The sequence below is a fragment of the Patescibacteria group bacterium genome (genome assembly GCA_018896215.1).
Classification (GTDB): domain Bacteria; phylum Patescibacteriota; class WWE3; order 0-14-0-20-40-13; family 0-14-0-20-40-13; genus JAHINB01.
The window spans coordinates 1-41,456 of record JAHINB010000011.1 but is presented as its reverse complement, the minus strand read 5'-3'; the positions used below and the strand labels follow the sequence as shown (position 1 = coordinate 41,456).

The following is a 41,456-nucleotide window of genomic DNA, read 5'->3' as shown; positions in this document are numbered from 1 at the left end:
GTTGTGGACAATCAAGGTAGTGTTTATATCCAACTTGATAAGTTATACAAACTCAATAACAGTCTGGATGAAGTGTTGTTTGCTTTTGATTTAATACCCTATGGCAATAGTGGAAGTGTGGGATCATCTTTGACATTATCAGAGGATCAAACCAGCCTCTATTTTACAACCAGAGATGGCACAGTATTAAATCTCGCTACAGATTACCAAGAGGCGGGTTGTATCCGCGATTACTATTGCGACAGTACTCCTAAACACCACCCGATTATTTTTGTTCACGGACTAGGAGGTAAAGATACTGACTGGTTAGAGGGTAACAAAGCTGGAATGCGAGATTTAATTTTGGAGGAATACCGCCAAGACGATCCCGAATTTCCCGATAGTTGGGCTTATGCTTACCATTACGGTTATGACAATAATGGCAACTACAACTACCAAGGAGACATAAGACAAATAGCAAAAGGTTTGCAGGAAGATGTGGCGAGGTTAGCAAAAGAAAGTTTAGATGCTGGAGGAGATGGGCAAGTGGACATTGTTGGATTCTCTCTAGGAGGTCAGATTATTCGAGAATATTTAGCGCAGATGGTGAGGAGTATGGAGACGGAGGAGGATGATCGCCCCCACCACATTGCCAACGCTATCATCATCGCCTCTCCTAACAAGGGAAGTTCTTATTTAGAGATTAAAAAAAGTCTCGGAGATATCCCAAATTCTATTATTTCGATTGTTGGTGATGCTGTTCTTTACGCAACAAACGATAACAATCAACCAATTGCTGTCAACAGCACAGCTATGGAGCAGATACGAGCAAATTCTTCTTTTATGAAAAGGGTAGAAAGTAGATACGCTACAGATTTAAACTACTATACACTCTATGGAGATATTAATGTTACCCAAAAAATGGATTTATTTGGAGTTAGCCTCGGTGGTAAATTAAGTGTTGGAGATGGTTTGGTTGAAGCAGACAGTGGAAAAAATATCCCTGGAATCACACCAAATAAGCAAATACCATTTGGCGACCAACTAACTGTTGAAGCAAAGATAAAAATAAAAGATACTTATGCTGATGTAGAAATATCACAACCAAATGTTTTGACTGCGGATAGGTTTATCCATAAGGTGTTTATTGAGCAACCAGAGGTAAGTCAGAAAGTTTTAGAAATTCTACAAGGAGTTTAGGAACAAGGGGGGGACTGACCCCTATGAAGTTTTTGGATTTTTTGTATTGGGGTCAGTCCCCAATGATGCATTTATGGGAATTGCCGATGAAAAACGCCAAAAACTAAGATTCACACGCCAAGCCGAGCGAACCTTTAGAGATTTTGATTATAGTGCGAAACTTTTTTCTGTGGGTTGGGTACTCTTTTTTGCTTTTTCTATAATTGGAGCTTTCTCTTTCGCATTTGCCTATTTTTTCATAATGAAGTGGATATTTCCCCCATCAGACGGCTATGGTCTCGCGATTTTTGCAGTACAATCTGGAATGTTGGCTCTTTTTGGAGGCTTACCGACAGGTCAACTGGTCGCCCTTATTACACTATCAAAGTTGGGGAAAAAATGGCAGGGCAATTTGCATTTTGGCTCCCACCCCATTTTATTTATTTCGTTGGTATCCTTAATCTCTTTTAACATCTGCTTCTTTCTCCTCTTAACCCTTATTTTAAGCCTCAAACCAACCTAACCCCCATTTAGTACCGTAGTCTAGTCCACGGTTTGTTTAAGGGTGTTTAAGGGTGACACCCTTTTAGGGTGTCACCCTAAAAGGGAGACTCCCTAAATTAGAGCGTTAGACCAGCATCTCACTATTAGTACCATTGTCTAAACAACGGTACTGTTTAAAGATGTTTAAATATATTTTTAGAAAAGGGGACTGACCCCTATGAAGTATTAATGTTTTATTGTATTGGGGGCAGTCCCCAATGAAAGAGTTAAGTTGTTTGGAGGATATTTTTTGGGCGGGAATTTGTTGCATTAACAACCCCAAACTCTTCCACTTCGGAAGTGGAAGAGCTATTCCAATGAAATTATTTGCAGACCGTATTTTTCGATATCTTTCTTTGACGCCTTTTCTATTTTTACGCTTGGGCAAAATTCTTAGTCGGGTGTCAATGCTTTTTGTGGGATTTAAAGGAGGCTTCTTGATTTAAAAACTAAATATTCCAAAAATGGGTTGGGGATTGTATACTCTAGCCATGCAAAAAACTGTCGCCAGGCAACTTAAAGAAAAATATATTTCATACCTTAAAAGCCTGGGGCATGTGCAAATTCCATCCTACCCATTAGTTCCCGAAAACAACCCCTCGTTGCTTTTTGTTAACTCGGGAATGTTTCCTTTAGTTCCTTATTTACTCGGAGAGCCCCATCCCGCGGGAAAGCGACTTTGCAACATTCAAAAATGCGTCCGCACCGAGGATATTGATTCGGTCGGCAACCCCTTTTACCACACTTTTTTTGAAATGCTGGGTCACTGGTCACTAGGCGACTATTTTAAAGAAACCGCGATTGAGATTTGCTACAACTTTTTAACCAAAGAAATTAACCTTGATCCCCAAAAACTTGCGGTTACAATTTTTGCGGGCAATAAAAACGCTCCTTTTGATGAGGTCTCAAAACAAGCTTGGCTTAAAATGGGAATTGCCGAAAAGCAAATTTATGCTTTTGACGAAACCGAAAACTGGTGGCTAGCCGGAAACTCTGGTCCCTGTGGTCCCGACAGCGAGGTTTTTGTTGACACCGGAAAACCGGCCTGCTCGCCAAATTGCTCACCTTCCTGCAAATGTGGCAAATATTTTGAAGTCTGGAACAATGTTTTTATGGAATTTAACCAAACCAAAGAAGGCAAGCTTATTCCCTTAAAACAAAAAAATGTTGATGTAGGCATTGGGGTGGACCGCACCAGCACCATGTTAGAGGGAAAAGACGACAACTACCTAGCCGAACACTGGACTCCGGCGCGAGAACTTTTAGAGAAACTTACCCAAAAAGAATATGCTCAAGAAAAGAACCTAAAACCCTTAAGAATTCTTTTAGACCATACCCGCTCGATTGCCTTTTTTCTTGCGGAAGAAATTATCCCTACAAATGTGGCGCAAGGCTACATCGTGAAAAGAGTTATCAGACGAGCCATGAGACAGGAAATGCTTTTGGGGGTAGAAGGAAAGGTTATTAATCCTCTGGTTAATTTGTGGTGCCATCAGTATAAAGCCGAATACCCCCAATTGGAAAACACCGCTTTAATTCAAAACCTTTTAGAAATCGAGCAAAAAAAGTTTACTGTCGCGCTAAAAGCTGGAACTAAATATTTTGCGAAAATACTTCCCAGAGTACAAAAAGACCAAATCCTATCAGGTCGAGACATTTTTGATCTTTATCAAAGTTATGGATTTCCCGCAGAATTAACGCAAGAGCTGGCCAAAGAAAATAACCTTAGAGCCAATCTTAATGAATATCTAAAGCTCTATCATGCCCACAAAATTAGCTCGCAAACCGCATCTCAAGGTATGTTTGAAGGGGGGCTTGCCGGTGATTCGCAAAAAGAAACCGCTTATCATACGGCAACTCATCTTTTGCACGGCGCTTTAAGAAAAGTTTTAGGGGATACTGTGGGTCAAAAAGGCTCTAATATCACACCCGAAAGATTGCGTTTTGATTTTTCTTTTACAAGAAAGCTTACCGCAGACGAAATTGCCGAAGTAGAAAAGTTAGTCAACCAAGCCATAGCGGATGAACTTCCTGTAACCGTGATTACCAAAACTTTAGACGAAGCTCGCCAAATGGGAGCAGTGGCCTTTTTTGCCGAAAAATACGGCGAGCAGGTTAAAATTTATACTATCCATGGTTTTTCTTGCGAGGTTTGTGGGGGGCCCCATGTTAAAAACACCAGGGAGCTGGGAAAGTTTGAAATTATCAAAGAGGAGTCGGCAGGATCTGGTGTTAGGAGAATTAAGGCTGTGTTATCATAGACACAATGATTAAACTGCCCAAACTTTTACAATTAGCCCTTCTTAAAAAAGAAGACTCGCAAGAGAAACGATTTTTGGTTTTGGACACTGGATCAAGAGTTGTTAAGTCGGCCTGCTTTAGTATAGACGCTAGCAACAAAATTAAGGTTGAGGGTTTTGGCAAAGAAATAAGAGTCGGAGACGGATTAAAGGCATTAGAAGAAGCCACAATTGGCGCTGTCAACAAAGCCCGAAGCGCGCTGGGCGAACGCATTGCCGATTTGGTGTACGCTATTCCCTCGGAAAAAGCTATTTTGTGCACTACCACGGCAAAAATTACCCGAGCAAAGCCACAATCTCCAATAAAAGAATCCGAGATAGCCGAAATTACCGCAAAAATTACCAAGTCCGCTTACATTGAATCGGCAAAAAGGTACGGAGAACTTTACAAAAATGCCGAAGCCAAAATTGACCTTTTAAACACTTCCTTTGTTGCCACAACTATTGACGGCTCCAAAGTTTTAAACCCGCTAAAATATCAAGGAGAAAAAATAGAAGCCTCCTTGTTTTGCGCTTTTGCTCCCGAAGAGGAAATAAAAAAAGCCAAACGCCTGGCTCAAATTTTAGGATGCCACCTTTCTGCTGTTACCTCCTCTTTGTACACCATAACTAAGTCTCTAACTTTAAAAAATCTTGACTTTAACGGTACCATTGTTGATATTGGAGCCAAAGTAACCAATGTGGCAGTAGTGTTTGGCGGAGGAATTTATGCTAATCTTGCCGTAAATTTAGGCACCGAAGATGGTAGAGAAAAAATTTGTGAAGTCTTGGGAATCTCTCCAGCAGAATCGGGGAAGATACTGGAGATGTACAAAGATCAAAAACTGGATCCCGAATCTTACAACAAAGTTAAAGGCGCTTTGCATAATTCAATAGATGTTTGGATAACTGGTTTAGAATCCCTATTTTTGCAATTTGAAGGAGTAAAAATTTTTCCTGAAAATATCTATCTGCTCGGCGGAGGGAGCAATATTGCGGAATATCAAAATCTTTTAACAACTCAAGATTGGTCGAAAAATATTGCTTTTAAAAGCGCGCCTGTGATTACTAAGCTCGAGCTCTCCGACTTGTGGTATCTTACTCCCAATGCCACAGAGGAGCCAAGTTTAAAGGGCGAAACCGGAACTCTGTCCTTAGGTCTTGCCGGCCTGGAGTTATGGAAGGAAGGAGCACTTTATGGAAATACCAATTAATCCCGAAGATTCGCTTTTTGCCCTAGCCGAAAAAATCCGCAACTGTCGCGAAGAAACAGTGTCTCTTGTAGGAACAAATGTAGCGCTAACCAATAAGACCAACCAAATGTTTTTAGTAGAATTTGCCAAAAAATTTCGCAAAACCGTAATCTTGGGATCAAATACCATTCCCACAAATGAAACGCCCCACTCGCCAGCAGAGCAAGGCACAGCACCCGTAAAAGACGATTTGGGTGTAGAAGAAAGGTCTCTTAAGTTTTCCTTAAGAATTCTAATACCCTTGGTTTTTATTTCTTTAGGTCTGGGGGCGCTTTTTGCTTTGTGGTGGTTTGTTCCCAAGGCAACTGTAAACATTATGCTTAATTCCGAAGTATTGGTAAAAAATATCGAAGTTACAGTGGATCCCGCATCCAACGGTGTGGATATTACCAATAAAGTCATTCCGGGCGTAGAGCTCTCGGTTGTCAAATCAGAAAGAAAAACCCTAGAAACAACGGGAAAGATTTTAGTTGGCGAAAAGGCTCGCGGCACCGTTACCATAACCAACAAAACTGCAGGTGACAAGTCATTTGACGCTGGAACAATTTTGGTTTTAGAAAGCGACGAAAATATAAAATACACCCTTATCGAAGATCTGGAAGTTCCCAAAAAGACCGTTAGCGAAACTCCCAAAGCCGATGGAACCGGCACCGTTATTACCGAAACTTTTGGGATAAAAGAAGCCGACATAGAAGCCGAAGAAGTTGGAGAAAAGTACAACAAGGACAAAGGCAGCATATTTTTAATTGACGAAGAAAGTAAAGAAAACGTCCTTGTCCAAAACGACAAGGAGAGGATAGATAAAGGTGAAAGCCACGAGGCAAAAGCTGTTTCTAAAGAAGATGTCGACTTGGTAATTTCTCAAATGGACAACTCTATAAAGAGTAGCGCCACAGATGCCCTGCGCGAAAAGCTTGTGGGCGATCAAGTAATTCCCGACGGAGCGGTTGCCATTGCTACGATTGAACAAACCTTTGACAAAAAAGTTGGGGAGCAGAGCGACCTTTTGGTTTTGGACCAAACAGTAAAAGCAACCGTGACTGTTTACTCCAAGTCCCATCTTACAGAAATTGTGGCTCCAATTTTAAAAGGAGCTATTCCCGACAAATTCTCGCTTTACGAAACTGATAATCAATTGGAGATTAGCGATGGTATCTTTTTAAACTACAGCGCCTCGGCAGGCACTCAAAAAATGAACCTGCAAGTAAAGGTAAAAAGCTTCATTATTCCAAAACTTGATACCGAAAAAACACGGGACGCGATAACAGGACAACCCATACCAGCGGTAAAAGATTACCTTGATAATTTACCGGGAATTGCCTCTTATCAAATAGAAATTTGGCCACCACTACCTAATTTTGCTAGAACTATGCCGCATGTAACCAATAGGATAGAGTTAACGGTTGGGCATAAATAAATATGAGGCTTCTTGCGTGCGATTACGGAACAAAGACCATTGGCCTTGCTTACGGCACGCTGGATGACAACAAAAATCCAGCGGTAATTCCTTTGTCCTCAATAAGCGTTTCTAGTTGGGAAGGGGCCTCTGCCAAAATAATTATCACCGCCAAACAATATAAAGTGGACACAATCCTATTTGGGAACCCTTTAAATAAAGAAAACCAAGAAACCACAACAAGCCTAGAGGTAAAAAAGTTTGTTCGCTTTTTAACAAATCGCCTAAATATACCAATCAAACTGGTTAACGAAAGGTATACTACCTACGATGCCCAAGAATACTCCTTAGGTAAGGGAGCTTCCAATAGCATCCACAGTCAAGCCGCGGCATTAATGCTATTAAGGTATTTAGAGGAGAACCCCCTACTATAGGACAGACTCATTGACAGCTCCCCTTTCTATTTGCTACAATAACCCGCCTATCGTACAGATAGCTAACTTATGGAAATAAATGATGATAAAAAACAGCTTCTAAATTTAATCACTGAATCCCAAAAAGTGGCTCTTTGCGTGCCAGAAAAATTGAGTACCGACACAATTGCCGCAGCTTCTGGATTAGCCAGCTTGCTTACCGACCGAGGCAAAGAGGTTAGCGTTTTATACTGTGGCAACGAGGAAATTGTTAAAGAATTTAACCAATACGCCAAGATTCAAAAATCTTTTGGCGAATACTCCCTTACAGTAAGCCTAGACTACAACAACACTCCTATAGAAAAGGTAAGTTATAAAGCCGAAGACGGAGTTTTTAAACTTACCGTCACCCCAATAGAAAAAGATTTTGATCTTTCTAAAATTGGTTACGATTTTACAGGACCGGCTTACGATTTATTTATAATTCTTGGCGCGCAAAAATTAACCAATCTTGGAGAAATTTACACCAATAATGAAGAGGCTTTTAAAAAATCGCCTTTAATAAATTTTGACAACAACTCGGCAAACGAAAGATATGGAACAACAAATATTGTAGAAAATACCGCGCCAAACTTAGTTTCTTTAGTGCTTGCTAAAATGGCAACTGTAGGGTATTTTCCAAGTGCTAATGCTATAAAGGCTTTTCTTTTGGGGCTGTCTCAAAACAACTCTTTGACAGAGGCTCCTCTCTAGCTTAAAATCTTAGGGCATGCACAAAACACTGAACCCCAAAAGACAAAAATCTCAAGAAGGTAGCAATGTGCCCAGCCCAGATTTTTCGGCACGAGATGCGCCTTCTAGTTTAGAAGGGTTTCCAATTTCTCAAGCTAGTGTTGTAAAAGCGTGGGAATTACTTGGAAAGTATAATTTATGGAAATTATTGCACAAGAAAGAACAATTTTCGGAAAAAAAGTAAGATTTCTAAGAAGAGAAGGTCTTATCCCTGCGAGTGTCTTTGGAAAAGATTTCAAAAATCTCTCCCTTGCTATAAACGAGAAAGAATTTTCCAGCCTCTATAAAACAGCAGGAGAAACCAGTCTTGTTGATCTTAAAGTGAAGGAAGCAAAACCTTTTAAAGTTCTAATTTCTCAAGTACAACGACACCCAGTTACAAAAGCTGTTGTTGCGGTTTCTTTTTATAAAGTCAATCTTACCGAAAAGATTACCGCCAATATTCCATTGGTATTTGTTGGAGAATCCCCTGCTGTTCATGCCAAAGAGGGTATCCTTCTTACTCTTATGGACGAGCTGGAAGTAGCATGTTTGCCAGCCGATTTACCACAACATATTGAAGTAGACATATCAGGTTTACTAAAGATAGACGATGCCGTTGCCGTTAAAGACTTAAAGCTTGACCGCGGTAAAGTAGAAGTTAAAGCAGAACCAGAAGAATTGATTGTTAAGGTGGATTACGCCCAACAGCCGGAGCAAGAAGAAGAAACACCGGTAAGCGAAGAAGAGTTAGTTTCGCAGGTGGAAGCAACCAAAGAGTTAACCGAAGAAGAAAAAGCCAAACGAGAAGAAGAGAAAAAAGAGGGCGCGAAACCAGAAAAGTCAGACAAAAAATCCAAAGAAAAGTAAAACTAATTCCAGATAAGGGATAATCCCTATTTCGGCCAGCTGGAAATTATCAAAGGATCGTTAGATTTTCTTGGAATTTTGCTCCAAAGTTCCTCGGTCACAAACGGCATAAAAGGGTGCAGTAGCTTTAGACAAGTTAAATAGACATGACGCAAGACCATTAAAGTAACTTCTTTGTCCTCTCTGGTTTTGACTTCTTCCACATAAACATCCGCCAGTGTGTGCCAAACGAATTCGTACAAGCTCTCTCCCGCCCTAGAGAACTGATAAGTATCCAACGACTTGGTAACTCCAGCCACAAGTAACTTAAGTTGCCTAAGCAGTTTAAGATCGGAGGGCGTTAACTTGTTTTTCATCTCCACAGAATAGAACGATACTTCTTTACCGTACTGCTCGAACGAGTACTCCAAAAAGCGCCCAATATTCCAGATTTTATTAGCAAAATTTCTCATAGCTCTAATTTTATCCTCACTTACAACAACATCGCTTGCGGGGGCAACGCCAAAAATCAAAGCCATCCTTACCGCATCAGCACCATATTTATTTACCATTTCCATAGGATCGATAGTATTTCCTTTGCTCTTGCTCATCTTTACACCATGCTTGTCCACAACCCTTGCGTGCAAATGAATTGTTTTGAAAGGAACCTGCCCCGTATTGTAAATGCATAACATCATCATCCGAGCAACCCAGAAAAATAAAATATCCCACATAGTATCCAATACCGAGGTGGGATAAAAATATTTAAAATCCTCGCTTTCCGGAAACCCTAAAGTTGTTAAGGGCCATTGACCCGACAAAAACCAAGTATCAAAAGTATCGGTTTCCTGCAAAACATTTTTCCCGCTACATTTATGGCAAATATCTTTGTCCAGAGAATATTTTGCGTCTACCGGCGCGGATAATGATTGCAATCCTTTTTCAATTTCCGAAAATTCATATTTTTTCCTTAACTTTTTATATTCTCCGAAAACTTTCTGTCCTCTTTTATCTATAAAATTTATTTCAATATCTGGGTTGCAGTCTAAACAAAACCACGCGGGAATCCTTGGTCCCCAAACGATTTGCCGCGAGATGTTCCAATCGTGGATATTTTCTAGCCAATCAAAATACATTTTCTCAAACCTTTTTTTAGGAACGATTTTTGTTTTGCCTTCCTTAATAGCTTTAATTGCAGGTATAGCTAGGGGTTTTGTTCTTACATACCATTGCGGAATAAGTGTGGGCTCAATGATTTTATTACATTTATAGCAGGTATTTATTGTATGTTCCAAGGGAATTTCTTTTATCAACTTTCCTTCCTTTTTTAAATCTTCCAAAACCGCCTCACGGGCAGTCGGCACATTCATTCCAAGATATTTTGCGGGGACATTCATCATCTTTCCGCGAATATCAATACATTTAATGGAATTAAGTTTGTGTTTTTGGCCGATCTCATTATCCAACGCATCGTGCGCGGGGGTAATCTTTAACGCCCCGGTGCCAAAGTCCTTTTCTACCGCTTCATCGGATATGATTGGTATTTTTTTGTTTATTAAAGGAATAATTGCATCTTTTCCCACAAGATTTTTGTATCTTTTATCCCTTGGATTAACGGCAACGGCCGAATCTGCAAAAATAGTTTCGGGGCGGGTGGTGGCGATTTGGATTGTCTCATAATCAAGGAAATAAAGTGTAGCGGTTTCCGCTATATGATTAACTTCTAAGTCCGAAAGCGCCGTTCCGCATTTGGCGCAGTAATTAACAAGTCGTTCTCCTCTGTAGACTAGACCATCTTTATGAAGTTTAGAGAAAGTCTCAAGAACCTTTTTAACAATCTCTGTGTCCAAGCTGTATTTGTATCTTGTCCAATCTAATGAAAACCCCATTCTTCGCATTTGATTTTTGTTTACACCTTTATTTTTCTCTACAAAATCCGCAATCATTTTGTACAATGTGTAGCGATCATAATTTAAACGGCTTGTACCTTGTTTAACTAAATGTTTTTCATAAACATATTGTGTTTCGATACCTGCGTGGTCTCCGCCGGGTAGCCACAAAGTGGGGTCTCCCATCATACGATGCCACCGCGCTAAAACATCTTGAATGGTAAAGAGCATATTTCCCATATGCATAGGGTCGCTAGCATTTGGTAAAGGAAGAAGAATAGAGTAAGGTTTTTTGGTCTTGTCAATTTTGGGCGTAAAATACCCCCCTTCTTCCCACATTTTGTATAGGGATTCCTCACAAAGTTCTGGATGATATGTTTTTTCTAAAGACATGTAAGGATTGTATACCCATCTTACGCTAGTTTGCAATCCCGAAGGGTTGTCAGAATAGCTTAGATGGGTATATACCCGTAGCTCGCCAAAGGCGAGCGAAGGGTGAAGCCTACTTAGAGTAATTATTAAAGTAGGCGTTACTTGCAATCATTGCTCCATTGTCGCCAGTGTACTTTAAGTGGGGAAGAAAAACTGTATAAGTACTTCGTAACTCCTCCAACCGCTGGCGGAGCAACGCGTTTGCCGCAACCCCACCAACCACAGCAATGTTTTTTGTCTGGTTCATCTTTGAGGCAAAAAGTAGTTTAGAAATTAAAATCTCAACTGCAGTTTCTCTAAACTCAAAAGCCAGTTGCGTTACCTCGTCATTGTTTAATTTTTTTGAAAGGGTGATGCGATGAACCGCTGTCTTTAAACCTGAAAACGAAAACTCACAATCCTTGGAAGTTATCATCGGTTTGGGCAGTTTGAAGGTGTTTTTATTGCACACCTTCCGGGTGTTTCGCAGAGCGAAATAAATTGAGAATTGAGAGTTGAAAATTTTAGACGCCTCGGCGTCAATCGCCGGTCCTCCGGGATACCCAAGCTCTAACGATCTTGCCACTTTGTCAAAGCATTCCCCAACCGCGTCGTCGCGGGTTCCCCCAAGAAAGTTGATTTGTTGATGCGATTTTACTAAATACAATTCAGTGTGCCCACCGCTAACAAGCAGAACCACAAAGGGAAATTTTGGTTGCTCCTTTCTATTTTTGTCCAACCACAAAGAATAGATATGCCCCATTAAGTGACTTATTAAATGTAGCGGTTTGTCTAAAGCAAAACTAAGAGCCTTTGCTGTTTCTACCCCCACAACCAAAGACCCGATCAATCCGGGATTTTCAGTAACTGCAACGGCATCTACATCTTGATTCGACAAAGCCTCCTGCAAAACAGGTATCATATACTCCACTTGTTTTCTTGCCGCATTTTCGGGAGTAATGCCTCGGGTCTTTTTGTGCATTTCCAAGGAAGTGGCAGTTACCAAAGTTAACACTTTGGCGCCATCTTGGACCACAGAGACTGAAGTTTCATCGCAGCTTGTTTCTATACCAAGGATTTTCATGAGAGTATTTTACCGCTTTTTCCTCTTTGTTGTCAGAAGAGTGGTCAGAGTAGTTTTAGCGGAGGTTAAAGCATCTTGCGCAGTCTTTCCCAATAAGACTTCGTCAATTGCGGAGTTTATGGCAGTAACATAAGGATCGTTTCCGCTACCAGCGCTAAGCAAGGACACTTCCGCATTTTCCGCTCCCAAAATATATGGCGCAAGATACTCATTTTTCCCTATGGTTTCGGAAAGCTCCTTGAGAGGAAGGATCTGGCCAAACACCCGGTATAACGACTGCGCCTCGTATTGCTGTAACAGCTCCTCTTTGGAGGTTACATACTTGATAAAATCCCAAGCTACCTTGCTATTTTGGCTCGAAAGCGGAACCACAAAAACCCAAAAACTCGCCCAGTTCTTATTGGTTAGCGTTTTTCCATCGGGATTGGGAATTTGCGGAACTGGTGCCACAGCAAGGTCTACATTGGAGACGGAATTTAACACTCCAAGAAGGGCGCGGGATGGGGCAAAAACCATAGCAACCTTCCCCTGCGCTAGAGCCTCTAGAGAATTCTGCTGTGTGCCATCCCAAACTTTATCTACTTTTACAAAATCGCTGTAATAGGCTAAAACATCTTGCGCTTCTTTGGAATCTAGCCCTTCTGGAATTTTGATATTATTCTGCAAGAGCATCAACCCCAAGATATCAGAGGCGTAAGCTACATTTTTTGTAGCGCCGATTGCCGCCCCAGCAAGAATAATTTTTCCGGAATCGTCATGCACAGTAAGCTTTTTAGCAAAGAATCTAAAATCATCCCAAGTTTTGGGAGCTTCCATTAAGCCTGACCCCAAAAACATCTCCTTGTTATAGACCAAAGCCAAATCATCAAAGGACGGAGCCGCGCAAACTACTAGACCGCCCAGAACACAAACTCGAGAAACGGAAGGGTAAACCTCTTGACTGAAAGAATTGACCATAAATACGCTTTCGGGAGCAGGTGTTAGATACGATAGCATTTCGGGAATCCACGAGGCATGTACCAAAATTACATCGGGAGTGGTACCTTCTAAAAGACGGGTAAAAACCAAATCTTTATATTCCGCGAGACCTCCTAAATTTCTCTCCTCGTATTCAATCTTTACATTGGGGTAAATGTTTTTAAAGCGTTCAAAAAGAAATGCTGACATATCAGCGTTTTCCCACAAGCCCCAAAGCTTTAAAGTTCCCGTGGCATTTACAGTAGGTTGGTCTTTGGGCAAGAAAAATTTAGTTGCGCCAAAATAGATCGCGGGAGCAAGCAGTAATGGCACCAACAACCAGAGCAATTTTTTAGACATGGTATTTTTATTCTAACACAGCATTTGCCAATTTGTGATTTAATAGAGTCTATGAAACCCGCCGATTACAATGACCCCAATTACGATTATACAAAATATTGGAGTGGCAGAGAATACGAAGATTTGGCCGAAAAACGCGCCTTAAAAAAACTCCTCCCTCTAAAAGGAACCAGCATTTTGGATGTGGGCGGCGGTTTCGGAAGACTTGCCCCTCTCTATAGTAAAACATTTTCTAAAATTACCCTAACAGACTCCTCCACCAAAATCTTGGCGCAGGCTGTTAAGTTTACCAAAACAAAAGGAATGAGCATTAAAACCGTAAAATCGGATGTTTACAATCTTGCAGAAAATCTTAATGGCAGTAAATTTGACTGCGTAATTATGATTCGTGTGGTGCACCATTTAGATAATCTGGCAGACGCCTTTAAACAGGTAGCCACCGTCCTAGAAAACGACGGGGTGTTTATTTTAGAGTACGCCAACAAATTAAACTTTAAGGCTGTTGTAAGAAACATTGCTAAATTCAACCTAAAGCACTTCGACCTTTCCCCCGTGAGTATTGCCACAAAATCCAAAGTTAATTTTTGTAACTTCCATCCTCAATTCGTAGAGGAAGCGCTTGGAAATGCTGGGTTTAGAATAGAAAAAAAGCTTTCGGTATCTAATCTAAGATCCCCCTTACTAAAAAAATACTTTGCCGATAAAACTTTGGCAGAAGTGGAATCGCGACTGCAAGAGCCTTTAAGCTGCATAAATTTCGGTCCCTCTGTATTCCTAAAATGCGTCAAAGACTAAAGCCCGTTTCTTTTGCGAGGTTGTTAACCTTAGTTACCAGATGTTAAAAACTTGTGGATTATTTTTAGGGTAGCTCTACAGTTCTCTCATACTAGCGACTTAGGACAAAAAACAAGAAGTTTTTGTAAGGGAAGTTTACAGCTAATCTACTTATCCTCTTTAGATTTAGTTTAAAGGTAGTATTAATACAATAGTAGTCATAGATCTTGTTGATATGTTAACAAGTTTAGATATCCTGTATCCTGCAAAGGATTTCTCTTTTCCGTTTTTCCACACGGGATATTTCCTTTTTACAGCACGCATTTTAATTAAAATTTGCCGGTATTGATTACGCTATAAGTTTTTCCCGTTTGTTAAAAACTTGTCTATGGGGGTCTTGACTTGCTAATCTATAATGTATAAATTAATATCATGGTAGAAAAAGATGGAAAAGTACTAGCGCTAAAAAATGCTTTAGATCAAATTGAGAAGAACTTTGGTAAAGGAGCCATTATGCGTTTAGGGGAATCCGCGAAATTGCGAAATATCGAGGTTATCTCTACAGGATCTATCGCTTTGGATTTGGCGCTTGGGGTTGGGGGAATTCCCAGAGGTAGAATTGTCGAAATCTACGGACCGGAGTCTTCGGGTAAAACTACCCTGGTACAACATATTATTGCCGAAGCGCAAAAAAAGGGAGGAACAGCGGCCTTTATTGATGCGGAACACGCAATGGATCCGCTTTATGCCACAAAATGCGGAGTAAATTTAGATAACCTTCTAATCTCTCAACCCGATACTGGCGAGCAGGCTTTGGAGATTGCCGAAACTTTAATTAGAAGTGGCGCGGTGGATTTAATTGCTATAGATTCGGTTGCGGCTTTAACTCCACGGGCCGAGATAGAAGGGGATATGGGGGATTCCCACATGGGTTTGCAGGCGAGACTAATGTCGCAAGCTTTGCGAAAAATTACTGCCGCGGTATCCAGATCAAATTGCACTGTAGTATTTACCAACCAAATCAGAGAAAAGATTGGAATTATGTTTGGCAATCCCGAGACTACTCCGGGGGGTCGCGCCTTAAAATTTTATGCTTCTGTGAGACTTGAGATTAGAAGGGTAACATCCATTATGGAAGGAGATAAAGCGATTGGAAATAGAACTAAAGTTAAAGTTGTAAAAAACAAAGTCGCTCCGCCGTTTAGAGTTGCCGAATTTGATATTTTGTTTAACGAGGGAATTTCCAAAGAAGGCAATTTAATTGATGTTGGGGTGGAGCTTGGAGTTGTGGAAAAATCAGGATCTTGGTATTCCTTTAAAGGGCAAAAAATGTCGCAAGGAAAAGAAGGGGCAAGAATTTATCTTAAAGAAAATAAAGGTGTTGCCGAAGATATAGAAAAAGGGATTCGAAACGCCCTTAAAAAAGATCAGGAAGTTCCCTTGGAGATTGGCGATTCTCCAGAAGAAAAGGAGGAGGTAGCATGACAGGGTATACAGGAAATATTGAGGAGCTAACATTACAAAATGCTAATTTTCGCCAGGTGCTTTATACACCATCCCATATGCAGCTGGTTTTAATGAGTTTAAAGCCTTTAGAGGATCTTGGGCTAGAAATACACGAAACAATTGACCAGTTTTTTAGAATCGAAAAAGGTCAAGGGAAAATTGTGATGAATGGGGAAGAAACCGAACTTAAAGACGGAAGCGCTGTTGTGGTTCCCGCGGGAACCGAGCACAATCTAATTAACACATCCGAGACGGAAGATTTAAAGCTTTATACAATTTACAGCCCTCCCAACCACCCTGCTGACCGTGTGCAATTGACAAGAGAGCAAGCCATGGCAGAAGAAGATCACCACTAAAAGTAGTTTAACACCAAAAAAATTAGACAAATTACTGTCTTGATTAGCTATTAAAGGGGTTTTTGTTAGCTAGCAGGAGAATCTATTTTATTTGGTTAATAAACTCGTCTGATGAGATAGTCGCTCCAAACATAACTGGCCAAGTATACTTTGTTAGTAATTCCTGTATCTTTTGTCGGATGGGGTCGTCAGTAGTTTCTATAAGATCTTTTAAGATAACAATGTTGTAACCCGCCGAAAAGCCTCCTTGAATTGTAGCCAGTACACACCCAACTTCCGAAGTTGGGTTGACCCTCCGGTGTTTGAAAGAGGTAAAGAATTTTTATTGAAATATATTAGAAATTGACATTACATACTTAATGTAATATATTATGAGTGTGAAGCATTTTGATTGGGACGAGGAAAAAAATCAAAAATTAAAATTGGAAAGAGATATTTCGTTTGAGGATGTGTTGGTTTCTATTGAAGAGGGTAACTTACTAGATATAGTTGCCCACCCAATTAGAAAGAATCAACAAGTAATGGTTGTTATGCTTAATAGTTATGTATATCTTGTACCTTTTGTTGAGGACGAAGAAAAGGTTTTTTTAAAAACCATCATTCCAAGCAGAAAGGCTACAAAGAAGTATTTATTATGAAATATTACGAACTGGATAAAGAAGAACAAAAAATAGCCAAGAGTTTTGATGAGGGTAAATTAAAAAGTGTACCCAATGCTTCTAGCGCTATCAAAAACTATGTAAGCTATGCTAGAAGTACCTTTAACAAAACTAGAAACATTAATATTAGACTATCGCAGAAAGATTTATTAAAACTTAAATCGAAAGCGGTAGAAGAAGGATTACCCTACCAAACACTTGTTTCTTCTGTCCTCCACAAATACGCCAATTAAGCCTCCACGATTACTGGGAGAATTAGGGGAGTGCGACCGGTGGTCTTTTGGAAGTATTTATATAAGGTTTTTTCCACCTCGTCTTTAACTGCCACCCAATCACGGCTTTTTCTTTTGTTCCCTTGAAGTGTCTTTACAATAGCTTCCTCGGCTCCGCGAATTAGCTCTTTAGACTCTTTCATATAAACAAACCCTCGAGAAACTATTTCGGCCGAATTTAGAAACTCCCTTTTTTCGCGATCAAATTTAAGAATAGCTACAAAAATTCCATCGGTAGAAAGTGTTTTTCGATCTTTTAGGACAACAGGACTTACAACATCTACTTGGCTTCCAATAAAAACATCGTGAGTATCCAGTTCGTGGTGTTTGTACGCCATACCGCGAGAAAACGAAATACTGTCTCCCTCCAAAAGCTCTAAAACATTTTCCTGTGGGGCGCCAATTTTGACCATGTTGTTGGAATAAGCGCGCATCAGCGAAATTGTCCCCCCAATAGGAATAAAGTATTTGGGGCGGACAAGCGATGCCAAGAGTATGTGATCTCCCTGCGATCCGTGACCCGAAACATGCAGGTTTTCTTGGACAGCGCTGTAAATTACCTCTGCTCCAGCGAGCGTTAGTTTGTCAATAAGCTCGTTTACTAAATCCACAGTTCCAGGAATGGGATCGGCCGAAAAGATTACAGTGGCTCCTTTTTTAAGTTTAATGTGCTTGTGCTCGTCTTTGGCAATTCTGCTAAGTGCCGAGCCCTGCTGTCCGTAGCATCCTGCAACTATGTAGGTAAGTTTGTCTTGCGCGTAGCTCTGACAACCTCTAATGGGAACAAAAGTTTCTTTGGGGTAAGGAATATATCCCAGTCTTCTGGCAATTTCTACGGTTTGGTCCATGCTTCTTCCCCCTATGACAACTTTTCTACCAACCTTGCTTGATGCGTCAACCACCATTTTAATTCGGGAAATGTTGGAGGACATAGTAGTTACAAAAACTTGTTCTTTGGCATTTCCAATATACTCGTCAAAGGTTTTTTGAATTTCGCGTTCAGAATGGGTAAACCCTTCCGAAGTTGCTCCCAAACAGTCGGAACACAAAGCAATAACGCCATTTTGTGCTAGTTTTACCGCTTTTGGAATATCGAACTGTTTGTCCATTGTAGGAGTCCAGTCAAATTTGTAGTCGGAAACATGAAAAATTGTCCCCTGTGGTGTTTCTATAGCAAACCCCAAACTTTCAGGAACCGAATGATTTACCCTAAAAGGGTCAATTTTAAAAACCCCAAGATTAAAAGAAGGTCCATCGGGGTTGATAATATTTAAGCTTGTTCCAATAAGCAAATTCCCCTCCTTAAGTTTGTTTTTTAAAAGCTCTGCCACAATTTTGGCACAATAAATTGGAATCCGAACCTCTTTTAACAGGTGTGGGATTGCCCCAAAATGATCCTCGTGTCCATGAGTTACCACAAGGCCACGAACCTTGTTAATGTTTTGGAGAATATAAGAAAAATCGGGGATAATTAAATCTACTCCGAAGGCGTCTCTTCCTGGGAAGCCAATGCCACAATCAAATATGACAATGTCGTTTCCGTATTCATAAACGAACATGTTCTTTTGCACATCGGCGGTACCGCCAATGACAATTAGCTTGACATCTTTCTTTTTATTTTGGGTAAAGCTATTTAAGTTCATATTTTTCACAAAAAACCCATCTGACCTCTATTTTGATCTGTGGTTTTTTCCTTAACTTTTCCTATCATCTCCTCGGCGTCATTTATAACTTGGGGGATTTTTTTAAAATCCTTTTCCAAAACGATACCCACCTGCGGGTTTCTCAATGCCGCCGCCGGGTGATAAACAGGAAAAACCACCCGACCCTTCCAGATTTGGGGAATTCCATGGTCTCGGGAAATTTTTCCCTCTTTAATAAAATGTTCTAGAGCAAATCTCCCCAAAGTTACAATCACCTTTGGGTTAATCAGCTTAATCTGGTTTTCTAAATAGGGCGCGCAATTGCGCAACTCGTCTACCATTGGCGCCCTGTTTTCTGGAGGGCGACATTTTATTACATTGCCAATCCAGATCTGACTTCTTTCGTATCCAATTTTTTTAAAAAGTTCCGTTAGAAGAATTCCCGCCCTTCCCACAAAGGGTTTTCCCATCTCATCTTCGTTCTGACCCGGAGCTTCTCCAACGAAAATTACGGAGGTTATTAAAGACCCTTCTCCCGGGACTGCTTTTTTTCTTGTTTTGCAAAGACGGCATTTTTTGCACGAAATCACCGCTTTGGAAATTTGCTGATCTAGCTCTTCTTTATTCAACTCTAATAGAATCCAGAAATATAGGTTTTTAAATTCTCTTTGGTAATATTGACCTTGACAATTTTTTCTTCCACCACCATTTTTGCTATCTTTCTGGTCATGCCGTCCAAGAGCCTTTTAAGACTTCTTATTCCACTATCATAACCTAAAGGTTTAATAATCAGAGGCCAAAGTATATCATCTATTTTAATTTGATTCTCATCCAAACCAGCTTGTTTAATGGATTTTGGAAGTAAAAAATCGCGGGCAATGCGTTCCTTTTCGGTATCTGTGTAAGAGGGCATTGTAATAATTTCCAATCTATCCATTAAAGCCGCTGAAAACGACCCCGTGTTGTTAGCGCTAACCACAAAAAGAATTTGCGAAAGATTTGTTGGGTAGTCTAGATAGTGATCTCGGAATTTATTATTTTGTTCAGGGTCTAATATTTCTAAAAGCACTGCCATAAAGTCCGATCTCAAACCCTTTTCTCCGCTTACTTTGTCCATCTCATCCAGCAAAATTAGAGGGTTAAAAGACCCAGTACGAACCAAGGCTTTAATAATTTGTCCGGGTTCGGCGCCGGGGTCGGTGCTGGAGCGACCTCTAAGCTCCAAAGTTGATCCCAGCGCTCCTAGCGAAATTCTTATAAATTTGCGACCTAAGGCGGTTGCAATGGACTCCGCCATAGTGGTTTTTCCAGTCCCCTGCAAACCTACAAGGCACAAAATTGGCGAATGCTCCGTTTTTACAAGACCTTTCTTTGTAAGCAGGTTTCGTACCGCTAAATACTCCAAGACCCTTTCTTTAACAGAATCAAGACCAAAGTGATTGGTATCGAGAGTTTTTTTGGCATTTTTTAGATCCAAATTATCTTGCGTTGTCTCTTGCCAGGGGATTAAAGTTGCCCAGTCCACATAACGGCTTAATATTTCGTACTCTGCGCTGTAAGACCCCAGCTTTGCCATACGATTTAACCGTTCCAGCATTTCCCAGATTCGGGATTTTAAATCGCTGGGCATTTTGGATTTTTCCACACGATTTTTTAGAGTAGTAAGTTCCTTAAATAGGTATTCTTCGGGCATTTTATTTGTAGTAAAAATTTATTTGATTATTTTCATCTAAACAATACATGTAAGTTGTGATTTTTTCTATAGTGGATTCGGGGATGGATTTAAATAGTTCCAAATCGCTGGCTAAAAGCTCTTCCCCTAGATTGTCGCTCTTGCCAACATATGCCATAAACAAGCCTTTTGTTGGAATTTCTTTAAGTGTTGTTAGATATTTAGAGTCCATATCAAGGCTTTTGGAAAGGTGCTGGTAAACCTCCACTACGGCGTTTTTGACATCCTCATCCTGATAAATTAAAGCGGTATTATCTAGCAGTTCCAGACTAAAACCATCAGGTTTAAATGTGGTATCTTCAGCTTTTGCTTTTAAGCTTTTGGCATCTTTAGCTAAAAGCAAAATTGCGCATCCTTCGCCGTTGCAGAAATATCCAAAATCAGAGGAAAAATAAGTTAAAGCTTCTTCCTGCGACAGGTCAAAAATGTCAGTCAAAAGGACCTCGAATTTTTTTTGACTTTCTGCCGTTAGTTGGTCGTTGATATTTGTTCCTTCGATGTAGTAAATAATGTCCTGTGGGATTAAGGATTCAAATTTACTAACACCAAACGAAAAAGAATCACCAAGATTAGTATCTTCAAGCTCTACAACTTGCGTTTTAATTTTGTTCTCTTGCGACTCTGGGGATATCTCGGCTATGACTGGCGCGCTAGTGCTCTGCTTATTAAACGGTTTTACCTTAAAAGTAAAAAGTGTGGTTATTATTAAAGCTGTGGCAACAAAGGGTAAAGTCCCCAGCATTAATCGTTTATTTATTTTTACTTTGGGTGTTTTGCTTTCGGTTTTTGGATTCTCCACAGTAGAAGTGGTATTAGTAGGGTGTTCTAAAACGGCACCACACCAGTAGCAAAATACTGCAACAGGGTTTTTAACTTCTTTTTGGCATTTTTGGCAGACCATAATTTCATTATACATCATAACAAGGTTGCAAATTAGTATAAGATGGGTATAGAATAGCCCCACATTGCGGGTGGGAGGTGCAGTATCTCGCGGGGCTCATAATCCCGCTTAACCTCGGTGCGAGCCCGAGGACCCGCAACCAAATTTTCAAGAGACTCTTGCAAAAAGAGTGGGAGAGGGAAGAATTGGGGAGGCGGTAAAAACTTTAATAATTTTGGCGGAGGTCTCTGGGGTTACTGGTTTTAGAATAAGGGCAATTTCCAGAATATTTTTTACAGCATTAAATAACACTTCTTTTTTAGGCACGCTTTCTTTTTTCCAGGGTTCGTTTTGATTAATGTACTCATTGATTTTTTTCACTTTGCTTTTTACAATTTCTACAACCTCAAATAACTTGTATTCCTCAAGCGCATTTTTAAGACTGGGATTTTGGGTTAAAACAGTCACAAAGTCATCCGCAAAATTTGAATAGGATAATTTTTCGTCGGCGCACATTTTGGCAACTCGCGAGACCAAATTTCCCAAACCGTTAGCCAAATCGTTGTTATAAACGGTGTCAAACCATTTAAAGCTGACGCTAAAATCTTCAAAGTAAGGCTGGCTTGCGCACAATAGATACCTCGTGCCATCAACCTCATATTTGTCAGTCAAATCTGTGGGAGAAATAACATTTCCCAAAGACTTGCTCATTTTGACGCCTTCTACATTGTAATAGCCGTGGACAAAAATCTCTTTGGGCAATGGAAGATCACAAGAAAGAAGCAGTGCTGGCCAGATCACGGAATGAAACCAATTATTGCCTTTGCCCAAAAAGTGCACCGAGGCCGGCCAAAATTCCTCTTTGCCAAAAATTTTAGTTGCCGAATAATAATTCATTAAAGCTTCTACCCAGACATAAATTGTTTGTGTGGTATCCCATGGTAGTTCTATTCCCCATGCAACCTTTTGACGCGAAACCGAAAGATCAGTCACCTCATTTTCAAGCCTAGCTAACATTTCCTTTTTTTTATTCTCGGGAATTAATTTAATTGTGCCATCTTCGAGTAATTTTTTGACCTTTTGAGCATATTTAGAGAGTTTAAAAAAGTAGTTATTTTCTTCTTTGTATTGCATTTGGTCAGGTCGGTGTTCTGGACAAATACCATTGACCAATTCTCGGCCGGCTTTAAATTCTTCACACCCCAAACAATACATGCCTTTATATGTTCCTAAATAAATATCTCCCTTGGCTTTAATTTTTTCCAAAAGGCCTTGGGCAATTTCTTTGTGCTTGGGATTGCTGGTGCGCATAAAAATATCGTTTTGGACACCCATCGATTTCCAGTACTCTTGCCAACAAGTTGCCATTTGATCTACAAATTCTTGGGGATCGCGACCTGCCTTTTTGGCAGTCTGTTCTACTTTTTCTCCATGCTCATCGACACCGGTTAAAAATAGGGTTTTATCCCCAATTAATCTGTGATAACGAGCAATAATATCGGCAGAAATGGTGGTCGAAAGATGTCCTAAATGGGGAATGTCGTTGGAATAATAAATTGGGGTTGTGATGTAAAACATATTGACATTCTAAGCTATTCTGGCGCTTGATCCAAGAGATAAATATCGGTCCAATGGGATCCCGTCCAGCCAACTTCGGCGGCTTGAGCGTGTAAATCGTAAAATCCCACATCTATTTTATTACCTTTTATACTACCTCCAACATCCAGCGCCCGACAAATTCCGTATTCCGGTACAAAGATTTCGGTCCAGAGCTTAATTTTTTTAGGATCCACCGCGCAAGTTCCAATATCAAGTTTGGTGCCTAGAGCTGTCCATTCATTGCATCCAGCACAGCTTTTATCATACGAAGTTGCCCAGACATTGGGAATTTTCATCCAATATTTTCTTTCGCCATCTGGCGTGTTAATTTTTCTCCAGACAACCTTTGTTCCGACAGCAATAACTTTTGCGGTCGGTTCTTCTCTTGTAGTTTCAATTAAAGTTTTGTCGGACTCTCCTTTTTGCCAGTAGGTAACAAGATAGTTTTTAATCAGCTTTCCATTTATCCCTTCTTCTAATACTTCCATTTGACCAATTTCCAAGTCAGCATCCTCCTTTTCTTTTGTGGGATAAGGTATCGGCTCTTCTTCTGTTTCTTCTTTTTGCCTAAATGAGGAAACAGTTTTTACTTCTGGTGGAGCTTGTACAAAATCACCAAGTACTTGGGGAGTTTGTTCGTTTGGCAAAAATGCTAAAGAATAAAATGTAATAACTGCCGATCCAATAATTTCTGCAGGTGTCATCCCCTCATTCTACCGCATTTCTTCCTTTCCAATTTTGCGGTTGATTTTTCATCCAAAAAGTGTTTAAATGCCTCTAATCATTAGGGAGAATACGACCCATAAACTAAGCGTTTATGTGCGACGCCTCCCGCTTTCATTTTCTAAGCTGTAAGTTCTCCTTCTCTCTATAAAGAAATATTTTGTATTTTTGAAAATCCTTTAGCAAACTAGATTCACTATAACGATTAGGAATAATAATTTGTGAGAGCTTTTTATTCCTTATTAAATATTCGTGTAAACAACGATAATCCCCGTCTCCCGCAACAATTACCGCCTTATCATAATTTGCAAATTCTATAGCAGCAGAATGCAAAACCAACTCGGCATCAACATTTCCTTTTGGTTTACCCTCATTATCTTTTACTGTTGGTTTAAAAACTAACTCGTATCCATAACTTTTTAATTTATTATATAAAGATTTGTTTTGTGGAATGTACCCGATAAACAAAAGGGCTTTTGAGACACGAAATTTGTCCAGTAGATATCTTCTAAACTTTTTAAAATCTAGTTTCCAACCTTTGTAGATTAATTTGCCATTACGGTAAATATCTTTGCTTGTTCCAAGATTTAGGTTTTGACTATCAATAAAGGCATAAATCGGAGGATGTTTGTTTTTGGACTTTGCAATTTTCATAAGCTAATTTCCTTACGAGGAAGATGCCCCGCGACTTGTTGCAGGAGCTTCACTCGTCTTACTTCCCAATAAGTTTTTGATGGTAATTAAACTCCTTAGTATTTTTTTGCAACGATCATCATGTGTCCACTTGAATTGACAACAAATGGGTCGGTACATATTTTATTGTGCAACTCTATCCAGTTTTTTCAAGCATCTGGAAATTTTCTTGCGAAGTTATTTGTAATTTTTTTATCAATATTCAATCCCTCTAAACCAATTATTTCTAAAATGTTTACGCCTTTATCGGAAAAAATCGTTCTTAGCTCGTCAGAAGAGAAGAAATGACAGTAGGCATTGCCTCTAAATTTATAATCCTCCCCTTTAAAAACCAAGTCCTCGTAATGTTTCTTGTAAATGACTTCTTGAGGCCAACCACCTGGTGTTGAAAGCATAACACCATATTTACTCATCACAGAAGAAAAAATTGGAGCACCTGGTTTTGCAACCCTCACTAATTCTAAGATAGATTTCTGTCTTTCCGACTCAGGGCTAACATGAGAGAGAGGACCTCCTAAACACAAAACTGCATCAAACGAATTATCCTTAAATTCCGATAAGTCCGTTATCGAACCTTCAACAACCCCCTTTACCCTTTCACCAATTTTTGCCTTCTTTATTTGCTCTCTAGCAACCGTTAAATTTTCTGGAACTAAGTCGAGTAGAATTATATCGTAACCCAATTGAGCGAGTTCTATGGTATACCGTCCAGGACCGCCACCAGCATCTAGAACCAAACCCTTTAATGGTAAATATTTCCTTAAAAATCTTAAAGAGGTATTAAATTCTAAGTAGTGATAAGGGTCTTTTACCAACCTTCCCCACTCATCTTTTGCATATATCGAATATAATTTTTTGGTGAGTTTGATTTCTTTATTCATAATATTTATCCTCGACTAATTGTAACTTAATTCCTATTCTACCGCAGATTCTATCTGTAGATATCGTGCCCACCCAAATCGATAAACTCAACCGCACTTTCAGTAACAAATCTAAAAAGTACTCGTGTACTGTAGTTAAGAGAAAACGACCAATAATCTTCTAATTTTCCAGTTAGTTTGTGGGTTTTTAATGGAGGTTCAAATGGGTTGTCTAAAAATATCTGGAATTTTTTTAAGAAAGTTACCTTATCTTTGGTGGGGAAATTTTTTAGTTTTTTATTGAATTTTGCTGTGTAAAAAACAGAAGTAATTCTCATTTACTTAAAAAGATCTTCGGCGTTTTTAGCAACCAGTAACTTGCCTTTTTTCTTTTCCTTATCAAAATCTTCTATTGCCTCCATCGCCATTTTTTCCTCGTATAACCTGTTGTTTTCTACCATAGCTTCATAAACGGGTAATGAAAGTAATACCGCCTCGGGCTCGTTCCTCTTTAAGAGAAAAAAAGGAACAGCTAGTTTTTTAACTTTTTCTACCAAAGAGGGATAATCTCTTTGTAATTCCGAGATGGAGACAAGTTGTGTGAGAGTTAAAGTATTCATAGTATTTTCATACTACAATACATATTTAAATATGTCAAGAATTGGAATTATTCTGTCACAGATTTGCGTTGCTCTTCTAAAAAGTCCAAAAAATCATCTACACTTTTTTCAAACTTGGAGGATAATCTGCGAGGTGATTCCATCAAGTGCTCGGGAATTTCGGAAACAAAACGCGAAACAGTTCCCATGCTGGTTGTTCCAAAATAGAGTCGTCTTTTAGCGTAAGTTAGATAAAGTCTGTCTTTGGCTCTGGTCATTCCTACATAAAACAACCGGCGTTCCTCTTCTACTTCTGCTTTTGATTCCAGCGATCTGGAATGGGGAAAAAGACCTTCTTCTAACCCCACAATAAAAACACCGAAAAATTCTAATCCCTTAGCTTGGTGCAAAGTCATTAAACTCACCGCGTCTTTGGTGTCGCTTACCATTTTTTTGGTTTCGTCTGTTGCCGTATCTTGCGGGTTAACCAGCGCAATATTTTCCAAAAATTCTTCTAGGGTGGCAAATCTTAATGCCACCGAGCGCAACTCCTTTAAGTTTTCCACTCGAGCTTCTGATTCAGCTGTTCCGTCATCAAGATGTGCTAGATACCCCGATTTATCCAAAACAAAATCTAATAATTCTAGTACAGTAAGATTTTTTTGCGCTGTTAGCATTTCGCGAATGGGAAATGTGGTTTTTAAAGCGACTTCTTCAATAGCAAACGCTGTTGATTTTAGTTGCTCTAGCATTTTTTCTCCAACTTTGCGGGGTGGAACATTTATGATTCTTTTCCAGGAAACAAAATCTTTGGGATTATGCAAAATTCGCAAATACGAGATGGCGTCTTTAATTTCTTTTCTGTCATAAAAGCGAGTCCCCCCAACAAGTTTATAGGGAATACTTTCTTTAATAAACGCTTCCTCAATACTTCGAGATTGGGCGTTGGTGCGGTACAAAACCGCAAAGTCGGAAAAACCCCCCTTAGAGTTTTTAACTCTTTCGGTAACAAAGTTTGCCTCGTCTTCTTCGGTTGTAGCTTCGTAAAGAAAAATTTTTTCTCCCTCGGAATTATCTGTGGCTAAATTTATTTTTAAATGAGTTTGATTATGTTCTATAACGCTACGAGACGCCTCGACAATAGTTTTTGTCGAGCGGTAATTTTTAGGCAGATAGAAAATTTTAGAGGTGGGATAATCTTTTTCAAAAGACAAAACATTTCTAAAGTCCGCGCCTCTAAAAGAATAAATGCTTTGCGAAACATCTCCTACCACGCAGAGTTTTTGAGAACGAGAAGTTAGAGTCTTTATAAGAACATACTGCGCGCGGTTGGTGTCTTGATATTCATCAACCAAAACAAACAAAAACTTGTCTTGATAGTAACTTAAAACATCTGGCGCTTCTCTAAAAAGCCTCACAATTTCGGAAATTAAATCGTCAAAATCCAGCGCGTTTTGCTCCTTAAGCGCTTTTTGGTATTCAGGATAAATCTTGGATACTTTTTCCAAATAGGGACCATAAGCAAACTTAGCAAATGTTTTGGGATTAACAAGCTCGCTTTTGGCGCTGGAGATATTAGCTAAAACCCCGTTGGGATTTAATTTGGTGGAATCGTAATTAAAACTTTTCAAAATGGATTTAATTAAAGATTTAGAATCGCCGTCGTCAAAAATTGTAAACCCTGGAGCAATTCCAATGGCTTTTCCATGAACTCTTAAGATTCGAGCGCAAATTCCATGAAAAGTTCCCATCCAAATTCCGGTTAAATCTTTTTCTCCCAATAGATTGGCAACTCTGGTTTTTATCTCACCTGCTGCTTTGTTGGTAAAAGTTACAGCAAGAATGTTTTCTGGAGAAATCCCCACTTCCTTTATTAAGTAGGCAATTTTGTAGGTTAAGACTCTGGTCTTGCCCGACCCCGGACCTGCGACCACTAGCTCTGGTTCATCACAGTAAACAACCGCCTGTCGTTGCTCATCGTTTAGATTATTTAAAATATCTTTCGGCATTGCTAGATATTAGACTAATTTGACTAATTTGGTAAGATAGAGATGTGATTCTACAAACTGACAATACAATATACCACCTTCTGCGTGCTTTACGCCCTAGACAGTGGGTTAAAAATGCCAGTCTCTTTGCGGCGGCAATGTTTAGTGGAAGACTCTTTGAAAGTGATATTTTTTTTAGAACCGTTGTGGCGGCAATTATCTTTTCAGCGCTTTCTTCGGCTACTTATCTCATTAACGATGCAATCGATGCCAAAAAAGACGCCCTTCACCCGATTAAAAAGAATCGCCCGATTCCTTCGGGCAAGCTTTCGCGCGAAGTGGCTATTTTAACTGCCTTTATTTTAATTTTCTTTTTTATTCCCACATCTCTTGTAGCGGTAAATTTTCATTTTTTTCTAATTTGCGTGGGTTATCTTTTAATGCAAGGGACATATTCGTTGTGGCTTCGCCATGTTATTATTATTGACGCTCTAACTGTTGCTATGGGGTTTATTTTGCGCGTTTTTGCCGGCGGGTTTGCAACTTCCATTCCGGTTTCGTCTTGGATAATTTTGGCTACAATCGGCTTATCGCTACTTTTGGCTTTTGGAAAACGAAGGTCCGAAAGAACCATCCTGACAAATTTGGACATTTCTTTTAAAACCCGCGAGACTTTAAAACATTACCCCGATTCGCTTTTAGATTCTATGATTTCGATGTCGGCAAGCTTTACTATAATCTCGTATTCGTTTTTTTCGTTTCAGGCTAAAAGCCGACCCGAGCTAGCAATCGCTCGTTTTTTACCGACTACCCTGTCTTCGCCTAAATGGATGATGCTTACAATACCAATTGTTATTTATGGGGTGGCAAGATATTTGTATGTAATTTACGAAAAAAAAGATGCCGAATCTCCAGAGAGAGTTCTAACTTCGGATCTTCCGCTTTTGGCTTCTGTGATGGTTTGGGCGCTGGTGGCGCTGGCAATAATTTACCCTTTAGGAACAACGATTTAATTTGTTTCTATTTTTAAGTACGAAGCGCTGACCCAGCCCTCTTTGGTGTTTTCGTACCTAATTTTAGCCCAACCTGTCTGTTCTTCGAGAATTGTAACTTGTGTTCCCACAGCAATTGTGCCTAATTTTTCTGCGGTAGTAGATGCGGAAGCCCTAACATTTAGCCCAAAATCGGTTCCAGTTTCGGCAACGGTAGCCTTTTTGACTGGAACTCCTGCTGGTCCGCCAGAAATTTGATCAATTGTGTCTAAAGCTTCTTGAGAGAGATCGGCCAGATCGTTTCCCAAATATCCCAGAATTAAGCTAGGGTTTGTATTTGTAACATCAGCCAGCAAAATTTTTTGAGCGTTTAAATTATAAATTTTTCCAGTGTAATCAATGTAATAGTTGAACTCGGGCAAACCCTTTCCGCGGGTTTTATTATAATAGGCAATACCTTTAATCCACTCCTCTAAACCCACCTTGGAAAAGGCGTTAAGGTTGGAGAGGTTGTAAATTTTAACTGTTTTGCTACTTTGATCTGACAGGGTAATATTAGATTCTATTGGGAGCAAAAACATATCTAAAGACACATTTACTTTAAAACCCTTTTTAGTTGTAACATCCAAGGTTTGCCCCTCGTAGCCCTCCTTGATCGCCTCTATTTTGTGATTGGTATCATAAGCAAAAACTTTAAGGTCGGAGGAACTTAGGGGAGTTGTTCCCAAAGAAACGCCATCTACGGTTACTTCCACATCGGGCGGGTTGGAGATTATAGCAATCACAGACCCCCCTTTAGAGGCTTTTTCCATCCAGACCATTTGCCCCGAGGAAAAATTGGACGACACTCCCAAATCTCTTTTTATGGCCACCTCCGTTCCCACGACAGCGCTAAGCCTAGTTTCGTAATTGTTATTTTCGCCTTCAAGAGCAATTTTAAATTCACCCTGTTTGGTTTCTTGACCTTTGTAGGGGGTATTGCCAACTAATTTATCGTCAATAAAAACTGTTGCCGTATCATAAATAGCACTAATAGAGAAGGAAATTGGTCCTTTTAAGTTTCTTTTTGACCAGCCAAAAAACAAAAGCGCAAAAAACAGAACCAAAATTAAAACAATTGCTGGGATAAGAGTTTTTTTAGTCATACTCTAAATATACCACAATTAAAGTCGCTTTAAAACATCTCCAAAAGTACTTAGAAGACTTGTTTCCTTTGGATTAATTAAAAAAGGAGCTAGCTTTTGGGAGAAGGCATTTTTTATCCCTTCGTTCTTGTACTTTTCTGTTGCCAGTTTAAGTAAATCTTTCATATCATTATCTTTGGCAAATTTATGATCAAATCTTGCGCCCGTCGCATAAAGCCAAACAATATCATAAATATCTCTTGGTTGGGTTTCTTTTCTAAAAACATAGGCAGAAAGTTTTTGTACCGTCAGATTATCAAGAGAGTTTGTTAACACTTCTCTAGCGTAGCCGAACCTTAAAAGTGGTTGTGTTTCCAAACTTTGGTTTTTCCACGATCTAGAATAATCAATTTTTATCATCAGTTTTTCCTTTAGGTTGCTGCTTATTTTAAGTGGTTCAAGAAGATTGGGAAACTTAATTTCAAAATAGAACTTTCCTTCATTCTTTTTAACTGCTAGCTCACATTCAATATTTTCCTTTCGGAATACTACACAAACCTCGCTTACCAAATCTCCTATTTTCTTTTCGGAAATATCTAAATTGTCGAAGTCTAAATCCTCCGAGAATCTTGGAATATTTCTTAAAAGCCGTAGTGCCGTTCCGCCAATAAAAGACAATTTTTGAGCCTCTTTTAAGCCATAAAATTCGTAAATAAACTTTGATTGTAGGTATTCTCTAATTAATCCTCTTTTCTTGTCTGCCGGAAGCCCCTGCAACACCGCCGATTTTTGGATATTTTCCCAATTAGAAATTATATTATTCATGGTAATATTCTTTGCAACCACAATGGATAATGCTTAATAAACTCTGTAAGTTTAATCCTATTAAGGTGGGTTAGGTCAATTCGATAATTTGCTAGATTCTTAATCCTTCTGACATAAAGATAGTCCAAAAGAGCCTTTTCGGGGTTAGCTATATTATAGTAAACCCCAGATATTGGATCTGCCATCTTTTCGAATCCAAAATAAAGTTCTAATGGAATTTTAGAGTAAAAATAATTTCCCATAGAAGTGACAATTTTTTTTGAGGTGGTTGTTGTAACGGAAGTAACGGAAAGAGGAATGTCTGGTATTACTCCACAAGAGTTCAAAACGCTTTCCATGCTTACATAGGATGGAGTGTATAAAATTCCAGCCAAAGCAAATTCGTCAATTTTTGAGTCTAAGAACTTATATAGACCCCTTTTTATGCTCACGATCTTTTTTGATCTCGCAAATCTATAGAGAGATATGTTTATAGAATGAGGAGACTCTAAAGGAAAAGCTACACTCACACTTGTTGTAGTAAAAACAGAGGAGGTTATTGCTTGTCTAAATTTCTCAAATGTCATACACAGATAATATACAATATTGTATATTATCTGTCAATGGGTAAATGGTTTGTTCGGGATAGTTGTTAAAAATAACAACAATCCGAAATATTTTAGATCCTTTCCTCCTATAGTTTTACAATAGCTCTTGACACTCTCGGGGTTAGTCTGCTAGTGTTAAAGTCACTATTAAATATTTAAGTTAGTTTACCACCATTTTTAACATTTTAAGAATTCTAAATTCTTAAAGTATTAAGAAAGGTTAGCAGTATTATGACAGTAAAACCTCTTTTGGATAATATTCTAATTGAGCCTTTGGAGAGGGAACGCCAAACCGCTTCGGGAATCGTAATCCCCGATTCGGCAAAAGAAAAACCTCAAGAAGGCAAAGTTGTTGCCACAGGTCCTGGAAAACCTAATGACGCCGGGGTTCTTATAAAACCGCAAGTTAAAGCCGGGGATACGGTAATGTACAAAAAATGGGGCGGCAACGAAATTAAAATTGCAGGCAAAGATTATTTAATAGTTAAAGAGGAGGATATTTTGGCGACTTTGTAAAGTCGCCAAATTCAACATTATGGCAAAACAAATTTTGTATGGAGAAGAGGCGCGAAAAAAATTAAAAGCCGGTGTCGACAAGCTATCTTTTGCAGTTGCCACTACACTAGGTCCTAAAGGTCGCAATGTTGCTTTAGATAAAAAGTGGGGCGCTCCTAGTGTGGTTCACGATGGGGTAACTGTGGCAAAAGAAATCGAACTTGCCGACCCTTTCGAAAATATGGGGGCGCAAATTGTTAAAGAAGCAGCCGAAAAAACTAACGATGTGGCAGGGGACGGCACCACAACCTCTACTCTTTTGGCGCAGTATTTGGTGGATCGTGGGCTAAAGAATGTGACTGCTGGGGCAAACCCTATGATTTTAAGACGGGGCTTGGAAAAAGCAAGAGATGCGATTGGGGCAGAAATTAAGAAAATGGCAAAGCCTATTACAACAAAAGAGGAAAGATCGCAGGTTGCTACGGTTTCGGCGCAGGATTCCGTAATTGGCAATATGATAGCTGATGCTTTGGAAAAAGTGGGAGTAGCAGGGGTTGTAACTGTTGAGGAAGGCAAAGGGCTTAAACTGGAAGTGGAATACAAAGAGGGAATGGTTTTTGATAAAGGCTATATTTCGCCATATTTTGTAACTAATGCCGAAAGAATGGAGGCCGAAGTCACAGGAGCCAATATTTTAATTACCGACCAAAAAATTACCTCGCTTCAAGACATTTTACCTATGCTGGAAAATTTGGTTAAAGTCTCCAAGAATTTGGTAATTGTAGCCGACGAAATAGAAGGCGAAGCGCTGGCAACACTAGTCGTGAATAAAATTAGAGGCACCTTTAACGCTCTGGCTGTAAAAGCTCCAGGATTTGGTGACAGGCGCAAAGAAATGCTTGCCGATATTGCGGTTTTAACCGGCGGAACATTCATTTCCGAGGAAACGGGACGAAAGTTAGATAGTGTTACAGTCGAGGATTTGGGCAAGGCCGACAGAGTGGTTGCTGGAAAAGAAGAAACTGTCATTGTGGGAGGCAAAGGGAGTTCCAAGAATATTTCTGACAGAATTTCTCAAATTAAATCGCAAATTGCCAAAACCGACAGCGATTTTGACAAAGAAAAATTGCAAGAGAGGTTGGCAAAACTATCTGGGGGGGTTGCGGTAATTAATGTCGGCGCGGCAACTGAAACCGAATTAAAAGAGAAAAAATATCGAGTAGAAGACGCGGTTAATGCCACCAAGGCTGCCATGGAAGAAGGAATTGTTGCTGGAGGCGGTGTGGCTTACTTAAAACTAAAAGGGGCAATTGATACTCTAAAGCTTGAGGGAGACGAAGCGTTGGGCGCGCAAATTCTTAAAGATTCCCTAGATCAACCAATAAGAAGGATTGTAGAAAACGCCGGAGTGGATGCTGGTTGGGTAGTCCGCGAAGTGGAGAAAAAAGAGGGCAACTTGGGATACAATGTTATGACCATGAAATTTGAGGATATGGTAGAAAAAGGTATTATTGACCCAGCCAAAGTTGTGCGAGCGGCAATTCAAAACGCAACCAGTGTTGCGATAAGTGTTATTACAACCGAAGCGCTAGTCACCGATCTTCCAGAAAAGAAAGAGCCTATCGGGCAAGGTAGCAACATGGGGGGGATGGGTGATATGGGTGATATGTAGCTTGAGGGTTTTTAATTGTTAAGATGCTTATCTAATGCCTTATTGGCCATTTTATCTGCCAGAGTGTTTTTTTCGCGGGGAATGTAAGTGTAGCTAACAGAGACAAACCTTAGGGCAATATCTTTTGCCTGTTGGGCAAGAATTGCCAAACGGGCTTGTTTAATTTTAAATAATCCTTTCATTTGATTTACCACTAAATTGCTATCCAAAAAACAATCAACAATCTGGATCCCAAGTTTAGAGCATTCCTCAAGACCACGGATTAAGGCTTGATATTCAGCTACATTATTTGTCGCTATTCCTATGTGTTGTCCTCCTATTTTCCTTCTATCTTCAATCCAAATTGCCCAGCCAATGCCCGCGGGTCCAGGGTTGCCCCGCGATCCACCGTCGGTAAAAAGTTGCGCCTTTAAATTTTCCATAGAGAAATACTATACCCATCTTAGGCTAGTTTGCAACCTGTGGGGTTGTAAAGTAGCTTAGATGGTGTACCATCAAATGCCAGATTAGTGTATCATCAAATGGTATGTCCTTAACCGAATTTGTAATTGACTTTAAAAAGTTTGCTCGGCTTTCTATTCTTGCTACTGCACTTTACTTTGTAGCCAAGGCGGGTTTAGGCTATGGCATCGACTACTATAAAAAAACTAGACCTCCCATTGTTGTTGCCCCAGAGGCAAGATTTGGTCTTATTACCCCAACAAAGATAGATTCTATAAAACTCAATCAAGAAACTGGCCCAATTTACATTCTAGATACCAAGACTGGAAAATTACCAATCCTCCCCCAAAGGCTTAAAATTTACCCCGCAGTTACCCCAACACTCTCTATTCTTGCCGAAAAAAAGGTCAAGGTTGTGGCAACTGTTTTTGGATTCGTAAGAGATCCCGAAAAAATAAGCTTCACGGAGTTTAAGTGGAGCGACCTTTATTTCGACAGAAACAAACTTGTTTACTCCTCGAGAATTTTTTGGGGGCAGGCTTACAATAATTTTTTTAGCCTCAGATACGACAGAAATAATCCTCCGGCATATTACGCAACATATAGGGCGCCAACAGGAGAGGTTGCCAAAAGTACTCTATTGGAGCTACTAAAGCAGGCTAATTTAGCAAGCGAAGAAATTCAGAATTCTAAAATTGAGATTGAATACTTAAATTTAATTGCGGGAAATTATGTATCAGTTGCAACATCGGAAGAATCCCAATTTACCAAAGTTAGTATTACTCGGCAGATTAAAGATGGTAGCGAGCTGTACAATGTCGCTTCGGAGTCGCCCACATCCCCCGTGGTTTACATCATTCTAGGGCAAGATCCCACTATGGCAGTCAAGGTTGTAGAGTTTAAATACTTTTGGCATAATTTTGACTTTGCGCAAGGTTCCGAATATCCCACCAATAACATCTCAAACGCTTGGGACAAAATTCAAAACAATCAAGGATTGCTTGTTAGTCTTTATACAAATGACGCTGGCAAATACGAGAACTACGCAGGAGATCCAGTTACTAAGCTGGAAATTAACGAGGCAAGCATAGTCTATTTAGAAAGCAATAATTTTCAAGATCTGCTGGAGCCTTATTTTAGTCTTTCCGGCAAAGCCAAATTTGCCGATGGAAAAGAAGGAGCCTTTGTGCTTTATTACAACGCTCTCTCCCCCGAAAAACTAAAGCAATAGTATCCAATCCAAAATATTCTTAGCATCACCAAACCTATCATCACTCCCCAAAATCACAATTAGAATCTTCTTTCCCAGATTATCGTAGGAGTAAACCAGACACCCTTTGGCTTTTTCGGTATTACCGGTTTTAATTCCCGTAGTTCCGGGAATTTCCTTGAGCAATTCGTTGGTAGTTGTAATAGTATAGGTTTTCTTAAAAAGATTTGTGGTGACTTTTATTTCGCGTGTTCCAACTATAATTCTAAAAATATCGTTTTTCATGGCCTCCTGCGCCAGTACTGATAAATCTCTTGCGGTTGTCAATTGGTTTTGATCTTCGCTATCAAACCCAATTTCGTTACTAAAAACTGTGCTGGTTAAACCTAAATCTTGGGCTTTAGTATTCATCTTGTTGATAAACTCTCCATAGCTTGCGCTTACATGAGCCAAGGAACACGCGGCATCCGAGGCGCTTTTAACTAACATTCCGTAAAGCAGACTTTCGATAGTAACCTGGTCATTTGCGAAAAATCCCACCGTTGGTTCATCAAGTCCTACGCAAGTTGGAGGAATAGCAACTACTTGCGCCAAGTCATAATTTTCCAAAATTACCAAAGCGGTTACTATTTTGGTAGTCGAAGCTGGGGGAAGAGGAGCATCGGGGTTTTTTTCGTAAAGAGGTTTTCCAGTTTTTGCATTAACAGCAATGGCGCTTGTAGCTGTTATCAAGGGAGCGGGCGTCTGGTTATTGTTAAGTGTAGATACAGTTGTTGCGGAAGCTCCGGCAACCGCGCCTTTTTTTAAGATAAAATCTTCTTCGGTCAAAAGATTACTAGAAGACAGAAATGTGGGAGAGGGCGCAACAAACAGCAGTCCCAAAAGAAATAGAGAAAAAACAAAAATTTTAGCAAATGGTCTTGCTGGAGATTTTTTTTTCATTTAGTTTGGGGATTTAATTTGCTAAGACCGACATCAATTCTTTCCATGTCTCGGGGAAAAAGCGAGGCTTCGCGAATATTATTTAAACCCAAAACTTGCATGGCAATTCGTTCCGCCCCTAGAGCAAATCCGCCCTCTGGCGGGATGCCGTATTTAAAAGCCATTAAGTAAAGCTCAAAATCTTTCTCTTTATTTCCGCGATCTTTGATTGCCTGGAGCAACTGGTTGTAGTTGTTAATTCTCTGGCTTCCCGAAACCCATTCTAAACCCCGTCCCAGCAAATCAAAACTTAAAGAAAATTCAGGATTTTCGGGATCTGGCATGGTATAAAAAGCTCTCTTTTTGGTTGGATAGTGCGTGATAAAAACAAGATCGCTCTTGTGAGTTTCTCGCGCCCACCTACAAATTTCTCTTTCGTCCTCGGGATCTAAATCGGGTTCTTTTCGATGATCTACGCCGGTGCTCTCAAAAATAATTTGCTGGGCCTCGCGCATTTTAAGATAAGGAATTGTTTTTGCCACTTGTGGTGTGGCTTGATTGTACAAAGCAAGCTCTGGAGAGCAGAATTTGTTTAAATCTAAAAATATTTCAAAAAATAATTTTTCCAAAACAACCAAAATATCTTTCCAACTATCAATAAATCCCATTTCGGCGTCTAGGCTAATGTATTCGCAAAGATGCCTTGTAGTAACGCTGGGTTCTGCCCGATAGGCTCGGGCAACAGAAAAAACCCTTTCAAAAACACCTAGCATAATTTGCTTATAGAGTTGAGGGCTTTGCGCCATGTAGGCGTTGTGTTCAAAATATTTTACCGGAAAAACATTAGATCCGCCTTCGGTTGCCGATGCCACAAAAGTTGGAGCATAAAACTCCTCAAAACCCAACCCACTCATAACTCGCCTAAATGTGTTAATAATCTGATTTTCCACTTTAAAAATAGCTTTAATCTTGGGGTGTCTTAAGGTAAGCGAGCGGTAGTCTAAAAGCACTGGAAGCGAAACTGCTAATTCATTTGCGCCCATGTCAAACGGGAGAGGAGCGGATTTTTCGAGAATGGTGATCTTTTCTATTTGCAATTCTATCGTCCCGGTTAAAATTTCGGGATTGATCATATTTTTTGGTCTTGGCTTAACCAGTCCCTCAATGGTAATTACATCTTCCAGACCAATTTTTTGCTCTAACACTGTCCCCACGCACTGTAAAACCCCCGAGGAATCTCGCAAATCCAAAAACACCACCTTACCGTGGTTTCTTATAGACTGCACCCACCCCGAAACTCTAACTTTTTCGCCCACTTTGGCAATTAAATCTGCGGTTTTTTCTCTTTGGAGCATATGTTTTCTTATATCCTATTTAAAGGCTAAATACAAGATTGAATAGATGCGTCTCTAATGCCATAATTGTCTTATGGCAAAACGGGGAAGAAAACCAAAAAGAAGACCATTGGGAATATCGCTAAATTCCGAGGCGCTATTTTCGATTGTAGCGCTAGTCTTGTGGGGGGTTGGCGCGCTTTGCGCGGTGTCTCTCGCTTACTCCAATGCCCTTTTTAACAAAGTTGTTCAAGATACTTTAATAGAGCTTTTTGGTTTTGGGGCGTTCGTTGTTCCTGTAATCTTGCTTTATTTAGGGCTTTTTTTCTTGAGAAACTTAAAATGGAGAATTTTGGAAACACGAACGCTGTTTGGGCTACTGATATTTTTTGTGGCACTTCTTGGTATACTCGAAATGCGGGGAGGGCTATTAGGAGAAACGGTTTTTTTGAAAGTTAGTCTGTATATTTCTTCTTTCGGTGCTTATCTGCTATTTATCTTACTTATTGTATTTTCTTTTGTTCTGATGTTCGAAATGAGCCTAGAAAGAATACTAGTAGGCGCAACGGCTTCTTTTAAAGCCTTTTGGGAGCAAATCAAGGGGTGTCTTAATAAGGTAAGAATAAAACGGGAAGGTGCGGAACAGCAACAAGGAGAAGCTGATAAGGAGCTAGGTTTTGAGGTTGTTCCAACAATTGGAGAACCAAAAGAAACACTAACCAAAGAGAAGATCCCCAGTGTCGCCAGTCAACAAACTACCGTTCCACCAGCAAAGACAGTTTCGAACCTTCCTTACAACGATCTTGTTTGGGAGTATCCACCTATTAGCTTACTATCGGAACCTCCCCAAATTAAAGCCGAGAGAGGAGATGTTAAGCAGAGAGCAAGTGTCATAGAAAAGACCTTGGATTCTTTTGGCATTAAGTCTCGGGTTGTAGAAGTAAACAAGGGTCCTGCAGTTACCCAGTATGCCATGGAAACAGTCCAGGGAACCAAAATTACTAAAATTACCTCGCTCTCAAACGACCTGGCACTAGCTCTTGCCTCACCCACAGGATCGGTAAGAATAGAAGCTCCCATCCCAGGGCGATCGCTGATTGGAATAGAAGTTCCCAACAACTCCTCGGAACTAGTAACCCTAAAAGAAATTATGCTTTCGGATAAAATGGCAAAAGCTAAATCTAAATTAACTATTGCGCTTGGAAAAGATGTTTCGGGGACTCCGATAATATACGATATTTCCAAAATGCCTCATGTATTGGTTGCCGGAGCAACTGGTTCTGGAAAATCGGTGATGTTGCACTCCATGATTGCCACACTGCTTTTTAGATGCTCTCCCGCGGAATGCAAGTTTATTATGGTAGATCCTAAACGAGTAGAATTAGTGGGCTACAAAGATATTCCGCATTTGCTAACCCCGGTTATTGTAGATGCGCACAAAGCGCTTCCCGCCTTTAAATGGGCAATTTCCGAAATGGAAAGAAGGTATAAGCTCTTCGAAAACGCCAAGGTTCGCGATATTGATTTATACAACGAGCTTTCGGGGTTTCAGGCATTGCCTTACATTATTATTATCGTTGACGAATTAGCGGATTTAATGATGACCGCGGCAGCCGACACCGAAAAAGCGGTTTGTCGAATTGCCCAACTTGCCCGAGCCGTGGGAATTCATTTAATTTTGGCTACCCAGAGACCTTCGGTTGATGTTTTAACTGGGCTGATTAAAGCCAATGTTCCTTGCCGTGTTGCTTTTAATGTGACCTCGCAGATTGATTCGCGGGTTATTATCGATCAGCCGGGAGCGGATAAACTTTTGGGTCGGGGAGATATGCTTTTTGTTCCGCCAGACGCGTCTAAACCCTCCAGAATTCAAGGCGTTTTTGTGTCGGACAAGGAAAGAACCGCCCTAGTGGAATTTTTGAGACAGTCACAAGTATCACCTGACTACGCCGAAGATGTTGTGGAGTTTCATCAGACCAATAAAGTGGATAGTATTTCGGAATCGTCGGACGCTTATTTTAAAGAAGCGATAAGATTGGTTTGTTTGCACAATAAAGCCTCGTCGTCCTTACTGCAACGCAAGCTAAGTATTGGATATGCTAGAGCCGCAAGATTGTTGGATGAGCTAGAAGCGCAAGGGATTGTATCTAGCGCTACAGGAAGCAAGCCCCGCGAAGTTTTAATTGCTGATGCCGAAGAATACCTGGCCTCTTCGGGCAAAACCTCATGAAATCGGTTAGCGAAATTTTAAAACAAAAACGCCTCGAACAAGGTTTTTTAATTGAAGACGCTTCGAGACAACTTAAAATCCACCAGCGCTATCTTAGAGCGCTAGAAGAAGCCAATTACGCTATTTTTGCCAGTAGCATTCAACTAAAGGGGTTTTTGCGAAATTATGCCGAGTTTTTAGGCTTAAATAAGGAAGATACCCTAGCTTTTTTAAGACGCGAGGTAGACGAAAAAGCTCTTAATCAAAAAGGAAGAAGGTTGGCAGGACAGAATTTTTTTAAGCAGTTTGTTATTACTTCGGGTACAGTTATGACGGTTTTGGTAACGCTTTTGCTTTTGGGATTTTTTTCCTATGTCTATATTCAATACCGCTCGTTTTCTCAAGCGCCATATTTAAAAGTAGAAAGTCCCGCCAGCGATGTTTCTCAAGATCAGCAGGTCATAAACATTTTTGGCAAGACCGATAAAGACGCGACAATTGCAATTAATGGACAGCAGGTTCTTTTAGGAGAGGAGGGATCCTTTGCCACGCCGGTTTCGCTTTCTTTGGGTTTAAATATTATAAATATTACAGCCACTAACAAACTGGGAAAGGTTTCTAAGGTAGAAAGAAAAGTTTTAGTAAATACTGCGGCAGTTTTAAGTCCCAGCGCGGATGTGACACCAGAGGAACCAGCAAGCAGTAGTACGGAAATTACGCTAGAGGTTACACAAGACGCCTCGTATCTATTGGTTTTAGAAGACGCGGTTAAAGTATTCGACGGGGTGGTTCTTTCTGGAGTTAAGTTAACCTTTTCACCACAGGCGGAATTGCAAATTAAAGCTGGAAATGCTGGTGTTGTTAGAGTAACAAAAAACGGTGAGGACTTAGGGGTGTTGGGAAAGGCAGGCGAGGTAGTAGAGACTACCTACACGGTAGATTCCCACTTGCCAGAACCCTAGTTTTTGGTGTATGTTGGAGGAACACTGCCATGGATATACAAACTATTTTAATTATCATTATTATCCTCCTCTCGATAAATCTGGTGCTTCTAATTGTCTATGTAATTTTAATTTTAAAGGAAGCCCGACAAACTATTTACAAAGTCAATCGCGTGCTGGACACAATCTCCAGCGCCGCCGAGGCCGTCTCTAACCCCATAGCGTCTATCACAGCAATTATCGCTGGTTTTTCTCAAGGATTTAAGCTGATTAATTTGTTTAAAAGTGGAGATGACAATACGCCCAACTCAAAATCCGACAAAAAATAATTCCTCTGATTCGGGAGGCTTTGTACTAGGAGCAATGCTCGGAGGCATCGTGGGAGCTTTGTTTGGACTGGCATACGCCCCGCAAAAAGGAGAAAAAACCCGAGAACAGATAAAGAATGCTGTAGAGCCAGCCTTAGATAATTTGGCCCCCATGATAAAAAAAGCTCAAGAAACCGCAAGACCAATCATTGCCGAGGTAAAAAAGGATTTAGAAAAAACCTCATCTGAAACTAAAAAAAAGGTTGCGGCTTCGGTAAATACTATTGCTGACGAAGTACCGCCATCCCGTAATCTTTTAAAGCCACTTAAAAAGAGATTTTTTAAAACCAAAAAAGGGAAATGAAATGCGTTTGCTTTAAGGGAGACACCCCTAAAGGCATTTGATCCCTGTTTTGGGGTGTCTCCCTAAAAACATGAACTTGCTGGTTTCTTCCACAGTTGCTTGCTTTCTCCTTACTCTTTTTATTTCTCTCTCTTTTGCCCAAGATCCCGTTTGGCAGGTAAATATTGGAAGGAACCCTAGCTCACAAATCTACTCCATGGAATTGGACGAAGATGGCAGTCTATATATTCCCTTGTATATTACCGAAGAGGGGGGATTGGTTAAGGTTTCTAAAGACGGAGTAAAAGAGTGGCAATACATTGTACCCAATCAGACAAAACAAGTTATGGGATCACCCCGCATCGTAGGAGATGCGGTAGTCTTAGTTACTGGTTGGGGAGGAGCCT

General features: G+C 40.1%; 43 protein-coding genes. 23 read left to right on the top strand and 20 right to left on the bottom strand.

Annotated features, from left to right (window positions below):
* The 9 genes from KKF75_02465 to KKF75_02425 form a co-directional block, all read left to right on the top strand.
* A partial coding sequence (locus KKF75_02465) for an alpha/beta hydrolase (protein ID MBU4381057.1) occupies nt 1-1,179 on the top strand: 1,179 nt, incomplete at its 5' end.
* A gap of 73 nt (nt 1,180-1,252) precedes the next feature.
* Nucleotides 1,253-1,681: a hypothetical protein gene (locus KKF75_02460; GenBank protein ID MBU4381056.1), complete on the top strand. Its 429-nt coding sequence runs from the start codon at nt 1,253-1,255 to the stop codon at nt 1,679-1,681.
* Between the two features lie 511 nt (nt 1,682-2,192).
* Nucleotides 2,193-3,962 (top strand): alanine--tRNA ligase, encoded by a 1,770-nt coding sequence (locus KKF75_02455; protein ID MBU4381055.1) that lies wholly within the window; start codon nt 2,193-2,195, stop codon nt 3,960-3,962.
* A gap of 5 nt (nt 3,963-3,967) precedes the next feature.
* Nucleotides 3,968-5,194 (top strand): hypothetical protein, encoded by a 1,227-nt coding sequence (locus KKF75_02450; GenBank protein ID MBU4381054.1) that lies wholly within the window; start codon nt 3,968-3,970, stop codon nt 5,192-5,194.
* Nucleotides 5,178-6,650, top strand: a complete 1,473-nt coding sequence (locus KKF75_02445; GenBank protein ID MBU4381053.1) for a hypothetical protein — start codon at nt 5,178-5,180, stop codon at nt 6,648-6,650. The genes KKF75_02450 and KKF75_02445 overlap by 17 nt, the downstream gene beginning before the upstream one ends.
* A gap of 2 nt (nt 6,651-6,652) precedes the next feature.
* Complete coding sequence (gene ruvX, locus KKF75_02440) at nt 6,653-7,063, top strand: Holliday junction resolvase RuvX (GenBank protein ID MBU4381052.1); 411 nt, start codon at nt 6,653-6,655, stop codon at nt 7,061-7,063.
* Nucleotides 7,064-7,132: 69 nt separating this feature from the next.
* Nucleotides 7,133-7,795, top strand: coding sequence for a hypothetical protein (locus KKF75_02435; GenBank protein MBU4381051.1), 663 nt, complete (start codon nt 7,133-7,135; stop codon nt 7,793-7,795).
* A 16-nt stretch (nt 7,796-7,811) separates the two neighbouring features.
* On the top strand, nt 7,812-8,018 hold the full coding sequence (locus KKF75_02430) for a hypothetical protein (protein MBU4381050.1): 207 nt from the start codon (nt 7,812-7,814) through the stop codon (nt 8,016-8,018).
* The gene (locus KKF75_02425) at nt 7,973-8,683 is read left to right on the top strand and encodes a 50S ribosomal protein L25 (GenBank protein MBU4381049.1); all 711 of its coding nucleotides are present in this window, start codon (nt 7,973-7,975) and stop codon (nt 8,681-8,683) included. Before KKF75_02430 ends, KKF75_02425 begins: the two co-directional genes overlap by 46 nt.
* A gap of 26 nt (nt 8,684-8,709) precedes the next feature.
* Here KKF75_02425 and KKF75_02420 read toward each other — a convergent pair whose 3' ends face one another.
* From KKF75_02420 to KKF75_02410, 3 genes are all read right to left on the bottom strand, one after another.
* Nucleotides 8,710-10,944, bottom strand: a complete 2,235-nt coding sequence (locus tag KKF75_02420) for a valine--tRNA ligase (GenBank protein MBU4381048.1) — start codon at nt 10,942-10,944, stop codon at nt 8,710-8,712.
* 109 nt (nt 10,945-11,053) lie between these two features.
* Nucleotides 11,054-12,046 carry a tRNA (adenosine(37)-N6)-threonylcarbamoyltransferase complex transferase subunit TsaD gene (gene tsaD, locus KKF75_02415; protein MBU4381047.1) on the bottom strand — a complete coding sequence of 331 codons (993 nt, stop codon included), beginning with the start codon at nt 12,044-12,046 and terminating at the stop codon, nt 11,054-11,056.
* A gap of 9 nt (nt 12,047-12,055) precedes the next feature.
* Nucleotides 12,056-13,363 carry an extracellular solute-binding protein gene (locus tag KKF75_02410; GenBank protein ID MBU4381046.1) on the bottom strand — a complete coding sequence of 436 codons (1,308 nt, stop codon included), beginning with the start codon at nt 13,361-13,363 and terminating at the stop codon, nt 12,056-12,058.
* Between the two features lie 51 nt (nt 13,364-13,414).
* Here KKF75_02410 and KKF75_02405 point away from each other — a divergent pair, with 51 nt between their 5' ends.
* The 5 genes from KKF75_02405 (at nt 13,415) to KKF75_02385 (ending at nt 16,891) form a co-directional block, all read left to right on the top strand.
* The gene (locus tag KKF75_02405; protein ID MBU4381045.1) at nt 13,415-14,158 is read left to right on the top strand and encodes a class I SAM-dependent methyltransferase; all 744 of its coding nucleotides are present in this window, start codon (nt 13,415-13,417) and stop codon (nt 14,156-14,158) included.
* 411 nt (nt 14,159-14,569) lie between these two features.
* Entirely contained in the window at nt 14,570-15,622 is a 1,053-nt protein-coding gene (gene recA / locus KKF75_02400; protein ID MBU4381044.1) for a recombinase RecA, read from the top strand.
* Nucleotides 15,619-15,999, top strand: coding sequence for a cupin domain-containing protein (locus tag KKF75_02395; GenBank protein MBU4381043.1), 381 nt, complete (start codon nt 15,619-15,621; stop codon nt 15,997-15,999). Before recA ends, KKF75_02395 begins: the two co-directional genes overlap by 4 nt.
* Before the next feature lie 377 nt (nt 16,000-16,376).
* Nucleotides 16,377-16,637: a BrnT family toxin gene (locus tag KKF75_02390; GenBank protein MBU4381042.1), complete on the top strand. Its 261-nt coding sequence runs from the start codon at nt 16,377-16,379 to the stop codon at nt 16,635-16,637.
* Nucleotides 16,634-16,891 carry a hypothetical protein gene (locus tag KKF75_02385; protein MBU4381041.1) on the top strand — a complete coding sequence of 86 codons (258 nt, stop codon included), beginning with the start codon at nt 16,634-16,636 and terminating at the stop codon, nt 16,889-16,891. Before KKF75_02390 ends, KKF75_02385 begins: the two co-directional genes overlap by 4 nt.
* Here KKF75_02385 and KKF75_02380 read toward each other — a convergent pair.
* From KKF75_02380 to KKF75_02330, 11 genes are all read right to left on the bottom strand, one after another.
* Nucleotides 16,888-18,573, bottom strand: coding sequence for a ribonuclease J (locus KKF75_02380; GenBank protein MBU4381040.1), 1,686 nt, complete (start codon nt 18,571-18,573; stop codon nt 16,888-16,890). The genes KKF75_02385 and KKF75_02380 overlap by 4 nt on opposite strands.
* A gap of 5 nt (nt 18,574-18,578) precedes the next feature.
* Nucleotides 18,579-19,214 carry a uracil-DNA glycosylase gene (locus tag KKF75_02375; GenBank protein MBU4381039.1) on the bottom strand — a complete coding sequence of 212 codons (636 nt, stop codon included), beginning with the start codon at nt 19,212-19,214 and terminating at the stop codon, nt 18,579-18,581.
* Nucleotides 19,205-20,266 (bottom strand): AAA family ATPase, encoded by a 1,062-nt coding sequence (locus KKF75_02370; protein ID MBU4381038.1) that lies wholly within the window; start codon nt 20,264-20,266, stop codon nt 19,205-19,207. Before KKF75_02370 ends, KKF75_02375 begins: the two co-directional genes overlap by 10 nt.
* Before the next feature lies 1 nt (nt 20,267).
* Nucleotides 20,268-21,206, bottom strand: coding sequence for a hypothetical protein (locus KKF75_02365; protein MBU4381037.1), 939 nt, complete (start codon nt 21,204-21,206; stop codon nt 20,268-20,270).
* Nucleotides 21,207-21,353: 147 nt separating this feature from the next.
* Nucleotides 21,354-22,763, bottom strand: a complete 1,410-nt coding sequence (gene metG, locus KKF75_02360) for a methionine--tRNA ligase (GenBank protein ID MBU4381036.1) — start codon at nt 22,761-22,763, stop codon at nt 21,354-21,356.
* A gap of 14 nt (nt 22,764-22,777) precedes the next feature.
* Entirely contained in the window at nt 22,778-23,488 is a 711-nt protein-coding gene (locus tag KKF75_02355) for a G5 domain-containing protein (protein ID MBU4381035.1), read from the bottom strand.
* Between the two features lie 133 nt (nt 23,489-23,621).
* On the bottom strand, nt 23,622-24,161 hold the full coding sequence (locus KKF75_02350) for an NYN domain-containing protein (protein MBU4381034.1): 540 nt from the start codon (nt 24,159-24,161) through the stop codon (nt 23,622-23,624).
* Between the two features lie 188 nt (nt 24,162-24,349).
* The gene (locus KKF75_02345) at nt 24,350-25,081 is read right to left on the bottom strand and encodes a class I SAM-dependent methyltransferase (protein ID MBU4381033.1); all 732 of its coding nucleotides are present in this window, start codon (nt 25,079-25,081) and stop codon (nt 24,350-24,352) included.
* Nucleotides 25,082-25,131: 50 nt separating this feature from the next.
* Nucleotides 25,132-25,398, bottom strand: a complete 267-nt coding sequence (locus KKF75_02340; GenBank protein MBU4381032.1) for a type II toxin-antitoxin system mRNA interferase toxin, RelE/StbE family — start codon at nt 25,396-25,398, stop codon at nt 25,132-25,134.
* Complete coding sequence (locus tag KKF75_02335) at nt 25,399-25,680, bottom strand: type II toxin-antitoxin system Phd/YefM family antitoxin (GenBank protein ID MBU4381031.1); 282 nt, start codon at nt 25,678-25,680, stop codon at nt 25,399-25,401.
* Nucleotides 25,681-25,727: 47 nt separating this feature from the next.
* A complete protein-coding gene (locus KKF75_02330) occupies nt 25,728-27,668 on the bottom strand; it encodes a UvrD-helicase domain-containing protein (protein ID MBU4381030.1) in 1,941 nt (646 codons plus the stop codon).
* A gap of 44 nt (nt 27,669-27,712) precedes the next feature.
* Between KKF75_02330 and KKF75_02325 the strand changes: the two genes are divergently transcribed.
* Nucleotides 27,713-28,660 (top strand): decaprenyl-phosphate phosphoribosyltransferase, encoded by a 948-nt coding sequence (locus tag KKF75_02325; protein ID MBU4381029.1) that lies wholly within the window; start codon nt 27,713-27,715, stop codon nt 28,658-28,660.
* On the opposite strand, the gene KKF75_02320 is transcribed toward KKF75_02325, so the two are convergent.
* From KKF75_02320 to KKF75_02310, 3 genes are read right to left on the bottom strand one after another with little or no spacing between them, the layout of a single operon-like run.
* Nucleotides 28,657-29,784, bottom strand: coding sequence for an SH3 domain-containing protein (locus KKF75_02320; protein MBU4381028.1), 1,128 nt, complete (start codon nt 29,782-29,784; stop codon nt 28,657-28,659). The two genes, KKF75_02325 and KKF75_02320, sit on opposite strands and share 4 nt — an antisense overlap.
* A gap of 18 nt (nt 29,785-29,802) precedes the next feature.
* The gene (locus KKF75_02315; protein MBU4381027.1) at nt 29,803-30,588 is read right to left on the bottom strand and encodes a nucleotidyl transferase AbiEii/AbiGii toxin family protein; all 786 of its coding nucleotides are present in this window, start codon (nt 30,586-30,588) and stop codon (nt 29,803-29,805) included.
* Nucleotides 30,585-31,154 carry a hypothetical protein gene (locus tag KKF75_02310; GenBank protein MBU4381026.1) on the bottom strand — a complete coding sequence of 190 codons (570 nt, stop codon included), beginning with the start codon at nt 31,152-31,154 and terminating at the stop codon, nt 30,585-30,587. Before KKF75_02310 ends, KKF75_02315 begins: the two co-directional genes overlap by 4 nt.
* Before the next feature lie 252 nt (nt 31,155-31,406).
* On the opposite strand from KKF75_02310, the gene KKF75_02305 reads away from it, so the two are divergent.
* Nucleotides 31,407-31,691 (top strand): co-chaperone GroES, encoded by a 285-nt coding sequence (locus tag KKF75_02305; GenBank protein ID MBU4381025.1) that lies wholly within the window; start codon nt 31,407-31,409, stop codon nt 31,689-31,691.
* A gap of 19 nt (nt 31,692-31,710) precedes the next feature.
* Nucleotides 31,711-33,342 (top strand): chaperonin GroEL, encoded by a 1,632-nt coding sequence (gene groL / locus KKF75_02300; protein ID MBU4381024.1) that lies wholly within the window; start codon nt 31,711-31,713, stop codon nt 33,340-33,342.
* Between the two features lie 11 nt (nt 33,343-33,353).
* On the opposite strand, the gene KKF75_02295 is transcribed toward groL, so the two are convergent.
* Nucleotides 33,354-33,764 (bottom strand): ribonuclease HI family protein, encoded by a 411-nt coding sequence (locus KKF75_02295; GenBank protein ID MBU4381023.1) that lies wholly within the window; start codon nt 33,762-33,764, stop codon nt 33,354-33,356.
* A gap of 104 nt (nt 33,765-33,868) precedes the next feature.
* Between KKF75_02295 and KKF75_02290 the strand changes: the two genes are divergently transcribed.
* On the top strand, nt 33,869-35,014 hold the full coding sequence (locus tag KKF75_02290) for a hypothetical protein (protein ID MBU4381022.1): 1,146 nt from the start codon (nt 33,869-33,871) through the stop codon (nt 35,012-35,014).
* Here the strand turns inward: KKF75_02290 and KKF75_02285 are convergent.
* A complete protein-coding gene (locus KKF75_02285; GenBank protein MBU4381021.1) occupies nt 35,003-35,935 on the bottom strand; it encodes a serine hydrolase in 933 nt (310 codons plus the stop codon). The two genes, KKF75_02290 and KKF75_02285, sit on opposite strands and share 12 nt — an antisense overlap.
* Nucleotides 35,932-37,269, bottom strand: coding sequence for an aspartate--tRNA(Asn) ligase (gene aspS / locus KKF75_02280; GenBank protein ID MBU4381020.1), 1,338 nt, complete (start codon nt 37,267-37,269; stop codon nt 35,932-35,934). The genes KKF75_02285 and aspS overlap by 4 nt, the downstream gene beginning before the upstream one ends.
* Nucleotides 37,270-37,342: 73 nt before the next feature.
* On the opposite strand from aspS, the gene KKF75_02275 reads away from it, so the two are divergent.
* The 5 genes from KKF75_02275 to KKF75_02255 all read left to right on the top strand — a co-directional run.
* The gene (locus KKF75_02275; protein MBU4381019.1) at nt 37,343-39,478 is read left to right on the top strand and encodes a DNA translocase FtsK; all 2,136 of its coding nucleotides are present in this window, start codon (nt 37,343-37,345) and stop codon (nt 39,476-39,478) included.
* A complete protein-coding gene (locus KKF75_02270) occupies nt 39,475-40,419 on the top strand; it encodes a helix-turn-helix domain-containing protein (protein ID MBU4381018.1) in 945 nt (314 codons plus the stop codon). Before KKF75_02275 ends, KKF75_02270 begins: the two co-directional genes overlap by 4 nt.
* Before the next feature lie 29 nt (nt 40,420-40,448).
* Nucleotides 40,449-40,727 (top strand): hypothetical protein, encoded by a 279-nt coding sequence (locus KKF75_02265; protein ID MBU4381017.1) that lies wholly within the window; start codon nt 40,449-40,451, stop codon nt 40,725-40,727.
* Nucleotides 40,690-41,070 (top strand): YtxH domain-containing protein, encoded by a 381-nt coding sequence (locus KKF75_02260; GenBank protein ID MBU4381016.1) that lies wholly within the window; start codon nt 40,690-40,692, stop codon nt 41,068-41,070. The genes KKF75_02265 and KKF75_02260 overlap by 38 nt, the downstream gene beginning before the upstream one ends.
* A 70-nt stretch (nt 41,071-41,140) precedes the next feature.
* A partial coding sequence (locus tag KKF75_02255; GenBank protein ID MBU4381015.1) for a hypothetical protein occupies nt 41,141-41,456 on the top strand: 316 nt, incomplete at its 3' end.

What these genes read in the sequence shown, in the direction of transcription:
- KKF75_02460 (MBU4381056.1), top strand. Translation starts at nt 1,253, where the DNA reads ATGGGAATTGCCGATGAAAAACGCCAAAAACTAAGATTCACACGCCAA.
- KKF75_02455 (MBU4381055.1), top strand. Translation starts at nt 2,193, where the DNA reads ATGCAAAAAACTGTCGCCAGGCAACTTAAAGAAAAATATATTTCATAC.
- KKF75_02450 (MBU4381054.1), top strand. Translation starts at nt 3,968, where the DNA reads ATGATTAAACTGCCCAAACTTTTACAATTAGCCCTTCTTAAAAAAGAA.
- KKF75_02445 (MBU4381053.1), top strand. Translation starts at nt 5,178, where the DNA reads ATGGAAATACCAATTAATCCCGAAGATTCGCTTTTTGCCCTAGCCGAA.
- ruvX (MBU4381052.1), top strand. Translation starts at nt 6,653, where the DNA reads ATGAGGCTTCTTGCGTGCGATTACGGAACAAAGACCATTGGCCTTGCT.
- KKF75_02435 (MBU4381051.1), top strand. Translation starts at nt 7,133, where the DNA reads ATGGAAATAAATGATGATAAAAAACAGCTTCTAAATTTAATCACTGAA.
- KKF75_02430 (MBU4381050.1), top strand. Translation starts at nt 7,812, where the DNA reads ATGCACAAAACACTGAACCCCAAAAGACAAAAATCTCAAGAAGGTAGC.
- KKF75_02425 (MBU4381049.1), top strand. Translation starts at nt 7,973, where the DNA reads ATGGAAATTATTGCACAAGAAAGAACAATTTTCGGAAAAAAAGTAAGA.
- KKF75_02420 (MBU4381048.1), bottom strand. Translation starts at nt 10,944, where the DNA reads ATGTCTTTAGAAAAAACATATCATCCAGAACTTTGTGAGGAATCCCTA.
- tsaD (MBU4381047.1), bottom strand. Translation starts at nt 12,046, where the DNA reads ATGAAAATCCTTGGTATAGAAACAAGCTGCGATGAAACTTCAGTCTCT.
- KKF75_02410 (MBU4381046.1), bottom strand. Translation starts at nt 13,363, where the DNA reads ATGTCTAAAAAATTGCTCTGGTTGTTGGTGCCATTACTGCTTGCTCCC.
- KKF75_02405 (MBU4381045.1), top strand. Translation starts at nt 13,415, where the DNA reads ATGAAACCCGCCGATTACAATGACCCCAATTACGATTATACAAAATAT.
- recA (MBU4381044.1), top strand. Translation starts at nt 14,570, where the DNA reads ATGGTAGAAAAAGATGGAAAAGTACTAGCGCTAAAAAATGCTTTAGAT.
- KKF75_02395 (MBU4381043.1), top strand. Translation starts at nt 15,619, where the DNA reads ATGACAGGGTATACAGGAAATATTGAGGAGCTAACATTACAAAATGCT.
- KKF75_02385 (MBU4381041.1), top strand. Translation starts at nt 16,634, where the DNA reads ATGAAATATTACGAACTGGATAAAGAAGAACAAAAAATAGCCAAGAGT.
- KKF75_02380 (MBU4381040.1), bottom strand. Translation starts at nt 18,573, where the DNA reads ATGAACTTAAATAGCTTTACCCAAAATAAAAAGAAAGATGTCAAGCTA.
- KKF75_02370 (MBU4381038.1), bottom strand. Translation starts at nt 20,266, where the DNA reads ATGCCCGAAGAATACCTATTTAAGGAACTTACTACTCTAAAAAATCGT.
- KKF75_02365 (MBU4381037.1), bottom strand. Translation starts at nt 21,206, where the DNA reads ATGGTCTGCCAAAAATGCCAAAAAGAAGTTAAAAACCCTGTTGCAGTA.
- metG (MBU4381036.1), bottom strand. Translation starts at nt 22,763, where the DNA reads ATGTTTTACATCACAACCCCAATTTATTATTCCAACGACATTCCCCAT.
- KKF75_02355 (MBU4381035.1), bottom strand. Translation starts at nt 23,488, where the DNA reads ATGACACCTGCAGAAATTATTGGATCGGCAGTTATTACATTTTATTCT.
- KKF75_02350 (MBU4381034.1), bottom strand. Translation starts at nt 24,161, where the DNA reads ATGAAAATTGCAAAGTCCAAAAACAAACATCCTCCGATTTATGCCTTT.
- KKF75_02345 (MBU4381033.1), bottom strand. Translation starts at nt 25,081, where the DNA reads ATGAATAAAGAAATCAAACTCACCAAAAAATTATATTCGATATATGCA.
- KKF75_02340 (MBU4381032.1), bottom strand. Translation starts at nt 25,398, where the DNA reads ATGAGAATTACTTCTGTTTTTTACACAGCAAAATTCAATAAAAAACTA.
- KKF75_02335 (MBU4381031.1), bottom strand. Translation starts at nt 25,680, where the DNA reads ATGAATACTTTAACTCTCACACAACTTGTCTCCATCTCGGAATTACAA.
- KKF75_02330 (MBU4381030.1), bottom strand. Translation starts at nt 27,668, where the DNA reads ATGCCGAAAGATATTTTAAATAATCTAAACGATGAGCAACGACAGGCG.
- KKF75_02320 (MBU4381028.1), bottom strand. Translation starts at nt 29,784, where the DNA reads ATGACTAAAAAAACTCTTATCCCAGCAATTGTTTTAATTTTGGTTCTG.
- KKF75_02315 (MBU4381027.1), bottom strand. Translation starts at nt 30,588, where the DNA reads ATGAATAATATAATTTCTAATTGGGAAAATATCCAAAAATCGGCGGTG.
- KKF75_02310 (MBU4381026.1), bottom strand. Translation starts at nt 31,154, where the DNA reads ATGACATTTGAGAAATTTAGACAAGCAATAACCTCCTCTGTTTTTACT.
- KKF75_02305 (MBU4381025.1), top strand. Translation starts at nt 31,407, where the DNA reads ATGACAGTAAAACCTCTTTTGGATAATATTCTAATTGAGCCTTTGGAG.
- groL (MBU4381024.1), top strand. Translation starts at nt 31,711, where the DNA reads ATGGCAAAACAAATTTTGTATGGAGAAGAGGCGCGAAAAAAATTAAAA.
- KKF75_02295 (MBU4381023.1), bottom strand. Translation starts at nt 33,764, where the DNA reads ATGGAAAATTTAAAGGCGCAACTTTTTACCGACGGTGGATCGCGGGGC.
- KKF75_02290 (MBU4381022.1), top strand. Translation starts at nt 33,869, where the DNA reads ATGTCCTTAACCGAATTTGTAATTGACTTTAAAAAGTTTGCTCGGCTT.
- KKF75_02285 (MBU4381021.1), bottom strand. Translation starts at nt 35,935, where the DNA reads ATGAAAAAAAAATCTCCAGCAAGACCATTTGCTAAAATTTTTGTTTTT.
- aspS (MBU4381020.1), bottom strand. Translation starts at nt 37,269, where the DNA reads ATGCTCCAAAGAGAAAAAACCGCAGATTTAATTGCCAAAGTGGGCGAA.
- KKF75_02275 (MBU4381019.1), top strand. Translation starts at nt 37,343, where the DNA reads ATGGCAAAACGGGGAAGAAAACCAAAAAGAAGACCATTGGGAATATCG.
- KKF75_02270 (MBU4381018.1), top strand. Translation starts at nt 39,475, where the DNA reads ATGAAATCGGTTAGCGAAATTTTAAAACAAAAACGCCTCGAACAAGGT.
- KKF75_02265 (MBU4381017.1), top strand. Translation starts at nt 40,449, where the DNA reads ATGGATATACAAACTATTTTAATTATCATTATTATCCTCCTCTCGATA.
- KKF75_02260 (MBU4381016.1), top strand. Translation starts at nt 40,690, where the DNA reads ATGACAATACGCCCAACTCAAAATCCGACAAAAAATAATTCCTCTGAT.